36 protein-coding genes and 3 pseudogenes are annotated in these 42,111 nt (G+C 71.1%); 21 read left to right on the forward strand and 18 right to left on the reverse strand.

Annotated elements, in window-relative coordinates:
• Positions 1 to 28: 28 nt before the first annotated feature.
• Positions 29 to 286: a hypothetical protein gene (locus tag ACIA8D_RS37760; protein ID WP_399239291.1), complete on the reverse strand. Its 258-nt coding sequence runs from the start codon at positions 284 to 286 to the stop codon at positions 29 to 31.
• 21 nt (positions 287 to 307) lie between these two features.
• Positions 308 to 454, reverse strand: coding sequence for an SRPBCC domain-containing protein (locus tag ACIA8D_RS37765; RefSeq protein ID WP_399239293.1), 147 nt, complete (start codon positions 452 to 454; stop codon positions 308 to 310).
• A 197-nt stretch (positions 455 to 651) separates the two neighbouring features.
• On the opposite strand from ACIA8D_RS37765, the pseudogene ACIA8D_RS37770 reads away from it, so the two are divergent.
• A pseudogene (locus tag ACIA8D_RS37770) lies at positions 652 to 720 on the forward strand (ArsR family transcriptional regulator); the annotation flags it as partial.
• Positions 721 to 787: 67 nt separating this feature from the next.
• A complete protein-coding gene (locus ACIA8D_RS37775) occupies positions 788 to 1,384 on the forward strand; it encodes a gamma carbonic anhydrase family protein (protein WP_399239295.1) in 597 nt (198 codons plus the stop codon).
• Between the two features lie 60 nt (positions 1,385 to 1,444).
• Here the strand turns inward: ACIA8D_RS37775 and ACIA8D_RS37780 are convergent, their stop codons facing one another.
• Positions 1,445 to 3,463, reverse strand: a complete 2,019-nt coding sequence (locus ACIA8D_RS37780) for a GxGYxYP domain-containing protein (protein ID WP_399239297.1) — start codon at positions 3,461 to 3,463, stop codon at positions 1,445 to 1,447.
• Between the two features lie 307 nt (positions 3,464 to 3,770).
• On the opposite strand from ACIA8D_RS37780, the gene ACIA8D_RS37785 reads away from it, so the two are divergent.
• From ACIA8D_RS37785 to ACIA8D_RS37800, 4 genes are all read left to right on the forward strand, one after another.
• Positions 3,771 to 4,379 (forward strand): hypothetical protein, encoded by a 609-nt coding sequence (locus tag ACIA8D_RS37785; RefSeq protein WP_399239299.1) that lies wholly within the window; start codon positions 3,771 to 3,773, stop codon positions 4,377 to 4,379.
• Positions 4,376 to 7,282, forward strand: a complete 2,907-nt coding sequence (locus tag ACIA8D_RS37790) for a M48 family metalloprotease (protein ID WP_399239301.1) — start codon at positions 4,376 to 4,378, stop codon at positions 7,280 to 7,282. The genes ACIA8D_RS37785 and ACIA8D_RS37790 overlap by 4 nt, the downstream gene beginning before the upstream one ends.
• An 85-nt stretch (positions 7,283 to 7,367) precedes the next feature.
• Positions 7,368 to 7,916, forward strand: a complete 549-nt coding sequence (locus ACIA8D_RS37795) for a hypothetical protein (protein WP_399239303.1) — start codon at positions 7,368 to 7,370, stop codon at positions 7,914 to 7,916.
• 6 nt (positions 7,917 to 7,922) lie between these two features.
• Positions 7,923 to 9,098, forward strand: coding sequence for a hypothetical protein (locus ACIA8D_RS37800; RefSeq protein WP_399239304.1), 1,176 nt, complete (start codon positions 7,923 to 7,925; stop codon positions 9,096 to 9,098).
• A gap of 34 nt (positions 9,099 to 9,132) precedes the next feature.
• On the opposite strand, the gene ACIA8D_RS37805 is transcribed toward ACIA8D_RS37800, so the two are convergent.
• Positions 9,133 to 9,543 (reverse strand): RidA family protein, encoded by a 411-nt coding sequence (locus ACIA8D_RS37805; RefSeq protein WP_399239306.1) that lies wholly within the window; start codon positions 9,541 to 9,543, stop codon positions 9,133 to 9,135.
• A gap of 85 nt (positions 9,544 to 9,628) precedes the next feature.
• On the opposite strand from ACIA8D_RS37805, the gene ACIA8D_RS37810 reads away from it, so the two are divergent.
• From ACIA8D_RS37810 to ACIA8D_RS37825, 4 genes are all read left to right on the forward strand, one after another.
• Entirely contained in the window at positions 9,629 to 10,009 is a 381-nt protein-coding gene (locus tag ACIA8D_RS37810) for a winged helix-turn-helix transcriptional regulator (RefSeq protein WP_399239308.1), read from the forward strand.
• Positions 10,010 to 10,170: 161 nt separating this feature from the next.
• Positions 10,171 to 11,130, forward strand: coding sequence for a D-alanyl-D-alanine carboxypeptidase family protein (locus ACIA8D_RS37815; protein ID WP_399239310.1), 960 nt, complete (start codon positions 10,171 to 10,173; stop codon positions 11,128 to 11,130).
• Between the two features lie 547 nt (positions 11,131 to 11,677).
• The gene (locus ACIA8D_RS37820) at positions 11,678 to 12,196 is read left to right on the forward strand and encodes a hypothetical protein (protein ID WP_399239312.1); all 519 of its coding nucleotides are present in this window, start codon (positions 11,678 to 11,680) and stop codon (positions 12,194 to 12,196) included.
• Positions 12,197 to 12,332: 136 nt separating this feature from the next.
• The gene (locus tag ACIA8D_RS37825) at positions 12,333 to 12,842 is read left to right on the forward strand and encodes a hypothetical protein (RefSeq protein ID WP_399239314.1); all 510 of its coding nucleotides are present in this window, start codon (positions 12,333 to 12,335) and stop codon (positions 12,840 to 12,842) included.
• Positions 12,843 to 12,970: 128 nt separating this feature from the next.
• On the opposite strand, the gene ACIA8D_RS37830 is transcribed toward ACIA8D_RS37825, so the two are convergent.
• From ACIA8D_RS37830 to ACIA8D_RS37875, 10 genes are all read right to left on the reverse strand, one after another.
• On the reverse strand, positions 12,971 to 14,545 hold the full coding sequence (locus ACIA8D_RS37830; protein WP_399239316.1) for a PTS ascorbate transporter subunit IIC: 1,575 nt from the start codon (positions 14,543 to 14,545) through the stop codon (positions 12,971 to 12,973).
• Positions 14,546 to 14,582: 37 nt separating this feature from the next.
• On the reverse strand, positions 14,583 to 15,377 hold the full coding sequence (locus ACIA8D_RS37835) for a PTS sugar transporter subunit IIA (RefSeq protein ID WP_399239318.1): 795 nt from the start codon (positions 15,375 to 15,377) through the stop codon (positions 14,583 to 14,585).
• 196 nt (positions 15,378 to 15,573) lie between these two features.
• Positions 15,574 to 15,828: a hypothetical protein gene (locus ACIA8D_RS37840; protein WP_399239320.1), complete on the reverse strand. Its 255-nt coding sequence runs from the start codon at positions 15,826 to 15,828 to the stop codon at positions 15,574 to 15,576.
• A gap of 124 nt (positions 15,829 to 15,952) precedes the next feature.
• Entirely contained in the window at positions 15,953 to 16,891 is a 939-nt protein-coding gene (locus ACIA8D_RS37845; RefSeq protein ID WP_399239322.1) for an ABC transporter permease, read from the reverse strand.
• Positions 16,878 to 17,675 carry an ABC transporter ATP-binding protein gene (locus tag ACIA8D_RS37850; RefSeq protein WP_399239324.1) on the reverse strand — a complete coding sequence of 266 codons (798 nt, stop codon included), beginning with the start codon at positions 17,673 to 17,675 and terminating at the stop codon, positions 16,878 to 16,880. Before ACIA8D_RS37850 ends, ACIA8D_RS37845 begins: the two co-directional genes overlap by 14 nt.
• A 65-nt stretch (positions 17,676 to 17,740) precedes the next feature.
• Positions 17,741 to 18,850, reverse strand: coding sequence for an ABC transporter substrate-binding protein (locus ACIA8D_RS37855; protein WP_399239326.1), 1,110 nt, complete (start codon positions 18,848 to 18,850; stop codon positions 17,741 to 17,743).
• A gap of 71 nt (positions 18,851 to 18,921) precedes the next feature.
• A complete protein-coding gene (locus ACIA8D_RS37860; protein WP_399239328.1) occupies positions 18,922 to 19,023 on the reverse strand; it encodes a putative leader peptide in 102 nt (33 codons plus the stop codon).
• Between the two features lie 131 nt (positions 19,024 to 19,154).
• Entirely contained in the window at positions 19,155 to 20,399 is a 1,245-nt protein-coding gene (locus ACIA8D_RS37865) for an acyl-CoA dehydrogenase family protein (protein WP_399239330.1), read from the reverse strand.
• A gap of 10 nt (positions 20,400 to 20,409) precedes the next feature.
• The gene (locus tag ACIA8D_RS37870; protein ID WP_399239332.1) at positions 20,410 to 21,009 is read right to left on the reverse strand and encodes a winged helix-turn-helix domain-containing protein; all 600 of its coding nucleotides are present in this window, start codon (positions 21,007 to 21,009) and stop codon (positions 20,410 to 20,412) included.
• 282 nt (positions 21,010 to 21,291) lie between these two features.
• Positions 21,292 to 22,161, reverse strand: coding sequence for an amino acid ABC transporter permease (locus ACIA8D_RS37875; protein WP_399239366.1), 870 nt, complete (start codon positions 22,159 to 22,161; stop codon positions 21,292 to 21,294).
• A gap of 358 nt (positions 22,162 to 22,519) precedes the next feature.
• On the opposite strand from ACIA8D_RS37875, the pseudogene ACIA8D_RS37880 reads away from it, so the two are divergent.
• A pseudogene (locus tag ACIA8D_RS37880) lies at positions 22,520 to 23,490 on the forward strand (ABC transporter substrate-binding protein).
• A gap of 80 nt (positions 23,491 to 23,570) precedes the next feature.
• On the opposite strand, the gene ACIA8D_RS37885 reads toward ACIA8D_RS37880, so the two are convergent.
• A complete protein-coding gene (locus ACIA8D_RS37885; protein ID WP_399239334.1) occupies positions 23,571 to 26,270 on the reverse strand; it encodes a beta-N-acetylglucosaminidase domain-containing protein in 2,700 nt (899 codons plus the stop codon).
• A gap of 103 nt (positions 26,271 to 26,373) precedes the next feature.
• Positions 26,374 to 27,585 (reverse strand): PucR family transcriptional regulator, encoded by a 1,212-nt coding sequence (locus ACIA8D_RS37890; RefSeq protein ID WP_399239336.1) that lies wholly within the window; start codon positions 27,583 to 27,585, stop codon positions 26,374 to 26,376.
• Positions 27,586 to 27,696: 111 nt separating this feature from the next.
• Between ACIA8D_RS37890 and ACIA8D_RS37895 the strand changes: the two genes are divergently transcribed.
• From ACIA8D_RS37895 to ACIA8D_RS37910, 4 genes are read left to right on the forward strand one after another with little or no spacing between them, the layout of a single operon-like run.
• Entirely contained in the window at positions 27,697 to 29,742 is a 2,046-nt protein-coding gene (locus ACIA8D_RS37895) for an acetate--CoA ligase family protein (RefSeq protein ID WP_399239338.1), read from the forward strand.
• Positions 29,739 to 31,061 (forward strand): alkyl sulfatase dimerization domain-containing protein, encoded by a 1,323-nt coding sequence (locus ACIA8D_RS37900; RefSeq protein WP_399239340.1) that lies wholly within the window; start codon positions 29,739 to 29,741, stop codon positions 31,059 to 31,061. The genes ACIA8D_RS37895 and ACIA8D_RS37900 overlap by 4 nt, the downstream gene beginning before the upstream one ends.
• Before the next feature lie 15 nt (positions 31,062 to 31,076).
• Positions 31,077 to 32,429, forward strand: coding sequence for an MFS transporter (locus tag ACIA8D_RS37905; protein ID WP_399239342.1), 1,353 nt, complete (start codon positions 31,077 to 31,079; stop codon positions 32,427 to 32,429).
• A gap of 35 nt (positions 32,430 to 32,464) precedes the next feature.
• A complete protein-coding gene (locus tag ACIA8D_RS37910; protein ID WP_399239344.1) occupies positions 32,465 to 33,670 on the forward strand; it encodes an alkyl sulfatase dimerization domain-containing protein in 1,206 nt (401 codons plus the stop codon).
• A 25-nt stretch (positions 33,671 to 33,695) separates the two neighbouring features.
• Here ACIA8D_RS37910 and ACIA8D_RS37915 read toward each other — a convergent pair whose 3' ends face one another.
• Together ACIA8D_RS37915 and ACIA8D_RS37920 are read right to left on the reverse strand one after the other, a co-directional pair.
• Positions 33,696 to 34,610, reverse strand: coding sequence for an endonuclease/exonuclease/phosphatase family protein (locus tag ACIA8D_RS37915; RefSeq protein ID WP_399239346.1), 915 nt, complete (start codon positions 34,608 to 34,610; stop codon positions 33,696 to 33,698).
• 239 nt (positions 34,611 to 34,849) lie between these two features.
• A complete protein-coding gene (locus tag ACIA8D_RS37920) occupies positions 34,850 to 36,055 on the reverse strand; it encodes a winged helix DNA-binding domain-containing protein (RefSeq protein WP_399239348.1) in 1,206 nt (401 codons plus the stop codon).
• 126 nt (positions 36,056 to 36,181) lie between these two features.
• Here ACIA8D_RS37920 and ACIA8D_RS37925 point away from each other — a divergent pair, with 126 nt between their 5' ends.
• The 6 genes and pseudogenes from ACIA8D_RS37925 (at position 36,182) to ACIA8D_RS37950 (ending at position 42,018) form a co-directional block, all read left to right on the forward strand.
• Positions 36,182 to 36,679, forward strand: coding sequence for a hypothetical protein (locus ACIA8D_RS37925; protein WP_399239350.1), 498 nt, complete (start codon positions 36,182 to 36,184; stop codon positions 36,677 to 36,679).
• A gap of 18 nt (positions 36,680 to 36,697) precedes the next feature.
• Positions 36,698 to 38,044 (forward strand): DUF2252 domain-containing protein, encoded by a 1,347-nt coding sequence (locus ACIA8D_RS37930; RefSeq protein WP_399239352.1) that lies wholly within the window; start codon positions 36,698 to 36,700, stop codon positions 38,042 to 38,044.
• 173 nt (positions 38,045 to 38,217) lie between these two features.
• Positions 38,218 to 38,505 (forward strand): annotated as a pseudogene (locus tag ACIA8D_RS37935) (chemotaxis protein CheB); the annotation flags it as partial.
• A 26-nt stretch (positions 38,506 to 38,531) separates the two neighbouring features.
• The gene (locus ACIA8D_RS37940; protein ID WP_399239354.1) at positions 38,532 to 40,424 is read left to right on the forward strand and encodes a CheR family methyltransferase; all 1,893 of its coding nucleotides are present in this window, start codon (positions 38,532 to 38,534) and stop codon (positions 40,422 to 40,424) included.
• 4 nt (positions 40,425 to 40,428) lie between these two features.
• Positions 40,429 to 41,277, forward strand: a complete 849-nt coding sequence (locus ACIA8D_RS37945) for a GAF and ANTAR domain-containing protein (protein ID WP_399239356.1) — start codon at positions 40,429 to 40,431, stop codon at positions 41,275 to 41,277.
• 12 nt (positions 41,278 to 41,289) lie between these two features.
• A complete protein-coding gene (locus tag ACIA8D_RS37950) occupies positions 41,290 to 42,018 on the forward strand; it encodes an ANTAR domain-containing protein (protein WP_399239358.1) in 729 nt (242 codons plus the stop codon).
• Positions 42,019 to 42,111: the final 93 nt, after the last annotated feature.

Here is a 42,111-nt window from a genome sequence, read left to right on the forward strand (position 1 = left end):
GGCTCAACGACCACCCAGGCCTGATCAGTCAGCTCATGACGACGCACCACGAAAACACCAACGCGCCAACCACTTTGCGGACACGACCTAGGCGCCAGCCCGCCGCCACCTTCGGGATCCAGTCCCGGTCCCGCACGGTGTGCCGGAGCGTCAACCGGGTGCCGGTGGCGGTCGGCGCCAACTCCCAGCGCAGCAGGTCCGTGCCGAGGGTGTTCTCGAGGAGCGTCGGCGGCTCGGCGCGCACCACCTCGGCCGCCATGTCCTGGGGCTTCTCGTCGTCGATCATCGTGATGGTGGCGCCGCCGGCCTAGGAGAGGTCGCGGTCGGCGGTGTAGGGCGCCCATGCGGCGAGCTGCCCGGGCTCGGTCAGCGCGGCCCACACCTTCTCGGGCGGGTGGCGCAGATCGCGGGTGAAGACCAGCGTCCAGCGGTCCTCCTCCTGCGCGCGGTCCACCTGGGCGAGCGGGCTCGGGCGGTAGGTGTCGTCGGGGGCATGACTCCTCCTGGTTGTCGAGGTGCGCTCAAGGGCGTCGAGGTGCCGGCCCCACAGGGCGCGACAGGGCTGGAGCCAGTCGTCGAGCGCCTGGAAGGGACCCGCGTGGATGCGGTAGATCCGCCGCTGCGCCCGCGTGGCTGCGGGCCGAGAGCAGCGTGACCGAGCTGGTGGAGGCGCTCGACGTCAGCCAGCCCACGGTGTCCAAGCAGCTGAAGGTCCGCAGGGAGGCCGGCTTCGGCACCGTCCGCAGCGGTGTGCCGGACGCCCCTGCCTGCTCTACGCTCCATGGGCATGCTGATCGAGCACCGTGGAAAACGGCCCGTGGTCCCCGAGTCCGCCTACGTCGCCCCCTCGGCCGTGCTGTGCGGCGCGGTCGTCCTGGGAGAGCGCGCCCGCGTCCTGCACGGCGCCGTGCTCACCGCCGAGGACGGCGCGGTACGTACCGGCCGCGACGTCGTGGTCATGGAGAACGCCCTGGTCCGGGGCCGGGCGAAGACCCCCGCCGTGCTGGGCGACTCCGTGTTGATCGGGCCGCACGCGCACATCAACGGGGCACGCGTCGAGGACGAGGTCTTCGTGGCGACCGGGGTGTCGATGTTCCCCGGGTCGGTGGCGGGGACCCGCTCGGAGCTGCGGATCAACAGCGTGCTCCACGTCAACTCCCGGCTGGCACCGGACAGTGTGGTGCCCATCGGCTGGATCGCGGCCGGTGATCCGGCCCGGCTGTTCTCCCCGGACCGGCACGACGAGTTGTGGGAGGAGCAGGAGGGGCTCGACTTCCCGGGCACCGTCTACGGCGTCCGGCGCGGCACCTCGATGCGGGAGATCATGGAGCGCCAGGTCGACTTCTACGGAGCGCACCGGGAGGACCGACCCCTGCCCGACTGACGTGCCGGACAGGGGGCCCGCCCGGCACGTCCGGCCGATGTCAGCGGCTCAACGCCGGGGCTACTCGTAGGTCCGGTCGAGCAGTTCGAAGAACACGTCGCCGCGCACGATCTCGAACGGCTCGTCCAGCAGCTTCGCCAGTTCCGCGATGTCGCTCGGTGTCCAGCTCCACGCGTTGATGGCCGCGGCGACGAACATCGGCTCGTCTGGGTCGCGGCCCTTGACGTGGCTCAGCAGCGCGTCCCGGAAGTCGGCGCCCTTGCCCTGCGGATAGAAGTTGCCGATCACCGGGATCCCGGCCGGCCGGGACTGGAGGTCCCCGGTCTCCCAGGACTGGACGACGCCCCGCAGCGGCGTGTTCTTCCGGAACGATGCCATGACCCGCTCGTCGAACGGCACCCAGCCGTCGTTGTCCGCGTTGCGCGGGTTGTACGCGTAGACGAGATCCATGCCGGTGCGCCGCAGATAGCGCCCGGTGAGCTCGGTGTACGCGTCGAGCGCCGCCTTCGGCCACGAGCCCGGATAGGTGTAACCGGCGCCGGAAGGACCGCAGACGAGCAGGTCGTTGTCGGTGGCGGTCCTTTGGTAGTACGCGAGTTGAGCGGGCCCGATGTCGGCGAGCAGCGGGCTGACGGTCCAGTTGACGGGTACGTCGCCGCGCTTGGGGTCGTCCCAGATGTCACGCATACGGCGCTGGCAGTACTGGACGTTGTCGCCCTCGCCGACGGTGAAGGTGACGTACACGCGGTTGCGCAGCTCGGCCTTGGGGCGCGTGGGCACCCGGCCGGAGATCTTCGCAGGGACGCCGGCGTGCACGGTGCCGTTCATGTAGAAGTCGGCGGCGACGACCGGCACACCGTGCTGCGAGGCCCGGTCCACGCCGCCCCACTCGCCGGCCACGTCGTTGGGGAACCACCCGGCGTACGGGGTCGTCGGTGGCGCCTTGGCGAGCACCTCGTCGAGCAGCTTGCCGGTGTCGCCGGACGGCGGCAGCCACAGCACCATCGCCCGGCTCGCCACCACGTAGTCCCGGAAGTACGGGAAGGGCTCGACGCGGGTCGGCGCGGTGGCGGTCGCGGTCACCAGGAACTGGTTCCACAGGTCCGCCTCGACGGTCAACTGCGCTGTCCCGGAAGGAGCCTTGAAGTGGTAGACGAAGTAGCCGCCGCCGTCGGCGAAGCGGTTCGCCTTGTCGCCGAGCGAGGAGTTCAGGCCGTCGAACAGATACGGCTTCTCGCCGTCCGTGCCCGGTGTGAAGGACGCGAGTTCCTTGCCGTCCGCCGTGACCTTGACGGAGCCGACCGAGGCGCCCCAGCCGTCGTCGCCGAAGGAGTCCTGGAAGCGGAGGTAGACATAGTTGTCGCCGCCCAGTTCGGGGCTGAGGTCGAGCGTGCGCACCTTCCGGTTGGAGGTGTCCCGGATCCGCTCGCTCTCCCGTGCCACCTCCCGCCACCTGACGCCGCTCACACTCACCGTCCGGGTCGGCGGCAGGCCGGACAGCAGAGCGTGGTCGCAGTGCGGGAAGAGCTTGTCGAGCTGCCACCGGTAGGTGGCGAGGACGTCGTCCGCGTCGAAGCGGCCCCGCAGGTCCACCAGCGTCTTCAGCCCGTGCTCGCGCGCCTGGTCGGCGGTCGCGGCGACGCCGCGCTTGAGTCCCGCGAGTGTGGTGGCGACGTTCACGGAGTCCGGCACGTCGGGGTCGACCAGGACTGCGCCGCGCACTCGGTCGCGGTAACGGCCCACCAGGTCAAGGGCGTTGTCGTGCTGCGTGACGGACGCGCCGGTGCTCGACAGCCACCGCAGGTCGGCCGCGCCGTCGTCGAAGGTGAAGTAGAGACGGGGCCCGCTGCGGTTCACCGTCCCCTGAAGGGTCGTCAACAGCAGCTGGTCGTAGCCGTTCAGGTCGCCGACGTGGGCGACGTCGAGCCGGGTCGGCCGCCCGAAGGAGGGCAACAGGCGGTCGGGTGCGGCGCGTTCGGTGGACGCTGCCGCCGCGGCGGAGCCTGGCAGCGAGATTCCGAAGGCCCCGGCGGCCAGGGCCGCTCCGCCGGTCCGCAGGACGGTTCTTCGTGTCACCATCGACGTTCACTGCTCCTCGATCGGGCCACCATGAGATCGGTCCACTCTGAGACGGGTCACTCTGACATCGTTGTCGACCGTCGGTGAACGTAACCAGGCGGGGGGCCGTTGTCCATGGGGTGCGCACGGACCTTTGAGTGAAGTGCCCGTTGTCCGGGCGGTCTTGCCCAGTGGGGCGGGTTCGGTCAGGGTGAGGGGTGGTGCGGCAGGGTGCGAAAGCGCGACCTCGCGCACCGGACCTGATCACGGGGGTGGCATGGGTTCCGGAACGGCTTCGCCGGGCGGTTCGGCTTCGGGTGCGGGAGGTATGCGCGTACGCGACGTGGTGCGCGACGTCGTCGCCGAAGTGGCCCCGGAGGAGCAGCCGTTGGTGGCCGGGCTCGCCCGATTCGACGACGCCACGGTCGTGCGGCGGCTCGGCGACCGTCGCGGCAGGCGTGAACCGCTGGGCTTCGGGCTCGGCGAGGTCGTCGCGCTGGTGACCCCCGTGGTGTGGCTCGCGGTGAACCAGACGGCGCAGCGGGTCGTGGGCGCCGCGCTGGACGGTGCCGCAGGGCGAGCGAGGGCCGCGCTGCGCAGGCTGTCCCGCAGGCCGCCCGAGGTCGTCACGGTGCCGCCGCTCAGTCGCGAACAGCTGCTGATGGTAAGGGAGTTGGTTCTTGAGGTGGCCGCGGAGCGCGGCCTGGCGGCGGAGCGGGCGGAGGGGGTCGCCGACGCGGTGGTGGCCAGGCTGGTACTGGCCGGGCCGGAGGGCGGCGGTCCAGCGGATCCAGGCCCGGCCGGCCCCGCTGACCCGGGTGGTCCTGCCGGCCCCGGCCCGGCGGGTCCCGCCGATCGCGGCGGCCCCGTTGACCCCGGCCCGGCAGGGCCCGCAGGTCCGTCCGGGCCCACCGACCCGCCCGGTGGTGCCGTGTGACGGTCGGCATGCCCGCCGACGCCCACGCCGACGCCGCGTCAGGTGCGGCGCGACCCCTGGCCCCCTCCCGGCTCGACGAGCGGGTCCTCGCGGCCGGCACCACCCTGCGTTTCGCTCTGCTTCTGCTGCTGTTGACGGCAGCGGGCGCCAACATGGTCCCTCGGGTCGTCCGGCACCTCCTCGCCTCGCCGGAACTCGCCGACAAGGCGTGGGCGTGCTGGATGGCCGCGGGCATCGACGCCACCGGCTCCCTGAACGCGGGCTACGTCGAATACGCCCACAACGTCGCGCCGTTGGAGGCGTGCACGGCACAGTACGAGCAGGACTTCGACGGGGTGTCGCTCGCCGTGGGCGCGGCGGCTCTCGCCGTGGCCTTCGCCGTGTACTGGCTGCTGCCGGTCTGGCGGACGCGAAGCTCCAAGGTCGCCGCTGTGGACGTGATGGACGTGCACGGCGGTCTGCGGCCCCTGCTCGACGAACTGGTGGCCGTCGCGGGGCTCACCCGCCCGCCCCGGTTCGTCGTCGACCCGGCGGCGGTGTCGACGGCCGGCGCCGTCGCGTTCGGCCGACTGCGCGCTCCCACGGTCCGGCTCGACGGCGGCCTGGTCGCGCTGTGCGACACGCAGCGCGACCGGTTCCGTGCCGTGGTGCTCCACGAACTCGCGCATCTGCGCAACGGAGACACCACGGTCACGTACGCGACCGTCGCCCTGTGGCGGGTGTTCCTCGCGCTCGTCCTGCTCCCGTGGGCGGCGGTGAGCGTGGACATCCTCTTCATCGCCGGAACCCCCGAGGTCCGAGGGCAGTTCGCGCCGTTCAACGCGCACGACCTGGCCCTCGCCGCTCTGCTCGTGCTCGCGATCCACCTCGCCCGCGCCGGAATCCTGCGCAACCGGGAGATCTACGCCGACCTCATGGCGGCGCGCTGGGGCGCGAGCGCGGAGCCGTGGGAGGTGCCCTCCCGGGAGCCGTCCGGCGCCTGGTCGCGGCTGCTCGGCGGATTCCTCGAACTCTGGCGCACCCACCCGTCCTGGGCGCTGCGCCGGGCGTCGCTGACCGACCCGAAGGCGCTGTTCGTGCTGGAGCGCCTGCCCCTGTTCCTGACCGGGCTCGCCGCCGACGTCCTCGTCTGGCACCTGGGGAGCGTGTCGAACTCCGCGCTTCCCGTGAAGGCGGTTCTCGTCGCGGGGCTCGCCGTGGGCATCGCGGGCGTCGCACTGTGGCGCGCGGTGCTGTACGCGCTCCTCGCCGGGCGGCGGCCCCCGTCCGGGGCGCCCGTCGGCCTGTGGCTCGGCCTCGGCCTCGTGGTGGGCGAGCTCGTCGGTCCCGGATCGGCGTACAACCACTGGCTGCCCGCGCACCCCGAGGCGCTGTTGATCCTGGTGGCGGCGCTGGTCCTGGTGATGACGTGGACCGCGCACAACGCCGAGTGGTGGCTCGGGACCTGGCGTGGGCGCTCCCCGGCCCCGGCCGTACTGGTGGGCCTCGCGGCGCCCGCCCTCGTCCTCGCCTCCGTCCTTTACTGGTGGTACGCCGAGGGCCGGGCCCTCACCGACGGCTGGCCGTACACGACGGCCGGGCTGCTGGGCTCGTACGGTCTGCCGGGGCTGCCGCCCCCGGACATCGGCCCGCTGCTGGACGTCGTCGCGGTGGTGGGTGTGCTGCCCGGCACCGACGCGTCCGTGGACAGCTTCTGGTGGGCGGGAGTGCTGCTGTGGACGGTTCCGCTGCTCGCTTCGGTGGCCCGGCCGCCCTCGCGGGCACCGAAGTGGCTCGCTCGGGCGCTGCCCGGGAGGGCCGAGCCGCTCGCCCCGAACCGTGCCCGGCCGGGGCGGCTCCTCGCCGCTGGTCTGGCCGGAGCCGTGGTGTGCTGGGCCGGTCTCGCCCTCGCCCTGTCCCATCTGCACACACCGGATCCGGCGGCCGTGCGCATGACGGGCCCGTTCCAGCTCGAGCACCTGATGTGGCCGGTCCTGGTGATCTGCGGCGCGATGGCCCTGACGGCCGCTGTCGTCGCCGCGGTGACACGCACCGTGTGGCTGCCCGCCGGACTCGTCGCGGCCGGTGTCACCGGCCTGCTGGGCGCGGGTGCCACCTTCCTCCTGATGGCGGCGGACGGCTGCCTCGGCCCGCTCGACACCATGACCAGTACGTGCGGTTGGCTGCCGGGGGCGGCGGGGCCGCTGGTGCGTACGGAGTTGGCCTACGTGCTGTGCCTGGGCACACTGCTGGCGGGCCTGGCCGCTTTCGTGGGACGCGGCGCCGGGCTGCTGGCCCGAGCGACCCGGCGGACGAGAACGCCCACCGCCTTGAACCAACGAACTCACCAGAGTCGTCGGCGAGTTGTCCCGGTGGCGGCCGTCGCGGTCGTGGCCGCGAGTGTCGGCGCGGCGCTCCTCGCCACCCAGGCGGCCGGCCCGGCCACTCGCTCCGCCCGGCCGTCGGAGGCGATGCTGGACCAGTCGGTGGCGACCCCGTCCGCGGAGTTGACCCGCCTGGAGGGCAAGGCCTGGGCGGCGGTCGGCGGCCTGGACCATCTCAACGCGTTCATGGCGGCCGAGCGCGACTACACCGCCGCTGTGCGGGTGGCGGGCGAGTCCGCGTCCGACACCGAATTTCGCGCGGCCATCCGTGAGTTGGGGCCGCGGTGCACCGCGCTGGCCCGGACGGCTGCCCGGGCCGCCGCGTACTTCCGCGTGCCCGAGCCGACGGGGCAGCAGATGTGGACGTCGGTGCTCACCCGCCACCGGCAGTTGGCGACCGCCTGCCGCGACCTGACGGCGCGGCCCGGGGCCGGGACGGCCGAGATCGCCACGACCGCCCGGCAGTCCGCCGTCGACTCGACGGACGCGATGCTCTACTGGCTCGCCGAGACGGGCGCGATCCGGCAGCGGCCCTCGTGAAGGCCCCGTGAACATACTGCGCTCAACCGGCCAGCGAAACAGCAGGTTCATGACAAGACTGTAAAGGCGCCACTACGGTCGGTGCATGGGGAACGTCAAAGTGCATACCACTCGGGGGAGTTGGCGCAGGGCCGGAGCGACCACCGGCCCCGTCGCCGTCACCGTACTGACCGCGATGCTCGCGCTGACCTCGTGCGGCGGCGACAGTACCGAGGCCAAGGCCGAGAAACCGACCGAACGTCACACCGTCGTCCTGGAGGCCACCTCCGACTACGGCAGGCCGATCGCCATCAACTACTTCGGTACGGCGTCAGGATCGAAGGGCCTGACCACCTTCGGCGAGAAGGGCAAGGGGAACCTGTCGGCCGCGTCGCCGTGGAAGGTGAAGCTCACCGTCAAGGGCCGGAACCCGTGGGTGCACCTGTCGGCCAACGGGACCGGCTGCATCGGGCGCGCGACCGGCGGCGACTCGTGCGAGACCGGAGCCATCCCCGACGAGGCCGACATCGAAGGGAAGGGCACCACCACGTGCCGGATCACCATCGACGGCAAGGTCGTGTCCAAGGAGTCGTACACGTATCCCACGATCATTCCCGTCACCTGTCTGACGCCGCGCGGCGGAAAGGCGAAGTGAGGGACCGTGACCGATGACACCGCGGGATCCGTCCCGCAGAAGCACTCCCGGCGGCGCACCCTGCTCATCGCGCTGCTCCTCCTGCTCCTCCTCGTCGCCGGACTCCTCGTGTGGGTCCTCCTGCCCGGCGACGGATCGGACGACTCGGACTCACCGCTGCGCGAGGACCTCAACCGCTCCGCCGAACTGCTCCGCGGCGCGCCGGCGCTCCACTACACGGGCACCATCAAGGTCAAGGGCCAGGAGGACGCCCGTGTCGACCTGATCGTGGACAACCCCGGTGACGGCCTCGGCACCCTGGCCAAGCCGGACGGGCCCGCGGTCGACTACGTGGGTGTCGACGGCAAGTCGTATCTGCGGGGCGACACCGAGGCATGGCAGGGGCTCGGGATGGCCTCCGCGTCCAAGGTGCTCGCCAAGGATCCGCGCCGGGTCGCGCCGGGCGTGTTCTTCCGCAAGGACCTCGCCGGGGTCCTGGCGCCTCCGGCGCTGGCGAAGACCCTGCTGTTCGAGGATGTACCGGACAAGAAGATCACCGCGGGCGACCCCGTCGAAGCGGGCGACCACACCTGCACCCCCGTCCACGCCGACGGCATGACGGTCTGTCTGGGCGAGAAGGTGAAGGGTGACGCCCGGTTCGTCGACCGTGTCACCTTTCCCGGCAAGTCGCTCGTGCTCGACATCGAGCCGATGTCACGGAAGGCCGTCAGGGAGTTCTCCCGTGACTTCCGCTCGACGCTGCCCCTGACGTACGAGGCGGTCGACGACCAGATCGACGTGACCAACCAGATCCTGCGCGACTACAAGGGCAAGTGCGCCCCGACAGCCTGCACCTTCCGGTCCCGGACGACCGTCACGTACCTCGGGTCCGCCGCGGCTCCCGAGGCGGCCAAGGACGTTCGGGTGCGGTACGCGTGGGTCATGAAGCGGGACGGAAGGACGGTGAAGGTCGGCCCGGGCTGCTCGGGCACCCTGCTGATCAAGCCGGGCCGGTCGAAGGACCTAGCCTGTACGGCCACCGGTTCCTCCGTGCCCGCGGGACAGACCAGCGGGCAGTACAGCGGCGCGATCCACACCTCCGACTTCGCGCTCACCAAGGCCGAGTACGAGGATGTGCTGCGTCTCGCGGCCGACAACGCCGAGAAGGTCGAGGACCTGCACGACCTGCCGGCCGTCGACTGAGCCCGGTCCCGCGGGGTTCCGGGGCGCGGCCGGCTCAGTCGAGCACGGCCGTCGCCTCGACCTCGACGAGGACATCGGGCTCGAAGAGGTGGTCGACCCCGATCAGCGAGGCCGGCGGGAGCCGATCCCCGAGGCCCAACTCCGCGGCCACCTGGCCGACTCCGGCCATGAACGCGTCGATCCGCTCCGGCGTCCACCGCACCACGTAGAACGTCAGCCGTACCACGTCGTCGAAGGTCGCCCCGGCTCCCGCGAGGCCCGTCGCGGCGTTGCGCAGTGCGTGGGCGACCTGGCCCGCGAGATCGCCCGGTGCGAGCTGAGTACCCTCCGGGGTCCGGGCGATCTGCCCGCTCACGTACACATGACGCGTGCCGGTGGCGACTGCGACGTGGTGGTACGGGGTGGGTTGCAGCATTCCGGCAGGCGTGAAACGGCGCACGGACATCGGGGCTCCTCATGTCGGATCGACTCGCAGGTATACCTTTGCTACCTGGTACACGAAGGACACTTCAACGAGACCAGGTTTCGGCATGGATACCGCCCCCACCTCCGCCCCCGCCCCGGACGGCGAACTGCGCGTCACCGCCCCGCACCGGGAACTCCTCGACCAGGTGCTGGACAAGTGGTCGCTGAGCGTCCTCAACGAACTGTGCGAACGGCCCCGCCGGTTCAACGAACTGCGCCGCGCCATCCCGGCGGTGACCCAGAAGTCGCTCACCGCGACGCTCCGGCGACTGGAGCGCAACGGCATCGTCGAGCGCGAGCTGCTCAGCTCCCGGCCGGTCGCCGTCGAATACCGGATCACACCGCTCGGCAAGACACTTCGCCGGCCGATCGACGTGCTGCTGGACTGGGCCACGACCCGCATGCCCGAGATCGAACGCGCGCGCAGATCCTTCGACGGCGAGTGATGTGAAGGCACTTCCACACATGTCCTTCACGCAGATGGGGGGCTGTTACCCGGTTATGACATGGCGATCTTGACGTCAAGGGATGTCGGGCAAGTAGGTTCGTGATGCACCGATTTACCGTGACGAACCGGCGTTCACCCGCCGGGAGGAGGGGGCGTCCCATGGGGTCCCATGCCCGACCCAACCGGCTGCACCGGACCGGAGCCAGAGTCGCGACGGTCGCGCTCTTCGGCGCCGTCCTGCCGATCACCGCCGGTGGCATCGCCCAGGCGGCCACACCGGCCGCCACGCACTCCGCCGAACAGGGCGAGGTCACGCCGGCCGCGTCGACCCAGGACGTCCCCGGCATCGCGGCCGAGCACGCCTACCTCCTGGACGCCCGCGACGGCAGCCAGGAGCGCGAGATGTGGGCCGGGGCCAAGGCCGACGAGAGTGTGTCGATGGCCAGCACCACGAAGATCATGACCGCCGTGGTGGTGCTCAAGCGCCCGGAGTGGCTCGACCGGCAGATCACGGTCAAGCAGGAGTACCGGGACTACGTCCAGAAGAACGGCGCCAGCACCGCCGACCTCCAGACCGGCGACAAGCTGACCGCCCGCCAGCTGCTGCACGCCATGCTGATCCCCTCCGGCGGAGACGCCGCCATGGCCCTCGCCGACAACTACGGCGTCGGTTCCACCACGGAGGCGCGGATCGCCGACTTCGTGAGCCAGATGAACGCCGAGGCGGCCCAACTGGGCATGACCGGAACCCACTTCGACTCCTTCGACGGCATCTCCCACGGAGACAACCGCAGCACCGCCCGCGACCTCGCCAGGCTCGGCCAGCGCGCCCTGCTCCAGCCGGTCTTCGCCGACGTCGTCAAGCAGAAGAAGTACGAGGCCGAGGCCCCGGCCGCCAACGGCCGCACGCGGTACTACACCTGGGAAACCACCAACGACCTGCTGAGCAGCTACGACGGGGCCCTGGGCGTCAAGACCGGCAGCGGCGAAGAGGCCGGCTACTCCCTCGTCTTCGCCGCGAAGCGCGACAACCGCACCCTGGTCGGCGCGATCATCGGCGCCGACAAGGAGGTCTTCGGCGATGCCACGAAGGTACTCGACTGGGGCTTCGCGAACTGACGCACGTGGTTGGTGGGCAGGGGGGGGGCAACTGCCGGTCGGCTAGGGCATGTTGTCCCGTCGTGCTTCTCTGAAGCGACAACTTGAATCGCACCGTCCGGATGTTGCGGGCGTGGCCGGATCGACGAACCTCCGCTCTGCGTGCTACGACGTGGTCACGTCGAGTGCAGAGGGTTACAGGCGTCTATCGGAAAATTACGGGCCGTTCCGCTAGGTGATCGCCTTGGCTTCCTCTATGTTGGAAACCAACAGAAACGGACATTTAGGCCGTGTTGCCAGTTCCGTGCTGATGCCGCAATAAAGGCGGGCTGAAATGCTCAAACACGTCCTCCGGGCTGGAGAGTCCGCCTCTCTGGCGGCTTAGCCCAACCGCAGCCATGCCGTGCTTGCGACGGCTGCGCGCCAAACCGCGCTCACAGAGCACCGCGATGGCTCCTTGCTTCGTCTTGGGGTCTACTCGCCTTTCTGTGAGCGGCCCGCCCCAGAACGCTCCCTTGGGGAAAACGTCGGACGGTGTTAGTCAATCTCGCACACTCCAGGAATTGTCATGTCCAATGCCACCCCCGCCGCGCCCGGCATACCGCCCGCGCCTCCGGAGAAGAAGCAAAGCTTTGTCAAGCGTCACCCCGTCACCACTGTCTTTCTGATACTTGCCGTGCTGGGCGTGTGTGCTATCGGGGGGTGCGCCGCACTGGTGAACAACGCCGTCAACGAGGTGAACAAGTCGGTCTCCACGACCGAGGACCAGGGTCGCGGGAGTGCCGAGAAGAAGGACAGTGGAAGCAACGCTGCCGGATCGGCCACCACGAAGTTCCAGGACCACCTGAAGTCGACCGGCACTTCGCAGGAGCAGGCCGCCGCCGGACACGTGACCCGTGTGCAGGGCGCAGGTGGCTTCGCACCCACGGTGAGCATCCACACGAACTACAGTGCAAATACTGACGGCATGGCGGCAGCCACCCTGCTCGCCGACAACTACGCCGCGTGGAAGCACACAGACGGCGAAGATGGCCTCATCTCGGTCTACAGCGCCAACGGTGACCTCATCGGCACCGCGAACTTCTGACGGAACGCTGGGCTCTTCGGACCCTGGAGGCTCGTCGTGGCGCAGCATCAGCAAGGGGCTCAATGGGCCCCACGGTCCCTCCAGAGTCAAACTCAGCCGGAGGGCGCGTCCTCAGTGCATGAGCAGGTGGACGGAAATGACTACCAACCAGGAGCCGACGGCTTTCCCGCCCATGCCTGACGGGCCGCCACCCTCGGCGCCCGTCAGAAGGGCCAGGGGGCGGCTGCTGCTGGCCGGTCTCGCCGGGGCGTTTCTGGGGGCAGGTGCGGTGGGAGCGGTCTGGGCCGGCATTGTGGCCGACCGGCCAGGGGAGCCGGAGACATTCACCATGACTGGAACTTTCGAACTCTCGGACGCAGAGAGCGTTGTCAGCGACGGTGTGGGCGGGTGTGCTGGTGGCGAAGGCTACGACGACATCGCGGAGGGCTCGAGCGTGACCGTTTACGGTGCCGGGGGTGATGTCATCGCCACTGGATCTCTCGGAGCTTCACAGGGTACCGCTGGGACGCCTTGTACGTTCGAAGTCACGATCGACGACGTCCCTAAGAGGGAGAAGTTCTACAAGGTCGAGGTCTCCAATCGTGGCACCGTGCAACTGTCCGCCGACGAGGCCGAAACCGGTCAACTCGCCGCGACGCTCGGGTGAACCGGTGTCACGGAATGTGGCGCGGCGCCAAGCCGAGCGTGCGCAAGGCGGTCGGACCGCCACCCCGTCTCGCGGAAGCCGTCGAAGACTCACGACTTCGCAAGTGTTCGACGGCTTCCAAGCGCCGCTCAGTCCTCCGGCGGAGGCGGCGGCACCGGGGCGCCCGCCGGGGGCGCGATCTTGGAGTACGTGCGGGAGACCGGGGTCTCGCCGCCCGCGGCCTCGTCGTGCTGCTCCGGGCGGTCCTCCGGCGGGAGCAGGGCCGCGCGCTTGGCGCCCGGGTCCCAGCCGGTGTCCACCACTCGCTTCTGCCAGGTGATGGCCGCGGCCAGGATCAGCAGGCCGACCACGAGCATGAGGATCACGCCCGCGACGTCACCGGCCTTGGCGACGTTGCCGAGGATCAGGCCGAGCCAGCCGAAGTCGGCGTCGCCGAACGTGGTGTTGGCCGAGCCGAACGAGCCGAGGACGCCCAGCAGGAACGCGGGCAGGAAGGTGATGATTACGCCGTTGAGGAACGAGCCGAGGGCGGCGCCGCGGCGCCCGCCCGTCGCGTTGCCGAAGACACCCGCCGCACCACCGGTGAAGAAGTGCGGGACGAGCCCCGGCAGGACGAGGGCTGTGCCGAACGCGGGCTTGAAGACGCCGACGAGCAGCCCGAGGCTGACCAGGCCGCCGACGAACGAGCAGATGAAGCCGACGAGCACGGCGTTCTGGGCGTAGGGGAAGACGATCGGGGCGTCCAGGGCGGGGATGGCGCCGGGCACGACCTTCTGCGCGATGCCCTGGAAGGCGGGCACCAGCTCGCCGAGGATCGTACGGACACCGAAGAGGATGACGGCGACGGCGATGCCGAACTGGAGGCCCTGGTTGACCGAGGACATCAGGTAGTTGCCGACGCCCGTGGAGGCCGTGCCGCCGTCCGTCGCGAACGCCTTGAACGCCTCCGTCTTCCCGACCTTCGCGAGGAAGACGATCGCCATGATCATGTAGATGAGGAGCATGGAGAGGGCCGTGGCCACCATCGAGTCGCGCAGGAAGCGCAGGCCCTCGGGCAGGTTCATCTCCTCCGTCGAGCGGCTCTTCTTGCCGACGGCCTGACCCGTGGCACCGGAGACGATGTAGCCGGCCGTTCCGAAGTGTCCCACGGCGACGGTGTTGTTGCCGGTGACGCGCTTGGTCCAGGGATGCGCGAAGGCGGGCATCGCGACGAGCATGATGCCGAGCAGCACCGCGCCGGCGACGACCACGACCCATGACGTGACGCCCGCGGTGGCCATCACCATCGTCAACAGCGTTGCCATGAACAGCATGTGATGGCCGGTCAGGAACACGTAGGAGAGGGGTGTGAAGCGGGCGAGCAACAGGCTGACGAGGAAGCCGAGGATCATCAGCCACGCCACGCGCGAGCCGTACTCGGCCTGCGCGATGCCGACGATCGCCTCGTTGGTGGGGATCACACCGTGTGAACCGGTGGCGCCCGTGATCATGGTGCCGAGCGGGGCGAGCGAGTTGGTGACCAGGGTCGCGCCCGCGCCGATCAGCAGGAAGCCGAGGGTCGCCTTGATGGCTCCGCCGATGACCTGGCCCGCGGACTTCTTCAGGGCGATGAGGCCGACGGCCGTGATGATGCCGATGAGATAGGCGGGGACGCTGAGGATCTCGTTGACGATGAATTTCGCGATGTCGACGAGGGTGTTCATGGGGACTCCTGGGGAGGGGAGCGGTGGGGGCGGTGGATCAGACGTCGTAGAGGTCGCGCATCGCCGCGTCGACCTCCTTGGTGCTGGTGAAGTCCTCGATCACCCGCACCGGCACGCCCACGTCGCCCAGCGTCCGCGCGATCTCCCGCGAGGTCATGATGGCGACGGCCTCGGACGCCTTGCCCTTCGCGGAGATGGTGTCGGTCGCCTCGGTGGTGATGTACCGGCCCCACTTCCAGCGGTCGAGCACCTTGTCCAGCGTCGACTTGAGGAAGAGGCTCGTCCCGACGCCGTTGCCGCACACGGTCAGGATCTTGTGCATGCCGTGCCCCGAGCCCTTGGACGCGGGCTGTTCGGGTGTCCTATCGGACGGTTCCGGAGTCGTGTCGCCCAGGAGAATCCGCCGCAGGGCCTCCGGCGTCGGCGCACGGTCGAGGGCCGCGGAGGTGTCCGCGTCGGCGAGCAGCCGGGCGAGGGCGCCCATGGCCTGGGTGTGTGCCCCGGCGTCCTCGGCGGCGAGGGCGACGACGAGGTGGACCGGGTCGTTCGTCTCGTGCCCGAAGCTCACCGGCGTCGAGAGCCGGACCCATGACATGCCCGTACGGAGGACGGCGGGGGAGGGCCGGGCGTGCGCGAAGGCGAAGCCGGGCGCGATGACGATGTAGGGGCCGTTCTCCTCGACGTTGCGGAGCATCTCCTCGGTGTACGTGTCCGTGCTGACGTCCGTGGAGACGAGCAGGTCACCGGCGGCGCGCACGGCGGCCTGCCAGTCGGGGGCGGCCACGTCGAGCCGGATGGCCTCGACGGGAATCAGATCGCTCAGTTCACTCATACGAGCAGTGGTCCCGAGCGGCGGCCCCGTGTCAGCCCGACACGCCGGGTGAACACACCTTCGTTATGAGGTTCCTCCGCGCGCACACGCGAAGGTGCATACGTGGAGGCGCACACGCGGAGGCGGCCCCGCCGAAGCGGGGCCGCCTTCGTCATGCGTCATGCATCACGCGCGGGGCCTGAGCCCCCGGGTGACCTCAGCGACCGGCGTAGTCGATCCACCGGTGGTGGTGCTGCCAGGCGCCGACGTTGTGGTGGGCCGCGAGCGAGCCCGAGACGGTGACACCGTCCCGTCCGCCGACATTGACGAACTCCTGACCGGCGATCCCGGCGTGGTCGTACACGTGGCTGCTGTCGTGACGGCTGTCGTCCACGTCGGCGACGGCGGGGCCGGCGGCGAGGAACCCGGCCACCGAAGCGACGGCGACAGCGGCTGCGATGCGACGCACCATGAACTTCTCCTTCTGAGAGGGATCAAGTGATCACTTAAGACATCACCAGACCCCTGGAGGGGGCGCATCTCGGGCGGACCCACAACACCCGTGTGCAGCAATGCGCTCTCCTGCCAGGCCCCGGTCAGCGGGAGGTCAGCAGCCCCCGCCCCCGCAGTACCCGCCGCTCCAGCGGGCTGAAGATCAGCAGGTCGATGGCGATGCCTACGACGAGGATCAGGAGGATCGCCAGGAAGACCTGCGACATGCTGCTGTTGTTGCGGCCGTTCTCCAGCAACTGGCCGAGGCCCACGCCGAGATCGGGCGACGAGGCGATGATCTCGGCGGCCATCAGGGAGCGCCACGAGAAGGCCCAGCCCTGCTTCAGTCCGGCGAGATAACCCGGGAGCGCGCCCGGCATCACGATGTGCCACGCCCCGAGCAGCCCGGTCGCGCCCAAGGTCCGTCCGGCGCGCAGATACAGCGGCGGGATCTGGTCGACGCCCGCGACGAGGCCGTTCGCGATGGAGGGAACGGCGCCGAGCAGGATCACGGCGTACATCATCGAGTCGTTGAGGCCCAGCCAGATCACGGCGGGCGGCACCCACGCCACCGACGGCAGGGACTGCAGACCCGACAGGATCGGGCCGATGGCCGAGCGCACGAACCGTACGCGAGCCACCAGCAGGCCGAGCGGTGTGCCGATGGCGAGGGCCAGCAGGAAGCCGAACAGACCGCGTGACACCGACGTCCAGATGGAGTCGAGGAGCGTGCCCTGGAGCCAGGCCGTGCGCACCTCGCCCCACACATCGGCGGGCGAGGGCAGCTTGTAGTCGGGGACGACCCCCGCCCACACGAGAAGCTGCCAGACCATCAGCACGACCGCGACCGCGGTGACCGGCGGCAGCACCTTGCGGCGCAGTGTCTCGCGCAGCGGCGTACGGACGGCCCGTACCGAGTCGAGTGCGTCGAGCCCGGCCTCGAGGCCCGCGAGATCGCTCGGGCGCCCGGGCCCGCCGGGCGGGGTGGAGCCGTCCTTCGTCGACTCCGCGTCGAGGGTGGCGGTGTGGTCAGTGGCGGCCATGGCGGCGGATCTCCCCACGCAGTTCTTCGGTGATCTCGGCGGACAGTTCGGCGACCGCGGTGTCCTCCAGGCGCCGCGGCCGCGGCAGCTCGACCGTCCACTCGCGGGCGATGCGGCCGGGGCGGGACGACAGCAGGACGACGCGCTCCGCCAGGCGCACCGCCTCGCGCACGTTGTGCGTCACGAACAGCACCGACACACCCGTCTCCTGCCAGATGCGGGTCAGCTCGTCGTGCAGCGCGTCGCGGGTGATCGCGTCGAGCGCGGCGAACGGCTCGTCCATCAGCAGCAGCCGGCTGTCCTGCGCCAGCGCACGGGCGAGTGCCACGCGCTGACGCATGCCGCCGGACAGCTCGTGCACGCGCTTGCCGTGCGCACCGGTCAGCCGCACGAGGTCGAGCAGCCGCTCCGCCTCGGCGCGCCGCTCCTGCGCCGCGACGCCGCGCAGCTTCAGCGCCAGCTCGATGTTCTTGCCCGCGGTCAGCCACGGGAACAGCGCGTGCTCCTGGAACATCAGGGCGGGCCTGCCGTCCGTGGCGATGGAGCCCGCGGACGGCAGGTCGAGGCCCGCCGCCAGGTTGAGCAGAGTGGACTTGCCGCAGCCCGAGGCTCCCAGGAGGGTGACGAACTCACCCGGCGCGACATCGAGGGTGATGTCGTCCAGGACAAGCTGCTGTCCGCCGGGCGTGCCCGGCGCGGGGAAGGACTTCGAGACGTGCTCGATACGCGCTGCGTGTGTCACCGTCTCGACGGCCTCGGCCGGCTTGGGTGTCGTGGTGGCCATGGGCGTCACCTCCTGAGGGTCCTGAGGGCCCGTCAATTCCTCGACGTGCCCGGTCCGATGGGGCGTTACTTGGCGCCGAGGCCGGCGTCGGAGACCTCGTCCTCACCCTCCGCCTTGAGGACCTTGTTGAGCGGCGCGAGGTCGTAGATGCCCTTGAGGTCGGGCTTTTCGAGGAGTCCGGACTTCACCGCGTGCTTCGCCTCGCTGTCGAGGGTCGAGGCCAGCGGGTCGTCGAGGAAGTCGATGGACTTCCAGGCCGGGTCGATGACATCGGCGGGCAGCGCCTTGCCCGAGAGCTTCTGGAGCGCCGCGTTGGCGGAGGCCTTGGCCTTCGCCGGGTTGGCGTTGATCCACTTGTTGGTCTTCACCGAGCCGCGCAGCACGGCCTCGACGACGTCCGGGTGCTCCTTGAGGAACTTCTGCGAAACGATCATGTTCGTGATCACGAACCTTTTGTCGGGCCACAGGTTGGCCTCGTCGAGGATGGCCTTGCCGCCTTCGGAGACGAGCTTGGACGCGGTCGGCTCGGGGACCCAGGCGCCGTCGATGGAGCCGGACTTGTAGGCGTCCGGCGTGATCTTGTTGTCGGTGCGGACCACGGAGACGTCGCCCTTGCCGCTCTGGGGGTCGACCTTCCAGCCCTTCTCCGCGATCCAGTTGAGGAACGCGACGTCCTGCGTGTTGCCGAACTGGGGTGTGGCGATCTTCTTGCCCTTGAGGTCGTCCAGGGACTTGATCTTCTTCGGGTTCACGACCAGCTTGACGCCGCCGGAGGCCGAACCGCCGATGATCCGCAGGGACGTGCCCTGGGACTTGGTGTAGCCGTTGATGGAGGGGGAGGGGCCGATCCAGCCGATGTCGATGGACCCGGCGTTGAGCGCCTCGATCTCGGAGGGTCCCGCGTTGAAGGTCGACGGCTTGATCTCGGTGCCGCCGAGCTCCTTCTCCAGCAGTCCCTGCTGGACGCCCACCAGCGCGGTGCCGTGCGTCAGGTTGGGGAAGTAGCCGATCTTCACCTCGTCGGCCGAGAGCTTCTTGGCGCCGGACGCGGCCTTGGCCTGGTCGCCGCCGTCGTTCGACTGGGACCCGTAGCCGCACGCCGTCAGCAAGAGGGGGAGGGCTGCTGTGGCGGCGAGGGCGCGCAGGGTGGTGGTGCGGGAGCGTGCGGGAGACACGGAGGTGTCCTCTCGGGGAATGAGTGGTTCAGGGGAGGCGCTCGGGGCGCCGCGGGACCGGGGCCGGTGGCTCAGGCGGCGCGACAGATGGCGCTGGAGGTGCGGCCGAGGTCGATGTGACGGCGCGAGGTCAGCAGGAGGCGCGACAGGTCCGCGTGACTGAGCGTGCGCATGGCCACCCCCTGGCTTCCCCAGTTTTCCTACCTGACAGATAGGGATCGTGGCAGAAGGTGACGCTCGCCCCAAGAGGGTGTTCATCATATGGACGTAGATGTCTCGTATTTCGAGAACACCGTGAAAACCCTCAGGCGGGAAGGGCGAACGGAGGTTGCGCACCATTGAGGAAGTAGTCGCCGATGTCGCGGAGTTGGTGCCCGAGCGGCTCGTACAGCGTGTGCGTGCGGGCGTTGCGCCAGAAACGGTCGAAGCCGAGGCGGGCGGACGCGGCGCGCGGTCCCACGATGTCCAGGGCCCGGGCCGTGGACTCCTGCGCCGCCCTGGAAGCGGCGGTCTCCGCCATGGTCACCAGCGCGGCGGCCTCCGCGTACGCGTCGTGGGAGAGCTCGTCGCCGAGCGTGAGCGCGTCCTGTACGGCGCCCAGTGCCTGGTCGGCGAGCGCGGACGCGGAGCGGACGAGGACGGTGAGCTCCCCGTAGGTGGTCAGCACCTGCGGGTCGTGCGGGCTGCCGACCGGCCAGGCCGGATGCAGGGGCGTGGGGCCCGTCCTGCTGTACTCGCGGGCCTCTGCGAGGGTTCCCTCGGCCGTGCCGAGCAGGACCTGGACGGAGACGAGGTGGGCGACCGGCGACGCCAGTGCCGTGCGGGGCGGCAGGAGATCCTCGTCCGCGAGGAGCGGGCCGAGCACCTCGTCGGCGGCGACCGGCACGTCGTCGAACTCCACGCTGCCGCCGGCCGCGAGCCGACGGCCGAAGGTGTCCGCCGCCGCGTCGATCACGACGCCGGGACGGTGGGCGTCCACCGCGACGGCCAGCGGTGCGCCGGTGTCCGCCCGCACGACCCGCACGGCGAGCCGGTCGGCGGCCAGGACCCCGGTGGTGTAGTCCTGCCGCCCGTTGAGCACCAGCCCGCCGGGGCTGCTCGTCAGTGTCGGCGTGGGTTCCTGGCGGGCGAAGCCGCCGCCCCAGCACCACTGATCGGCCGCGGACCGCTCCTCGATCCGTGCGGCGGGTGCGGGCCCGCCGAAGAACCGGGCGCTTCCCGCCAAGAAGTAGTGACTGCCCAGGAGTTGGCCGATCGCGCCGTCCGCAGCGGCGATCTCGCGGACGACGGCGAGGGCGGCGGTCCAGTCCCAGCCGCCCCCGCCACTCCCGCCGCTCTCGGCCGGCGCCGGAGGTGTCAGCAGGCCCGCCTCGCGCAGCCGTGACACCTCGTCGACGGGGGCCTTGCCCGCCTGCTCCCTGGCGACCGCGTCCGTGGCGAGGTCGTCCGCCACCTCGCGGGCCACCCGCAGCCAGTACGGATGGTCGGGTCCGGTCCGGTCGTCGGACGACGGGGCGGAACGGGGCGACGCGATGGCGGGGACCGTCACGGCGCTCTCCTCAAGGTCGGTGGCAGGGGGCAGAGTTGGTGCTGTCCTGCCGGTCGGGTCGCCGCTCGGGGACGTACTTGTACCCCACGCGTCGTACGGTGACGATCCGCCGGCGGTGGGCCCTGCCCAGCTTGCGCCGCAGCCGGGCGATGTGGACGTCCACCGTGCGGCCGTCACCGACGTGGTCGTAGCCCCATACGGCGGTCACGAGGAGTTCGCGCGTCAGCACGTGGTGCGGGCGCTGCACGAGATGGGCGAGGAGCGCGAACTCCAGGTAGGTGAGGTCGAGTTCACGGCCCTCCAGCTCTGCGACGTGCCGCACCGGGTCGATGCGGATGACGTCGTCGTCCGCCGGTGGTGCGGCGGCCGGCGGGAGGGCGGTGGCCGGGGCCGCGGGGTCGACCGGGCGGAGCTCCGGCCGGGGCCCGCCCTCGGCGAAGAGCGCGGTGGGGTCGGTGCCCTCCGGGACGAGCAGCAGGTATCCGACCATCGGTACGGAGCCGCGCTGCCCGGCGCCGCCCCGCGGGGTGTCGCGGACGAGGCTGAGGTGGCGGGCGTCGGTGGGTGGCGCGGTGGCGTGGGTGGTGCGGGTCTGCGGTGCCGTGGTCATGGCGGTAGTCCCTCGGTGGTGTGTCGGGCCGCAGGGGTGCGGTGGGTGAACCGGTCCTGGTGGCCTGGGAATCGGCGTGCGGAGCGGCACGGTCCGGCCGGTGGGTCGGGTGCCTTGCGCGCGACAGCACGCGGCGCTGACGACGTGACCAAAGTCGACATGCCGACGACGAACGAGTCGCTGCTGCGTACGGGACATGTGTACCATCCTGTGTGCCGGAGCGGGCCCGGTCAAGGATTTCCTAGTAATTCGATAGGGAAAGTGGGGAAGGTGTGGCGCAGCTCACCGGTCGCCGCCGATCGCGGGGCGTGGGTCGGCCGCCGTGACCCGGCTCAACCAGGCGCGGGCGGCGGCGAGTCGGCCGCGCAGCCGTTGCGGCGGCGTGGGCGGCAGCGTCCGCGAGTCGCCCCGCGCGTAGTGCCGCTCGACGTAGAACGGCCCCACGCCGAGCATGCTGGTGACCGCGATGTACCAGAGGGTCGCGACCATGAGCAGCGGGATCACCTGGTACGTCTGGTTGTAGATGAGCTGCGCCGAGTACAGCAGGTCGTGCACGGCGAGCACGCTCACGATGCTCGTGCCCTTCAGGGTGCCGATCAGCATGTTCCCCGCGGTGGGCACGATCGAGCGCATCGCCTGCGGGACGACGATCCGGCGCAGTGTGCGGCGCCTGCTGAGCCCCAGCGTCTGGGCGGCCAGGGCCTGTCCGGAGTCCACGGAGACGATGCCGCCGCGCACCACCTCGGCGGCGTACGCGGTCTCGTGCAGCGTCAGGCCGATCAGTGCGGTGAGGGTCGGGCCGAACAGGTTCACCGTCTTGACCGTGACGAACTCCGGGCCGAACGGGATGCCGAGACCGAGCGTGGGGTGCAGGGTGCCGATGTTGAACCAGAACAGCAGCTGCACCAGGAGCGGCGTGGACCGGAAGATCCACACGTAGCCCCAACTCAGCGTGCGCAGCACCGGGTTGGCGGACATCCGCATCGTCGCGAGGACGGTGCCGAGCAGGAAGCCGAGCACCATCACGGCGGCCGTCAGCCACACCGTCAGGAACAGCCCGTCGAGCACGGCGGAGGTGGTGAAGTAGTGGCCCACCACCTCCCACCGGAAGGCGCCGTTGCGGACCACCGGGGAGTAGAGGCCGCCCGCGATGCGGGCGCCGCTTGACGCGACCGCCGATGTCCTGCTCAATTGTCCGCATGACTGCCCAGCGCCTGGTCTCGCGTGACCACATCGACTTCGGTCGGGTGTGGTCCGCGGCGTGTTGCGCCTGATCCGGCAGCGGGCCCTGTGACCGGCCCTTCCCACCCTCGGTGACCCCGTCGCGGGCCGAGTCCTGCTCTGACGCGCGCTGCCGCGAGCCCTTCCTTTCACGACCTCTCGTGACACTTCACGATGCTCGACGTCGTCACACCTGACCTGACCCGCGGCTCTCCGTACCGACGGGTCGTCATTCGCCATGTCTCCGGCGCGCCGCGTACCGGTCGCACACCTGAAAGGCTCCCGACCCGTGAATCTGCCCGGGACCAGAACCCGACCGCGTCTCGCCGCCCTCCTCCTGCTGCCGCTCCTCGCGCTGACCGCCTGCGGCTCGGGCGGCGGTGGAACCGACGACGCCGCCGGGGCGGGCGCCCGGGCGGCCGCCGCGCCGACCGGCAACCCTGTCGCCGACGTACGTACGGTGGACTCCGCCGCCACGCTGCTGCCCGCCGACGTCCGCAAGAAGGGCACGCTGCGCATCGGCAGCTCGACCGGCGGTCCGCCCGCCGCGTACTACCCGAACGGCACCGGGAAGAAGCCCGTGGGCCAGGACATCGACCTCGCCGACGCGGCGGCCAAGGTGCTCGGCCTCCAACTGCGCCGCCAGGACGCCTCGTTCGAGACGATCCTCCCGGCCCTGGAGAGCGGCAAGTACCACCTCGGCACCGGCAACGTCGGTGTCACCGGCGAGCGCCTGAAGACCATCGACTTCGTCACCTACATCAACGACGGCCAGGGCTTCGCGGTCAAGACGGGCGACACCTCGTTCGGCAAGAAGATCACCGACCTTGCGCAGCTCTGCGGCCGGCACATCGGCGTCGGCGCGGGCACCACGTTCGAGGCCACCCTCGACGCGGAAAAGGCGCGCTGCGCCAAGGCGGGCAAGAAGCCGTACGACGTTCAGGTCTTCTCCGACAACGGAGCCACCCTCACCGCGCTCCAGCAGGGCCGCATCGACGTGATCATGTCGACCATCAACGGCCTGATCCAAACGACAGGCCCTAGGCGAGCAAGTACGCCTCGCAGACCACCTTCCTCGGCGAGTTCCACCGGCTCGACGTCGGCTTCGCCTTCAAGAAGGGCTCCCGGCTGACCAAGGCATTCCGGGCCGCGGTCAACGAGCTGATCAAGGACGGGACGTACGAGCGGATCCTCAAGAAGTGGGGCACGTCCGAGTCCGCGATCGAGACATCACGCATCAACCCGCCCGAGCACACGTGACGTTCGGGCTGGGACACACCTGAGCGGGTGCGGGACACCGACCACGGCCGCCCGCACCCGCCCCGTTCACGACACCACGGCTACTTGGTGATCACCTCGCTCACCACCGGAGCCGTCGAACCGTCGGCCCACACGAGCCGCACCGCGTCCGCGCTCGTCCCGGCGGGCGCGGACAGGCTCGTGACGGGGCCGTCGAGCGCGCCGAGGTCCTGCCACGTACCGTCGACGCGCATCTGCACTCGCGCCTTGGAGGACGTCGCGTCGTCCGGGCGCAGCACCGTCACCGAGGACACGGCGCGCGGCGCCGGGTACGTCACCGTGAGCGCGTCACCTGAGGCCGGGGCCGAGCCGGCGCGGTAGGCGTTCTCCGGGACGCCGTCCGCCGCCGCGGCGAGGCCGCTGCCCTCCGCCCCGGCCGGGCCGCCGCTCACCGTCGGGCGGTCGGTGCGGGCCACCGTGAACTCCCGCACGACCAGCCAGTTCGTCTGGTCGGCCGTCGCGCGGGCGCGCACGTACCGGGCGCTCGTGCCGCTCGGCACGTCCGCCGTCCACGTCGCCTTCCCGCTGAACTCCGCGCCCAGCGCGTGCCACGTCGTGCCGTCCGACGAATACTCCAGAACACCCTTGTGCAGGTAGTCCTCGGTGCTGCCGGACTTCCCCATGGCCACCGTCACCGAGCCGAGCGGCTGCTCACCGCCCAGGTCGACACCGACACCCTCGCCCGTTTTCGGGGCCCGGCCGCTCCAGAAATACGTGGCGTCGTCGCCGTCGGTCATCCGGTCGGCCGTGTTGCCGTTGTAGACCGGCAACTTGGTGGTGCCGGTCGGCTGCGGCGGCAGGCCGAGGTCCTTGTTGGAGGTGTCCCGCACCTTCGCGAAGAACGGTTCGAGCACACCCTCGCCCACGATCACCGGGACCTTGTTGCCGCCCAGGTCGGTGTACCGGAACGACTTCGCCTCGGCGACCAGGCCGGGCAGCTGCTGACGGAGCGTCCAGGCCGCGTCCGCGTGCCCGGCGCGCTGCTCCTCGAGCATCCGCACCGCCGCGACCCCGGCCCTGCCCCATGCTTCCGCCGAGTCCAGCCACGGCCCGGAGTCCTCGACGAAGCCCTTCTCGACGCGGCGGCGAATCGTCGCCGGCGCGTCCCGCAGCGCCGCGAACGCGGCCTTCAGTTCGGACGCCGGTACGGAACCGTCCCAGTAGCCCTGCATCAGCTTCGCCAGCTCGGGCGCCTCCACGGAGTCCATCCGCGAGCTGTGGTTGAGGTCCGTGAACGCCCGCAGCGCCCGCGCCACCTTGGCCTTCCCGCCCGCCGCCTCCTCGACGGCCGCCAGGTAGGACGCGTCGGCGTCGTACGCCGAGTCGTTCCACGTGTAGTCGGCCACGGTGTGCAGGGCGAGCTTCGAGGCGTACGGCTGGATCATCGGGTTGGCGGTGATCCCGGCCAGCTCCTCGGCGAGCCCCTTCTCGCGCCCGCTGAACGGGCCGAGGAACAGCCGACCGGTGGCGAAGTCGTTGACGGGATAGTTGTCCCACGTCAGGATCTCGTGCCCGAAGACCGCCTTGGCCCGCTTCGCCTGAGCCACCGTCATCGTCGGCGCGACGACACCCTCGCCCGTCCACTCGACGAGCACATCCTTGTCGAGCTGCCCGGAGATCGCCGTCTTGTACGGCGTGGAGGTGGTGTTGTAGTACTCCGTCGGCACCATCTGCAGCGGCAGGGCGCCCTCATGGGTCTTGATGAACCGCTGGTTGACCCGGTTGAGCAGATACGCCTGCGCCTGTCCGGCGGCGCCGCCGCCGGTGCCCCACTTCGCCTTGTCCGCGTCGCAGTTCCAGTCGGTGTAGCTGATGTCGTCCAGCGGCACCGCGAACTGCCGCACCCCGATGTCCCACAGCGTCTGGAACTTGTCGGTGAGCGCCTTGAGGTCGTCGTCGGAGCTGTAGCAGACGCTCAGTCCGGGGGAGAGGGCGTAGGTGAACTCGACGTGGTTCGCGCGCGCCCGGTCCACCAACTCCTTTATCTGGTCGAGCTGTTCGACCGGGTACGGGTCGCGCCACTTGGCGCGCAGATACGGGTCGTCCTTCGGCGAGTACACGTAGATGTTCATCTTGTGCTCGCCGTAGTAGTCGAGCTGGTCCAGGCGCGCCTGGTGCGACCACGGGGTGCCGTAGAAGCCCTCGATGACACCGCGCACCGGCGTCGCGGGCCAGTCGCGCACGGCCAGCCCGCGCACGGTGGCGCCGGGCGACGTGCGGTGCGGCAGCACCTGGCGCAGCGACTGCGCCGCGTAGTACGTCCCGGTGGCATCGGCGCCGGACAGCACGATGCGGCCCGCGCCCTTGCCGCCCATGGCGAGGACGTACCCCTCGGCGGCGAGCCCGGCGGGACCTTCGGTGTCCAGGGCGTCGAGCGCGCCCGCCGACGCCGGATTCTCGGACGGGCCACCGACGTAAACAGCCAGCGAACCCGTGCCGGCGGGAGCCTTCGGGGCGGTGGTGACCTTCCGCGCCCCGGCCGCCTTCAGTACGGCGGTGGTCAGTTTCACGGCGGCCGGATCGGACTTCGCGCCGGTGACCACGGTGACCGCGGGGGTGATGACGACCCGGTCGGAGCGCTGCCGCTCGCTGTGCGGGGCCGGGGTGATGGCGGGCGCTCCCTCATCGGACCCGGCGGCGGCCGGGCCCGTGCCGAAGGTGAGGGGAGCGGCGGCCAGGGCCGCGACGGCGAGGACGGCGACGAGTGGCGTCCTGCGGGATCTGTGCTTCGGGCGGAACATGAGTGAACCTCCACGGTTGGCACATGCAACATGCTGTAGCGGACTAGACCACTTCGGTGATGGGCTGTCAATGTTGCGTGAAGAAAGGGAAGTTCAAGCAGTTTCACGCATCGCAGTGCTCTGGTCCGCCGACCCCCAGAGCGGCGCCGAGCACCAACAGCCCCTGTGTCGTACGAGGGTTGACCCCGGTCAGCGCGTCGACGCGGGACAGGCGGTTGTCGATCGTGTTCGGGTGGACGTGGAGCTGCTGTGCGGTCCGCCGCCGGTTGAAGTCGCTGGCGAAGTAGGCGCCGACCGTCGCCAGTAGATCCGGTTCCGTGCGCAGCCGCTCCACGAGGGAGCGCAGCTGCGGGACCGCCTCGCTCTCGTGGCGGAGGTGGTACGCGAAGAGATGGTCGCCGAGCACGGCCACCTCGCCGGGAGCGGCCGCGAGGGGAAGGAGTCGGCGGGCCTGCGCGGCCGCGGCCGGGATCCCGGCGTGGTCACCGGCGTGCGCGAAACCGGCGGTCGTGTCGACGCCCGTGGCCTGCTGGAGCCGTCGCAGTGCGGCGCGCGCAGCCTGCGGTCCATGGTCCTCGCGGCCGGGATCAGAGGGCACGAGGACGAGCCCGCCGTCCGGGTCGAGGGCGGTCAGCAGGTCCGCGTCACCGGCGGCCTCGCCGAAGGCGCGGAGCAGCTCCTCGCTGAGCCGATGCACCTTGCGGCGCCCGGCGAGGCGCCGCCCGAGCGCGTCCCCGATGGACTCCGAGGCGTCCGTGGCGAAGCGCAGCGCGAGCACCGCGTAGGAGTCGGCGAGCCGGATGCCGAAACGCGTGGCCGACTCCCCGGCCCGCTCACCCGCCACCAGCGCCCGCACCGTCGCCCGCCGCGCCTCGCACTCCTCGCTGCGCGCGGCCTGGAACTCCTGCTGGTGCGCGTCGAGGGCCTCGCGCGTCACGTGCCGCACCCAGCGCAGCAGCACCGCACCCGCCTCCGGCGGCAGTTCGCCGTCGGCGACCTGGGTCAGCTCGTACCACAGCTCCTCGGCACACAGGTGATAGGCCTCCATGAAGTGCGCCGCCGGGAGCCCCTCCGCGCCCCGCGCATGGGCGCGCTCGCGGAACGGCCGCAGTTCCTCGTCGTGTGGCTCGCGCAGCTCCCGGACCATGCGGATGTAGAGCCGGAATCCCTCGCGGCAGGAGTGCGCCATATACCGGTGCAAATGCTCCGTCACGACGCCCTGGTAGTGCGGGGAACCGTCCACGTACCTGCGCATGACGCGGTCCGCCACCGCCGGTATCCGTCGTTCCAGCCTGTCCCACATCCCTTGTGACATGTCACAGGAGGCTAGCCGAAATCCTGGTGACCAAGCGCTTACTCCCAGTGGTTCGCGTCGGCACAGTGGGAGGCGTCCGCGGTGGGCCGAGCCACAGGGAGTTGTCCATTGGTGCCCGATGTCATGCGTTGCGAGCCGCTGTTCCGGCCGAAGTCCATTGCCGTGGTGGGCGTATCGGCGTCCCAAGAGCTGTCCTGGGGGCGCATCACCGTACGGCGGCTGCTGTCCGGTGGGTACGAGGGCGATCTCTACGCCATCACCAGGGGAGAGCTGACCCTGCCGGGCGTACGCACCGTGGGATCGCTCGCCGAGATCGGGCACGGCCCGGACCTCGTCGTCCTCGCGACCCCCGCGGCGACCGTGCCCGCCCTCCTGCGCGAAGCCCGCGAGGCCGGCGCGGGCGCGGCGGTCGTCTACGCCTCCGGCTTCGCCGAGGAGGGCGACGACGCGCTCCAGGACGAACTGCGCGCCGCCGCCGGTGACATGCCGGTGCTCGGCCCCAACTGCCTCGGCCTGGTGAGCCGTCCGGCCGGGGTACAGGTGTCGACGACGGTGTTCCTGGACCGCGAGCGCGCCGAACCCGGCCCGGTCGCCATCGTCACCCAGAGCGGCGCGGTCGGCTTCGTCCTCGCCGACCTCCTGGAACGGGCGGGCCTCGGGTACTCCTACTACGCCAGCGTCGGCAACGAAGCCTGCCTGTCCGTCGGCGAACTCGGCGGCCACCTGCTTGCGCAGCCCGACGTCGAGGTGCTGGTCCTGTACCTGGAGGGCGTCCGCGACGCGGCGGGACTGCGGGAACTGGGCCGCCTGGCCCGGGAGTCAGGCAAGCACGTCGTCGCACTGACCGTGGGCCGCAGCGCCGCGGGCCGCAGGGCCGCCCTCTCGCACACCGCCGCCGTCGCGGGCGACCATCTGCTGCTCGCGTCGCTGTGCCGGCAGGAGGGCATCCGGCTGGTGACCGACGACGACCAACTGGTGGACGCCGTGCTGTGCGCCCGCCGTGGCATCCGGCTCCCGCCCGCGCCACGGCTCGCGGTCCTCACCATGTCCGGCGGCGCGGGCGGTGTGCTCGCCGACAACCTGACGGCGATGGGCGTCCGCGTGCCGGCGCTGTCGGCCGAGACCCGGCGCCGACTGGCCGAGATCGGCGGCGTGGAGGCCACCGACGCCAACCCCGTCGACCTCGGCGGCAATCTGTTCCGCTGGATGGACCGCGTCGAGGACCTCCTGGGCGCGCTCGACGAGGACCCCGAACTCGACGGCGTCGTCCTGTACTTGACGTTCGGCGACCTGTTCCCGGAGGCGTACCAGCGCCTCGCACGGGCGGCGCGGTCGATGCGCACACCGGCCTGGTTCATCTGGGCATGCGCGCCCTCAGGAGCGCTCGAACGGCTCGGGATGCCGGAGACGGTCGTGGGCAGCATGGGCGCGTTCCTGCGACGGCTGCGCGTCCTGGTCCCGGATGCCGCACCGGCCAGGGACGTGCCGCACGAGCGGCCCGCCGCGGCGCGCTGGGCCTGGTCCGAGCTGCGGTCCGCGCCGCTGACCGAGGCGGCGGGCATCGCGCACGTCCCGACCGTGTCCGCCGCGAGCGCGGACGGCCTCGTCGCCGAGGTGCGTCGCGCCGGCTGGCGCGGTCCCTACGTCCTCAAGGGCGACGCCGCCGACGTCCCGCACAGAGTGCGGCACGGTCTCGTACGGGTCGGTGTGGAGAAGCCTCAACTCTTCGGGCAAGCACAGGAGGTGGCAAGATTGCTGGAGGCCGAGTCCACCGACCCCGACCGTCGTCTGGCGGCCCAGCCTCTCCTGGAGCACACCGCTGAGTTGGCCCTCGGCGCGACCCACGACCCGGTCTACGGAACCGCCCTGCTGCTCGGCGCGGGCGGCGACCAAGCCGAGGACCCCGCGGCGCCACGGCGAGGGCTGCTGCTGCCGGCCACCGACGACCAGATCCGTGAACTGGCCGATTGGGCCGCCTTCGTACTGGACGCGCCCGCCGAGGCGACCGCGCTGGCCATCACCTCCCTGGCCCGGCTGTTGGACGAGCACCCCGGCATCGAAGAGGTCGACATCAACCCGCTGTGCATCGTCGGCGACCGGCTGATCGCCGTCGACGCGCTGATCACACACCACGAGGAAGAAGGAGCCCGCAAGTGACCGACGACCTGCTCGAATACGCCGACCGTGTATGGCGCGGCGAGGCCAGTACGAAGGTCTACCACTTCGGTGAGCTGCGCCGCGAAGGACTGTGCGAGGTCGCCGACGGGATGTGGATGTGGCCGGCCTTCGGCAACGTCTACCTGTTCCCCACCTCCGACGGCCTGTTCTGCTACGACACCGGGGAGAAGCGCACGGCGGCCGATCTGCACGCCGCCGTCCGGGCCCGCACGGACGCGCCGCTGCACACCGCCGTGTACTCCCACGGACACATCGACCACGTCTTCGGAGCGGCCCCTTTCGACGCCGAGGCCACCGAGCGAGGCGCGCCCCGCCCGCTGGTCCTCGCGCACGAGAACACCCCACCGCGGTTCCGCCGCTACGCCGCGTCCGCCGGCTACAACGGCGTGATCAACCAACGCCAGTTCCAGCGACCCGACTTCCGCTGGCCGACCGACTACCGCCACCCCGACCTCACGTACTCCGACCGCACCGACCTGCGCGTGGGCGACCTGGACGTACGACTGCGGCACGCGCGCGGCGAAACGGACGACGCCACCATCGCGTGGCTGCCCGAGCGCGGGATCCTGTGCTGCGGCGACTTCTTCATCTGGTCGTCCCCGAACCCCGGCAATCCCCAGAAGGTCCAGCGCTACGCCCTGGAATGGGCGCAGGCCCTGCGCTGGATGGCTTCCCTGGGCGCGGATATCCTGCTGCCGGGCCACGGCGTGCCGATCGTCGGCGCCGAGCGCATCCGCACCGCGCTCACCGACACCGCCGACTTCCTGCAGACCCTGCACGACCAGACGCTGGCCGCCATGAACGCCGGGGCGACCCTCGACGAGGTCGTCCACGAGGTCACCGCCCCCGCCGAGCTGCTGCGCAAGCCGTACCTCAAGCCGTCCTACGACGAGCCCGAGTTCGTCGTCCGCAACCTGTGGCGGCTGTACGGGGGTTGGTACGACGGCGACCCCTCCCACCTCAAGCCCGCCCGCCGCGGCGAGCTGTCCCGCGAGATCGCGCAGCTGACCGGCGGCGCGGACCGGCTCGCCGAACGGGCCCGCGAACTCCTCGCGCGCGGCGAGCACCGGCTGGCCGGCCACTTCGCCCAACTGGCCGCCGACGCCGCCCCGGACGACAAGGACGCGCACGCGGCCCGCGCCGAGGTCTTCGCCGCCCTGGAGAAGGCGGCCACGTCGACGATGGCCAAGGGCGTCTACGCCTGGGCCACCGCCGAGTCCCGCGCCGTCGTCGCGGGCGACGACCTCGACAGCCAGCTCCGCGCGCGGACCGCGGGCCGTACCCGGTGGGCCATTTGACGAAGGAGTGAAGGCGTGAACGTCCCCTCCGCACACCCTGCTTCCGCCCGGACCGGCACGAGACCCGACCACCGCCCGCAGGCCCGGGGGCCAGAGCACCGCAGCTCCCGGCGCGCCTGGCTGGTGACCGTCCTGCTGCTGGTCTTCATGCTGATCAACTTCCTCGACAAGGCCGTCCTCGGCCTGGCGGCGAAGCCGATCATGCACGACCTGGGGCTCAGCCCCAGCGAGTACGGGCTGCTCTCCAGCGGCTTCTACTTCCTCTTCAGCCTCTCGGCGATCCTCGTCGGCCTCGCCTCCGACCGCGTGCCCACGAAGTGGCTGCTCATGGCGATGGCCGTGGTGTGGGCGCTGACCATGCTGCCGGTCCTCGCACCCGTCGGATTCGGTGTCCTGCTCGCCAGCCGCATCGTCCTCGGCGCGGCCGAGGGCCCCGCCAACCCGGTCGCCATGCACGCCGTGCACAAGTGGTTCCCCAACGAGCGGCGGAGCCTGCCCACCGCGCTGCTCAACGTGGGCCCCGGCATCGGCGTGGCGCTGGCCTCCCCGCTGCTCGTCGCGGTGATCGCCACGTTCGGCTGGCGGTGGGCGTTCGTGTCCCTGTTCGTGGTCGGCGTGGTGTGGGCACCGCTGTGGGCCGTCCTGGGCAGGGAGGGAAATGCTTCCGACACCGGGTCCCCGCACGCGAGCGGGACACCGGCCGCCGAGGCCGACGAGCCCCACGTCCCCTACCACCGCATCCTGCTCAGCGGCACCTGGCTGGGCGGATTCGTGGCCTCCTTCGCCGCCTACTGGGCACTGGCCCTGCTGATCGCGTGGGTGCCGCCCTACCTGGAGACCGTCCTCGGTCACAGCGCGTCCACCACCGGCACCCTGGTGGTGCTGCCCTGGATCGCCACGGCCGTGTTCAACCTCGGGCAGGGCGTGCTCACGCAGTGGCTGATGCGGCGCGGTGTCTCCAGTCGGATCGCCCGCGGCGTGCTCGGCGGGGTCGGCATCCTCGTGGCGGGCGCCGCGATGCTGCTGTTCCCCGTCGCCCCCGGCGGGCGGCCGCAACTGGCCCTGCTCACCGTCGCGTTCGGTCTGGGCGGCATCCTCTTCGCCATCGGTGTCACGGTCACCAGCGAGATCACACCCGCCCGGCAGCGCGGCTCCGTCCTGTCGATCACCGTCGGGATCGTCACGACGGCCGGCCTGCTCGCCCCGTACGTGACCGGACTCATCATCGAGGCGGCACCGGACCCGGCCGCCGGATACGGCCTCGCGTTCACCGCGGCAGGAGTGCTCATGCTGGTCGGCGGCGTGCTAGCCGTGATCTTCGTACGCCCCGAACGCGATGCCCGCCGCCTCGGCCGCACCCGCCCGTGAAGACCCGACCCGCCCCGCACGAAGGAGCGTTGCCCGTGCTCACCACGAAGCCCGAAGACAACCCCCTGCTCGGCTCCCGAGAGGTCCACGTCGTCGCACCGGGCGTCTGGACCATCGGTTTGCAGGGCAACAGCCTCGCCGTGGAGACCGACGAGGGGCTGCTCGTCATCGACTCGGGACCCGCCCCGGCCGTCGTCCCCAAGGCCCTCGACCGGCTGCGCGAGCACACCGACAAACCGGTGCGCTGGATCGTCTACAGCCACGGCCACCTCGGCTACAACTACGGAGTGCCCGGCTTCCTCGACGCCGCGGCCGAACGCGGCGAGCCCCGGCCGACGGTCGTCGCCCACGAGCACGTGGTGCGCCGCTACCGCCGCTACCTGGAGACCGCCGGACTGCAGAACCACATCAATACCCGTCAGTTCCGCCGGAGTTCGGACGCCTTTCCTTCCGTTCCGCCGCTGACCTTCCCCGACCAGACGTACAGCGATTCCCTCACGCTGGGCAGCACCGGACGCACGGTGCGCCTCCTGTGGGCGCCTTCGGAGACCGACGACGTGACCGCCGTCTGGTTGCCGAAGGAGCGGATCCTGTACGGCAGCGCCGCCGTCATCAACGGCATCCCCAACATCGGCACACCGATGCGCACCATGCGCGACACCGTCCGCTGGGCCGACACCCTCGACCGGCTAGCCGCTCTCCAACCTGCCGTCGTGGTGCCCGAGTTCGGGCCGGTCATCCGAGAAGGTGGCGCCGAGCAGCTCACCGCGACCGCGGCGGCCCTGCGCTGGCTGCGCCGGGCGGTCGTCGACCGCCTCAACGAGGGTGCGTGCGCGGACGACATCGTGCACGAACTCGACTACCCCGCCGAGCTGTTCGACGTCCCGTGGATGCAGGAGAACTACGGCCACCGCGAGTACATCGTCCGGGACATTGTGCGCTCCGAGACCGGCTGGTGGGACGGGAACCCGACGACCCTGCACCCCGCGCGGCCCGCCGTCGCCGCGGCGGCCCGCGCGGAGGCGATCACCGACAAACAGGCGGTGCTCGACCACGCGGCCCGGCTGCGGGACGCGGGCCGGGTCCAGGAGGCGCTGCACGTCGTCGACCTCCTGGCCCTGGCACCCGGCGACGCCCCCGGGCTCGCGGCGGCGCGCGAGCTCAAGAGCGAACTGTGCGGCCTGCGGGCGAAGGAGGCCACCAGCTACGTCTCCCGCAGCTGCTACCGCGTGACGGACTGAACCACCCGCCCGACGGGGACCGAATTCAGCCCAGCGTGAGCCTGACCTGCACCGGCAGGTGGTCGCTCGGGTACTGGCCGTCCTTCTGGTACGTGTTGATGGCCGCCGAGTGCACGCTCACGCCCGGCGTGGCGAGGATCCAGTCGATGCGGTCGCCGTCCGGGACGAGCGGCTTGTAGCCGTGGAACGTCGCGTAGAGCCTGCTGCGTTGGGCGGCCGTGTCCCAGGTGTCCTTGAGGCCCGCGGCGAGGAGCTGGTCGTAGACCGGATTGCCGTGCGCGGCCACGTTGAAGTCGCCGGTCATCAGCAGCGGCAGGGAGGTGTCGAGGGCCGCGACGCGCGCGGCGATCAGCTCCGCCGACTTCACGCGGGAGAGCTGGACCTGGTGGTCGAAGTGGGTGTTGAGGACGTAGAACTCCTTGCCGCCCTCGGTGAGATCGGCGAAGCGCACCCAGGTGGCCATCCGGATCACCGAGTTGCCCCAGGTCTTCGAGCCGATCAGCTCCGGGGTGTCGGAGAGCCAGAAGTGGTCGAACTCGACGGGGCGCAGGCGTCGCGTGTCGTAGAAGACGGTGCCGAACTCGTCCCGGCTGCCGCCCGCTCTGCCCGTGCCGATCCAGGCGTAGTGCTCGCCCAAGTCCGCGTGAATGTCCTGGAGTTGATGGTAGAGGCCCTCCTGGGTGCCGATGACGTGCGGCCGTTCCTGGCGGAGCAGGTCGCGCATCACGGGGCGGCGGTCCGCCCAGGAGTGGGGCGAGGTGTCGGAGGCGTAGCGCAGGTTGAACGTCATGACGTGCAGACGTCCTCCGCGGCCCGCCGTCGCGGCGCCGGCGGGCGCGGCCGCGGTGGTGGTCACCGCCGCCGCGGCGGGAAGCGCGGCGGCCAGGGCGAGCGCGGTCCGCAGTCCGTGGCGGCGCGTGAGGCGGGGGTGCTCGGTCATGGGTCCTCCCGGTGCGTTGGTGGCAGGGCAGGGGGCCCACGATGGCGAGCTCGGGTGAGGCGGAGATGAACGGTCGGCGGCGGGGGATGTGACGTCTGTGGGCCCTTGAATTCTTTGTGCCCAAGGGGTGTTGGAGTGATGCGGGGGTCTTCCGTCGTTCCGACTGAGACGGGGGGGGGGGGGGGGGGGGGGGCCCCCCCCCCCCCCCCCCCCCCCCCCGCCCCCGTCGAAGCACGAGGTCAGGACGACGCCAACTCCTTCTCCAACGGCGTACGAAACCGTGGCGTGACCCGGGTCCCGTCCAGCCAGGACGACAACCGGCCCGCCTCCGCCGCGACCGCCCGCTCCGCGGCTCGCCCGCCGGACGTGTCCAGCAACCGCCACACCACCTCGCCCCCCGCACCCTGCCCCCACCCACCCACGATCCGCCCGCCCCACCACACCGTCGGACCGATGTTCCCGCTGCCGTCGAAGAGCGCGGGGCGCAGCTCCGGCGGGCAGTACCAGTCCCGCTCCTGCCATCCCATCGACGTAGGATCGAGGCCCGGAAGGAGTGCCGCCCACGGCTCCAAGTCCCCTTGCGGCGCGTCCACTTGATCGGGCATCACATACCCCGTGCCGCCGCCGTCCAGCGACACCGTCACCGCCCCCACCGCGGCGAGCGCCTTGCGCACGTCCGTGACCTTCCACCCCGTCCACCACTTGAGGTCCGCCTCCGTGGCGGGCCCGCACGCCCCCAGCCACCGCCCGAGCAGCTCCGCCTGCGCCCCGGCGACCGGTAGCTCCGGATGCGGCGGCGCGACCGCCCACCGGAACTGCGAGGACGTCCACGAGCCGAGCGGCCTGCCCCGGACGACCCGGCCCTCCACCCCGAGCACCCTCATGAGCCGCGACGACACCGTCTGCTCGGCCTCGTAGCTCCTGCCGCGCCCGTACGTGAACTTCTCCCGCAACCGCGGCTCGTCCGCCACGAGTTCGCCCACCGTGGCCTCCCCGCGCCGCTCAAGGGCGGCCAGCGCCGCCGCCTCCACCTCCACCAGCCACTCGGGCGTGAGGCGCCCGTCGCTCCCGGCCACCAGGTCCTTGACCAGCCCGGCCCGCGCCTTCGCCGCCACCGCGAGCCCGGTCGACGCGTGCACCGTCGCCGCCAGCTCCGTCGGGAAGGTGAACACGGTGTGCCGCATGCCGTGCATCCGCACCAGCGTCCGGTCCTCGTACAGCGCCCGCTCGACGTCCGCGACGGTCCCCGAGGGGTCCGCGAGCCGCGCCCCCACCGCCAGATACACGGTCGCCGGATCCGTGCCGTGCAGCGCCACGAGCGAGCGCGCGACGTCCGAGGGGCGATCCGCGCGCACCGCGGGGGAGAGGCGGTGGGCGAGGGCGAGGCGGACCCGCCGCTCCTCGTCACCGATGTGGCGCACGGTCCCTGTGCTCTTCGTGTTCATGCGGCACATCCTGCCCGCCGGCGCCCCGTGAAGGTCACCTGTTTGCCCCCCCTTGGCATGCGCCCCGGCCCTGCCCCACCGTTGACTTGAGCGACCAGGTGTGGCGGTCGAGCGGAGGTGTCGGCGATGGCGGACGTACGACGAGGTGCGCGAGGCGCCCGAGCGGTGGGCGCGGTCCTGTGCGTGGCGGCCCTGACCGTGGCCGCGGCCGGCTGCTCCGACGACGGCGACAACCCGTCGAGCGCCGCGTCGAAGGCCGCGTCCGCCGCCTCCTCCGCCGCGTCCAGGGCCTCGGACGTGGTGGCGTCGGCGACCGCGGAGGCGCAGAAGAAGTTCGACGACTTCAAGGACGGCGTCGACGCCAAGGGCGACGTGAAGCTCGGCGACGTGAAGGCCGACGGCGACCGCAGCACGGTTCCCGTCACCGTCGACAACAGCACGTCGGACACCAAGTCGTACGCCGTCCAGGTCAGCTTCAAGAACGGCGACGGCAAGCTCGTGGACACCGTCGTGCTCAACGTGAACGACGTGCCGGGCGGCGACTCGAAGGAGGCCATCGCCCACAGCACCCACTCCCTCGACGGCGACATCACCGCCGAGGTCTCCCGCGCCCTGCGTCATTGACCTGCGGGGCGCCCCGCCATGAGCAGCCCCGCCGAACGCGCAGCCCAGGGCCGACGGGCCCGCAAGCACAGCCCCCGCTCCTCGCACGGCCCGTGGATACCGTCCGCCGACCGCCCCGACCCCGTCGTGACCCTGGAACGGCAGGGCGCCGACCGGCTCCGCGACCTGCTGCCCATCCGCTACGGGCGGATGGCGGCGAGCCCCTTCGCCTTCCTGCGCGGCGCCGCCGCCGTGATGACGGGCGACCTCGCGGCGACCCCGCACACCGGTCTTACCGTCCAACTCTGCGGCGACGCCCACCTGTTGAACTTCGGCCTGTTCGCCGCGCCGGACCGTGCCCTGCTCTTCGACCTCAACGACTTCGACGAGACGTACCCGGGGCCCTTCGAATGGGACGTCAAACGCCTCGCCGCCTCCATAGCCGTCGCGGCCCGCGACGACGGCCACTCCGACAAGCAGGCCCACCGCGCCGCCCTCACCTCCGTCACCGCGTACCGCACCAACATGCGCCGCCTGGCCTCGCTCGGTGAGCTCGCCGTCTGGTACGAGCGGATCGACGCCCACGCGCTGCTCCCGCTGATCCGTTCCGCGCCCCACCGCCGCCGCGCCGAGCACACCCTCGCCCAGGCCACCCGGCGCACCAGCCTGCACGCGCTGGGCAAGCTCACCGAGACCACCCCCGACGGCCGCCGCCGCATCGCCTACGACCCGCCGCTCCTCGAACCGGCCGGGGTATCCGACGCCGCGGCCGTCCGCAAGATGTTCGGCGACTACCGCTCCACGCTCGCCGAGGAACGCCGCCGCCTGCTCGACCGCTACCGCTTCGTCGACGCGGCCCGCAAGGTCGTCGGCGTCGGCAGCGTCGGCACCCGCTGCTTCATCGTGCTGCTCGCCGGGCGCGACGCCGACGACCCGCTCTTCCTCCAGATCAAGGAGGCCACCCGGTCCGTCGTCGAGGACCACATCCCGAACCACGGCCCGTACATCCATCCGGGCCACCGCGTCGTCTCCGGCCAGCGGCTGCTCCAGGCGGCGGGCGACATCTTCCTCGGCTGGATGACGGGACCGCAGGGCCGCTCCTTCTACTGGCGCCAACTGCGCGACATGAAGGGTTCCGCGGACGTCGCCGCCATGGCGCCCGACGAACTCCTCGCGTACGCCCGGCTGTGCGGCACCGCGCTCGCCCGCGCCCACGCCCGCTCCGGCGACCGGGTCGCCATCGCCGCCTACCTCGGCGGCAAGGACGGCTTCGACCGGGCGGTCGCCGCGTTCGCGCTGCACTACGCCGACCAGACCGTCCGGGACCACGCGGAGCTGCGGGGCGCGATATCGGCGGGGGTGCTGACCGCGGCACCCGGGGTGTGACGACCGGTCGCCATGCTGCCGTAGCCGCTACCCCCTCTGGCACATAGGGGAGGTGCTGTGCCGTCACCGACAAGCGCCGACCGTACGGACGACAGCTTCAGCATCGTCGCCGTCGCCGTCGCCGTCGCCGTCGCCGCGTCCGCGGACGGCCTCCATGCCTCTCCCGGAGTGAACGGGTCCACTTCCTGCGCCCCTGCGCCGACCTGCTCCTCGAATCCGTCGCGGGCGCCTACGGACGCCGGGCCATCGCCGTCGTCCTGACCGGCGCGGGTCATGACGGGGCCATGGGTGTCGAAGCCGTGAAGTCCCGCGGCGGTACCGTGATCGCCCAGGATCCGCGCAGCGCGGAATTCCGGGGCATGCCGGAGGCCGCGGAGGGTACGGGCACGGTGGACTGCGTGCTACCGCTGACAGAGATCCCCGCGGCGATCCGGGGACTGGTCGAGAGCAAACAGCAGTAGGCCAAGAAGCAGTGGATAGGGCAGCGATGAGTCAGGCACGGCGCGACGTGGAGACGGACGAGGAGCTGGAAGAGCTGCTCGGCTTCCTGCGGGACGCCCGCGGCTTCGACTTCACCGGCTACCAGCGTTCGTCCCTGGGCCGCCGCATCCGTAAGCGCATGGCCGACGTCGGCCTGGATTCGTACTCCGCGTACCGCGACCGGCTGGAGACGAACGCCGATGAATTCGGTGCCCTCTTCAACACCATCCTCATCAACGTCACCTCCATCTTCCGTGACACCGACGCCTGGACGTACCTCCAGCGCCAGGTGATCCCCGAGGTCCTGGCCGAGCACGGCCCGGAGGACGAGATCAGGGTGTGGAGCGCCGGCTGCTCCAGCGGCGAGGAGGCATACTCGCTGGCCATCATGTTCGCCGAGGCGCTCGGTATCGAGGAGACCCTCAACCGCGTCAAGATCTACGGCACCGATGTCGACGACGAGGCCCTGCGCGACGCCCGGGCCGGCCTCTACCCGACCAAGACCCTGGAACCGCTCTCGGACGCGCTGCGCGAGAAGTACTTCGAGCAGAACGGGGCGCGCTACAGCTTCCGCGCCGACCTGCGCCGCCGCGTCATCTTCGGCCGTCACGACATCACCCGCGACGCCCCCATCTCCCGCCTCGACCTGCTGGTCTGCCGCAACGCGCTGATGTACTTCAACGTCGAGGCGCAGACCCAGATCATCGACCGGTTCCACTTCGCGCTGCGCGAGGGCGGCTTCCTGTTCCTTGGCAAGGCCGAGATGCTGCTCAACGACGCCGACCGCTTCGACGTCGTCAGCATGCGCCAGCGCGTCTTCCGCCGCAGGCCCGGCGACGCCGCGACCCCCTACCAGCCCACCCCGGTGAAGCTCCGCTCGAACCTGGGCGGCGCGATGCAGCACATGGCCCGCAACCGCCAGCTGCGCGACCTGATCCTCGACGCCTCGCCCGGCGCCGTGCTCGCCGTGGACGCCGAGGGCACCGTCGTGCTCATCAACAATCACGCGCGTGTGCAGTTCGGTCTCACCACGAACGACATCGGCCGTCCCTTCCGAGATCTGGAGGTCTCCTACCGGCCGATCGAGCTGCGTTCGCTGATCGAGCAGGCCACGCACGAGCGCCGCACCCTGCGGATCAACGGGGCGGAGCGACGGGGCGGCGCCGACATCCAGTTCTTCGACATCGCGGTCCATCCGCTGGTCGGCACCGCGGGACTGCCGGCGGCCACCCACATCACGTTCACCGACGTGACCGTGGCCACCCAGCTCAAGGCCGAGGTCAAGCGCGTACGCGAGGAGCTGGAGACGGCCTATGAGGAACTCCAGTCCACGAACGAGGAGTTGGAGACCACGAACGAGGAGCTCCAGTCCTCCATCGAGGAGCTGGAAACGACCAACGAGGAACTCCAGTCCACGAACGAGGAGCTGGAGACCACCAACGAGGAACTCCAGTCCGGCAACGAGGAACTGGAGACGATGAACGAGGAGATGCGCACCCGCAGCGACGAGCTCGACGAGACCCGCGCCTTCCTGGAAGGGGTCCTCGCGTCCGTCGCGGCCGCCATCGTCGTGCTCGACAAGGACCTCAAGGTCAAGAGCTGGAACCGGGGCGCGAGCGAGCTGTGGGCTGCGCCAGGACGAGGTGGCCGACCAGCCGTTCTTCGGGCTCGACTTCGGGCTGCCGACCCGGCCACTGCGGGAGGCCGTGGACGACTGCGTCAGGACCCGCGGCCGTGGTGCCCCGGTGGTGATCGCCGCCGTCAACCGCCTCGGCCGCAGCATCAACTGCACGGTGAACTGCAGCCCGTTCGACGGACATGGCGGCGGCGTCGTGCTGCTGATGGAAGAGGGGGGCCGCGGCAACGGAGCCTCCTGATCCGCTCCCGGGGCGTAGGCTGAGGCCATGACCCTCGGGGGGAGTTCGGCGGAGCAGGCGGCCGCTGTATGGCAGCGTGCGGCCTGCTCCCGCGAGCGCGCCGCCCGCGAGCTGGAGTTTGCCCGTACGTACGAGACCCTCGTCGTCGGGGGCAGGAAGCAGCTGCACGTTCGGCTGGCGCACATCCACCGGACGAGCGCGCGGCGGCACGAGCTGACCGCTCAGCTCCTCGAATCCCACGCCCGGCGCGCCGCCCGCTGGGCGGACGTGGGAGGGCGGCCCCCACTGTTCATGACGGGGGTCGCGGAGGCCTGCGGAAGCGACAGCGCCGCCGTCACCCTCGTCGACACCGACCGGAACCAGATCGCGAGCGCCTCCTCCGGCGAGCCCTCGCGCGCCGCACAGGAACTGGAGTACGTCCTCGGCGAGGGCCCGGCGAGCGACGCGGTGCGGAGCCGCTGCGCGGTCGTCGCTTCGGGTGCCGCGCTGACGGACCGCTGGCCGGGCTACGGGCCCGCGGCCGAAGGGCTCGGAATCGGCCACGTCGTCGCCGTGCCCTTGCAGTCCGCCGACAGTTGCATCGGCGCCCTGGCCGCCTTCGACATGCGCGCGGACGGCATGTCCACGACGACGGTGACGCAGATAGCCGACTCCTTGACCCGCAACGTTTTCCTCGGCACCGACGCGGTACCCGGCCTGTTCGGAGGTATCGACTACCGCGCCGAGGTCCACCAGGCCGCGGGCATGGTGGCCGTGCAGGTCGGCTGCCGCATCGCGGATGCACTGGAACTGGTCAAAGTGCGCGCGTTCGCCGAGGGCCGCCCCATCGGCGACATCGCGCGGGATATCGTCCAGGGACGACTCCAACTCGGCTGAGAGGTCTGCACCGTGACACTGCGAGAGCAGGAAGTCGCCGCGGCATTCGCCGAGTTGACAGGCGGCGCCGCCCGCGACCCCGGAGACACCCAGGCCCTGCTGGCCACCCTCGCCGAGGGCGGCAGGCGGCTGTTCCGTGCGCGTGGCGCGAAAGTGGCCTATGTGCCCGGCGGCCGCTCGGCAGCCGCCCTCACCGGCGGCACCGACCCCTCGCTCGGCACCCTCGCGGCCGATGCCGTGCGCTGGGGGGAGGGCGCGGGCTACGACGCCCGTACGACGGGCTGTGCCCTCGTGGACGTCGACGTGACGACGCGCTCCGCACAGCTGCGCTGGCCGCGCTGGTCCGCGCGCGCCAAGGCCCTCGGCTTCGGCAGGGCCACCGCGCTTCCGCTGCGCGGCAGGGACGAGGAGATCGGCGCGTTGGTGCTGTTCACCGCCGCCGACAAGCCGCTGGACGAGGAGGCCCTCGCGTTGGTCCGGCTCTTCGCCGAGGTCGCGGGGCACACCCTCACGCTCCAGCGCGAGCTGGGCGAATCCCAGGTGCTTGCGGGCCAGTTGGAGCACGCGCTGTCCAGCCGGGTCCTCGTGGAGCAGGCCAAGGGCATCCTCGCCGCCCGGAGCGGCCAGTCCCTGGACGAGGCCTTCGCGGTGCTGCGCGGCTACGCGCGTTCCCACCAGCGCAAGCTCGCGGACGTGGCCCGCGAGGTCACGGAGGGCCGAGGCGAACTCATCGCCGGCTAGGGCTTGTCGTGTGGGGTGGGGCCCCCCCCCCCCCCCCCCACCACAACCCCCCCCCCCACCCCCCCCCCACCCCCCCACACACCCCCCCCCCCC

The sequence above is a fragment of the Streptomyces sp. NPDC051684 genome (assembly GCF_044453445.1).
In the GTDB taxonomy this organism is placed as follows: domain Bacteria; phylum Actinomycetota; class Actinomycetes; order Streptomycetales; family Streptomycetaceae; genus Streptomyces.

Excerpts from the sequence above, each read along its gene's own strand:
- ACIA8D_RS37780 (WP_399239297.1), bottom strand. The coding sequence starts at position 3,463 with ATGGTGACACGAAGAACCGTCCTGCGGACCGGCGGAGCGGCCCTGGCC.
- ACIA8D_RS37815 (WP_399239310.1), top strand. The coding sequence starts at position 10,171 with ATGGGGTCCCATGCCCGACCCAACCGGCTGCACCGGACCGGAGCCAGA.
- ACIA8D_RS37825 (WP_399239314.1), top strand. The coding sequence starts at position 12,333 with ATGACTACCAACCAGGAGCCGACGGCTTTCCCGCCCATGCCTGACGGG.
- ACIA8D_RS37835 (WP_399239318.1), bottom strand. The coding sequence starts at position 15,377 with ATGAGTGAACTGAGCGATCTGATTCCCGTCGAGGCCATCCGGCTCGAC.
- ACIA8D_RS37775 (WP_399239295.1), top strand. The coding sequence starts at position 788 with ATGCTGATCGAGCACCGTGGAAAACGGCCCGTGGTCCCCGAGTCCGCC.
- ACIA8D_RS37810 (WP_399239308.1), top strand. The coding sequence starts at position 9,629 with ATGGATACCGCCCCCACCTCCGCCCCCGCCCCGGACGGCGAACTGCGC.
- ACIA8D_RS37820 (WP_399239312.1), top strand. The coding sequence starts at position 11,678 with ATGTCCAATGCCACCCCCGCCGCGCCCGGCATACCGCCCGCGCCTCCG.
- ACIA8D_RS37860 (WP_399239328.1), bottom strand. The coding sequence starts at position 19,023 with ATGCGCACGCTCAGTCACGCGGACCTGTCGCGCCTCCTGCTGACCTCG.
- ACIA8D_RS37870 (WP_399239332.1), bottom strand. The coding sequence starts at position 21,009 with ATGACCACGGCACCGCAGACCCGCACCACCCACGCCACCGCGCCACCC.
- ACIA8D_RS37890 (WP_399239336.1), bottom strand. The coding sequence starts at position 27,585 with ATGTCACAAGGGATGTGGGACAGGCTGGAACGACGGATACCGGCGGTG.
- ACIA8D_RS37915 (WP_399239346.1), bottom strand. The coding sequence starts at position 34,610 with ATGACCGAGCACCCCCGCCTCACGCGCCGCCACGGACTGCGGACCGCG.
- ACIA8D_RS37840 (WP_399239320.1), bottom strand. The coding sequence starts at position 15,828 with ATGGTGCGTCGCATCGCAGCCGCTGTCGCCGTCGCTTCGGTGGCCGGG.
- ACIA8D_RS37930 (WP_399239352.1), top strand. The coding sequence starts at position 36,698 with ATGAGCAGCCCCGCCGAACGCGCAGCCCAGGGCCGACGGGCCCGCAAG.
- ACIA8D_RS37795 (WP_399239303.1), top strand. The coding sequence starts at position 7,368 with ATGGGGAACGTCAAAGTGCATACCACTCGGGGGAGTTGGCGCAGGGCC.
- ACIA8D_RS37885 (WP_399239334.1), bottom strand. The coding sequence starts at position 26,270 with ATGTTCCGCCCGAAGCACAGATCCCGCAGGACGCCACTCGTCGCCGTC.
- ACIA8D_RS37920 (WP_399239348.1), bottom strand. The coding sequence starts at position 36,055 with ATGAACACGAAGAGCACAGGGACCGTGCGCCACATCGGTGACGAGGAG.
- ACIA8D_RS37830 (WP_399239316.1), bottom strand. The coding sequence starts at position 14,545 with ATGAACACCCTCGTCGACATCGCGAAATTCATCGTCAACGAGATCCTC.
- ACIA8D_RS37945 (WP_399239356.1), top strand. The coding sequence starts at position 40,429 with ATGACCCTCGGGGGGAGTTCGGCGGAGCAGGCGGCCGCTGTATGGCAG.
- ACIA8D_RS37925 (WP_399239350.1), top strand. The coding sequence starts at position 36,182 with ATGGCGGACGTACGACGAGGTGCGCGAGGCGCCCGAGCGGTGGGCGCG.
- ACIA8D_RS37805 (WP_399239306.1), bottom strand. The coding sequence starts at position 9,543 with ATGTCCGTGCGCCGTTTCACGCCTGCCGGAATGCTGCAACCCACCCCG.
- ACIA8D_RS37785 (WP_399239299.1), top strand. The coding sequence starts at position 3,771 with ATGCGCGTACGCGACGTGGTGCGCGACGTCGTCGCCGAAGTGGCCCCG.
- ACIA8D_RS37845 (WP_399239322.1), bottom strand. The coding sequence starts at position 16,891 with ATGGCCGCCACTGACCACACCGCCACCCTCGACGCGGAGTCGACGAAG.
- ACIA8D_RS37760 (WP_399239291.1), bottom strand. The coding sequence starts at position 286 with ATGATCGACGACGAGAAGCCCCAGGACATGGCGGCCGAGGTGGTGCGC.
- ACIA8D_RS37940 (WP_399239354.1), top strand. The coding sequence starts at position 38,532 with ATGAGTCAGGCACGGCGCGACGTGGAGACGGACGAGGAGCTGGAAGAG.
- ACIA8D_RS37850 (WP_399239324.1), bottom strand. The coding sequence starts at position 17,675 with ATGGCCACCACGACACCCAAGCCGGCCGAGGCCGTCGAGACGGTGACA.